We start from the raw sequence: 55,165 nt of genomic DNA on the forward strand, positions 1-55,165 counted from the left end.
ATTGCCCGGCTCCGCCACGAAGGCGTCGCGGATCTGCCGGCCGGTCTCGGTGCGCACCGGGATGTTCTGCAGGTTGGGATCGTTGGACGAGAGGCGCCCGGTCTGCGCGCCGGTCAGGCCGTAGCTGGTGTGGACGCGGCCGGTTTCGGCGTTGATCTCCTGCTGCAGCGAGTCGGTGTAGGTCGACTTGAGCTTGGAGAGCTGGCGCCAGTCGAGCACCTTGCGCGCCAGTTCGGCGCCCGCGCCGGCCTCGCGGTCGGCGGCGATGCGCTCAAGCTCGTTGACGTCGGTCGAATAGACGCCGGACTTGCCCTTGCGGCCGCCCTTGATGCCCATCTGCTCGAACAGCACGTCGCCCAATTGCTTGGGGCTGCCGATCGTGAACGGCGTGCCGGCGATCCCATGGATCTCGCCTTCCAGCGCCGCGATCTGCGTCGCGAACTCGGCGGACAGGCGGGACAGCGTCTTGCGATCCACCTTGATGCCGGCGCGCTCCATGCCCGACAGCACCGGCACCAGCGGCCGGTCGACCATCTCGTAGACGCGCGTCGCCTGCTCGGGCGACAGGCGCGGCTTCAGCCGGCGCCACAGCCGCAGGGTGACGTCGGCGTCCTCGGCGGCATAGCGCGTCGCTTCGCGCAGGCCGATCTCGTGGAAGCCCTTCTGCGCCTTGCCGGTGCCGACGACATCCTTGAACGCGATGCAGCTGTGAGCGAGGTGCGTCGCCGCAAGCTCGTCCATGCCATGGCCGTGGCGGCCGGCATCGAGGTTGAAGCTCATCACGATGGTATCGTCGATCGGCGCCACCACCACGCCGTGGCGAGCCAGGATCGAGAGGTCATATTTGATGTTGTGGCCGATCTTGAGCACCGCCGGATCCGCGAGCATCGGCTTCAGCACCGCCAGCGCCTGATCGATCGGAATCTGCACCGGCGTATCGGCCAGCAGGTCGCCGCCGCGATGGCCCAGCGGCACATAGCAGGCACGATTGGGCGCCAGCGCCATGCTGATGCCGACCAGCCCTGCCATCGGCCCCAGCCCGTCGGTCTCGGTATCGAGCGCGACGAAACCCTGTTCGCGTGCCGCCGCCGCCCAGCGCTCCAGTGCGGCGAGGTCGGTCACCGCCTCATAGCCGTCATGGTCGCAGGGCGGATCCTCGGGCAGCGCAACGCCCGCCGCCGGAGCCGGCTGCGGCGCATCGGCGACCGCACCCAGCCGCGCGAGCAGCGAGCGGAAGCCATGATGTTCGAGGAAGGCACGCAGCGGCGCTTCGGGGATGCCCTGCAGCGCGAGGCCATCGAGCGGCTCGGGAAGCGGCACGTCACAGGCGAGCGTCACCAGCTTGCGCGAGAGCCGCGCCATCTCGGCATGCTCGATCAGGTTCTCGCGCAGCTTGCCCTTCTTCATGTCGGGCGCGGCGGCAAGTACGGCTTCGAGATCGCCATGCTCGGTGATCAGCTTGGCAGCGGTCTTGGGGCCGACCCCCGGCACGCCGGGAACATTGTCGACGCTGTCGCCCATCAGCGCCAGCACCTCGCCGAGCTGCACCGGCGGCACGCCGAACTTCTCGACGACATGCTCGGCACCGAGCCGACGGTTGTTCATCGTGTCGTAGAGGTCGAGCCCCGGCTCGATGAGCTGCATCAGATCCTTGTCGGAACTGACGATCGTCACCTGCCAGCCCTGCGCCAGCGCCGCCTTGGCATAGCTGGCGATGAGATCGTCGGCCTCCCAGCCTTCCTCCTCGATGCAGGGGAGGGAGAAGGCGCGCGTCGCATCGCGGATCATCGGGAACTGGGGGATCAGATCCTCGGGTGGCGGCGGCCGCTGCGCCTTGTACTTGTCATAGAGATCGTTGCGGAAGGTGTGGCTCGATTTGTCGAGCACCACCGCCATGTGCGTCGGCCCGTCGGCCTTGTGGACCTCGTCCGCGAGCTTCCACAGCATCGCCGTATAGCCATAGACGGCGCCCACCGGCTCGTTGTGCTTGTTGGTCAGCGGCGGCAGGCGATGATAGGCCCGGAAGATATAGCCCGAGCCGTCGACGAGATAGAGATGGTTGGAAGCCATGGCGGCGGGATAGCGATTTGCTGGCCGCGCCAAAAGCGTTTTGCCGTTCGTCGTGCGTTATCCGTCAAATCCGCGCTTTGATCCGCCTTTCATCCCGCCCCCGGCGCGCTCCGCCGCACGAAAAGGGCGCGGCAAGGGACTTAATTTGACTTTAAGACTCTCGGCCAGCACTGTCGTCGCCACGAGCCGCGCCAGCGGCCGGGGGTTGCGATCAATTTCGGGGGCCTGTGGCCTTGTTCAAGCAAAGCGAACCGGGATTCGGTGGAACCAGCGGCACCGCCGTGCTGTCGATGGACGCCGCCATCGCGCCGGCGAGGCCGGCAAACACGATGCGCCAGCCGCTCAAGGGCTGGCGGACCCGCCTGCACGACATCGATCTGGTGCCCGATCTGGGCGCGCGCATCGGCTCGCTCGAATGGATGCGCGGCGTCGTTACCTGTGGCGGGCTGTGTGCCGCGGCGATCACCTTGTCGCCCGGATTCGAACGCCCGCTGCCCGGGGCCGTGCCGGCACCGCTCGCGCCCGCCGCATGGGATGAGGTCCGCGCCCAATCCTTCGCCCCGCTCGCGTTCGGCGGCGACAGCGGCCGGCACATGGCCGCGACCGATGCGGTGCGCCCGCTGGCCGACACGCCGGAACGGCCGATGATCGAACTGAGCGCCACGTTGGGGCAGGGCGATGGCTTCGCCCGCGTGCTGGAGCGCGCCGGCGTCGGCCGGACCGACGCGAAGCTCGTGGCGGACATGGCGTCGCGCGCCGTCACGCTCGGCGCGATCCGGCCCGGAACGCGCATGGACATGGTGCTCGGCCGCCGCCCCGCGCGCGCACAGCCGCGCCCGCTCGACAAACTCGCCTTCCGCGCCGCGTTCGACCTGCGGCTGGAATTCGAGCGCGCTGGCGGCCGGCTGGCGATGCGCCGCGTGCCGATCGCGGTGGACGATACGCCATTGCGCATCCAGGGCCGTGCCGGCTCCAGCCTCTATGCCGCCGCACGCGCCGCCGGCGCCCCCGCCTCTGCGGTCGAGGCGTATGTCCGCGAGATCAAGCGCCGCGTGCCCCTGGGCAGCATTGGCGGCGATTCGCGGTTCGACATCATCGTTGCGCACCGCCGCGCCGCGACCGGCGAGACCGAGGTGGGAGAGTTGCTGTTCGCCGGGCTCGACCAGGGCAAGCGCAAGACCCGGCTCGTCAAATGGACGAGCGGCGGGCGCAGCGAGTTCTTCGAGGCCTCGGGCGTCGGCGAGCAGCGCGGGGTGATGGCGCGGCCGGTCAATGGCCGCCAGACGTCGGGATTCGGCATGCGTCGCCACCCGCTGCTCGGCTATTCGCGCTTCCACCGCGGCATGGATTTCGGCGCTGCCTACGGAACGCCGATCTACGCCGCGACCGACGGCACCGTCACCTTCGCCGGCCGCCATGGCGGTCACGGCAATTATGTGATGCTGAAACATGGCGGCGGCATCGCGACCGCCTATGCGCATATGAGCCGCATCGGCGTGCGCTATGGCCAGAAGGTCAATCGCGGCCAGGTGATCGGCTATGTCGGCTCGACCGGCCTCTCGACCGGCCCGCACCTCCATTATGAGGTCTACAGGAACGGCACGCCGATCAATCCGAAGACGATGAGCTTCACCACCCAGGCCCAGCTCGTCGGCCAGGATCTGCGCAACTTCAAGGCGCGGCTCAACACCTTGCTGGCGGTGCGGCCGGGCGCGGCGCGCATCCCTGCCGTTGCCAGGGCGGAAGACGGCGAAAACGCCGCCGACTGATCAGGACGTCGCCCAGCCGGCCAGCACGCCGTCGCCGCCAGCGCCCGCCGTCGCCCGCGCATCGACGCCGCGGTCGCGAAGCGCCGAGACGACCGGCGCGGTGCGATCGGCCGGGCCGGTGATGCTGACCGGCAATCCGCCGCGCCGCGCCGCCCAAACGACGAGATCGATCGCCGCCGGGTTGGGCTTGTCATCGGTGAAGTCGATGATCGGCAGGCGCATCAGCGGCGGCGGCACCAGTTCGATCGTCCAGCCGTCAAAGCTCAGTGCGACGCGCGATTCGAGCGCACGATAGGTGGAGAGCGTCGCGTCGGGCAGCGGTGCGGCGCGCACGAGGGCGCGGCGATTCTGACGGTCGACGGTCACCATCGCGGGATCGACGCCGGCGATCAGCGCCAGCTTGGCGGTAAGGTCGGCAGCGCCCTTCTCCTGCGCCTGCTGCCGTTCGCGGGCAGCCTGGAGCTGCGCCTGTTCGGCCGTCACGTCGCCATGGCCGGTGATGACCTGATCGAGCGACAGCTCCACCGGGCGGTCGAGGCGGCGGCGCAGGGCCTCGATCGCGGCGGTTTCGGCGCCGGCGCGGTAGGTGGGTGTGAACACCACCGCGCGCACCCGCATTGCCTCGCCGGCATGCTCGATCTCCAGATCGTCGATCCGGGCCGCGCTGACGAATTGTGCAGCGATCGTGTCGCGCGTCTGCCGCGCCGCGACCGCTTCCTGACCGATCTGGCGCAGGGTCAGCCCCAGCGGCACCGCCAGCGCCGCCAAGGTGGCGATCACGAGTGTCGCCTGCAGACGCGTCTGCTTGGGGCTGAGCGAGGATCCGAAGCCATAGATCCGCGCCATCACCGACGCGGTGAGCGCGATCGCCATGAGGTTGGTGAAGAACAGCAGCAGCGCGCCGCCGAACACCGTCCAGTTGCGCGTAGCCAGGCCGAAGCCGACCGTCGCCAGCGGCGGCATCAGCGCGGTGGCGATCGCGACGCCGACGATCGTGCCGTGGCGCTCGCGGATCACCGCATAGCCGCCGGCGACGGCGGAGAGGATCGCGACGATCAGGTCGAACAGGTTGGGGCGGGTGCGCGCGGCGATCTCGGCGGTGACGGTCTGGATCGGGGAGAAGGTGACGATCAGCGCGGCGAACAGCACCGCGATCACCGCGCCCAGCGCCAGTGCCTGCAGCGAATCGCGCATTTCCTTGAAGTCGAACAGCGCCAGGCTGAAGCCGAAGCCGATGATCGGCCCCATCAGCGGGGAGAGCAGCATCGCGCCGATCACCACCGCCGGGGAAGACAGCAGCAGCCCCAGCATTGCGATGCCGGCCGCGAGCAACGTCATCAGCAGGTAACGGGGCGTCCAGCCGCCATCCTCCACGACCTGCGCGACGACCTCGACATGATCGACGCTGCCGACCACGCGCGCGCGCCACCAGCGCCACACGGCGTTGGCGCGGAAGGGTTTCGGCTGATTTTCGGGCATCGCTTTCCCCGCTTTTGCTTGCGCCGGGGGGTCTAGCCGATAGACCGGGCGCATCGCCAGCAGGGAGGTAAAATGGTCACGGTACTGCCACCGCGTCGCGTCAAGTCTGCGCTTCGCGCCTTTCTTCATAGCGGTGCGTCGGGTGGGCTGCTGCTGATGGCGGCGGCGGCGCTGGCGATGATCATCGCCAACAGTCCGTTCGCCGAGGATTATTTCCACCTGCTCCACCTGCCCACCGGCCCGGTGCTCAGCGACGAACTGGGGCCGATGACGGTGCATCTTTGGATCAACGATGCGCTGATGGCGATTTTCTTCCTGCTGGTGGGGCTGGAGATCAAGCGGGAGTTCGTCGACGGGGAATTGGCGAGCCCCGAGAAGCGCCGCCTGCCGGTGCTGGCAGCGGCGGCGGGCATGGCGCTGCCGGCGATCGTCTATCTGTTCGTCACCGGTGGCCATCCCGAGCTGCTGCGCGGCTGGGCGGTACCGGCGGCGACCGACATCGCCTTCGCGATCGGCGTGCTTGCCCTGCTCGGCAGCCGCGCGCCGGCTTCGCTCAAGCTGTTCCTCACGACGGTGGCGATCGTCGACGATATGGGCGCGGTCGCGATCATCGCGATCGCCTATACGAACAACATCGATGGCGCGGCCCTGTTCGCCGCCATCGCCGTGCTGGGGGGCATGTGGGGCATGGGAAAGCTCGGCGTCGTCCGCCTCTGGCCCTATCTCATCGGTTTCGCGCTGCTCTGGTTCGTCGTGCTGGTCTCCGGCGTGCACGCCACGATCGCCGGGGTGCTGGCGGCGATGACGATTCCGTTCCGCCGCACGGCGGGTGCGCCCGACGCCGCCGACTCGACGCTCCACCGCCTCGAACATGCGCTGCACGCGCCCGTTTCCTATCTGATCGTGCCGTTGTTCGGCTTCGCCAATGCCGGCGTCAGCCTCGCCGGGGTCGGCCTCGCACAGATCTTGGCGCCGCTGCCGCTGGGTGTGGCCGCCGGATTGTTTCTCGGCAAGCAGGTCGGCATCTTCGCCACCGTCTGGCTGGCTGCGAAAACCGGCTTCGCGCCGCGGCCGGCGCGCACCACCTGGCCGCAGGTCTATGGCGTCGCGCTGTTGTGCGGCATCGGCTTCACGATGAGCCTGTTTATCGGCGGCCTTGCCTTCAGGGATCCGGCGCAGATCGACGCGGTGAAGATTGGCGTGCTGATGGGGTCTATCGTCGCCGCCCTTGCCGGCTTCACGGTGCTCCGCTTCGCGCCGCGCTTCATATGCCCCGAATGATCAGCGTCTTCGATCCCCGTCAGTCGGCGCACCGGCCGTTGCGCGAGTTCCACAACGGCGGTTGGAGCGACCATGCCGAGGTGCCGTCGCGCGCGACGACGATCCTCGGCGCGGTGGGTGACGCGGTGCCGGCGGCGGACCATGGCCTCGATCCGATCCATGCCGTGCACGATCCCGGTTATGTCACGTTTCTACGGACCGCCCACGCGCGCTGGGCGGCGGCGGGGCGGGAGGGCGATGCCATCGGCTATGTCTGGCCGGTGGTCCGGCGCCGGGCGCTCACGCTGAGCCGGATCGACGCCGAACTGGGCCGCTACTCGGCCGATGCCGTCACCCCGATCGGCGCGGGTACCTGGGATTCGGCCTATTGGGCGGCACAGACAGCGCTCACCGCGCTCGATCCGCTGCTTGGCGGGACGGCGCGGACCAGCTTCGCGCTGTGCCGGCCGCCCGGCCATCATGCCGGCGCCGACTATCTCGGCGGCTATTGCTACCTGAACAACGCGGCCATCGCCGCGCAGGCCGCGCGCGATCAAGGCGCCGGGCGCGTTGCGATCCTCGATCTCGACTATCATCACGGTAACGGCACGCAGGATATCTTCTGGACGCGTGGCGATGTGCCCTTCGTTTCGATCCACGCCGATCCCGCGCAGGATTTCCCCTTCTTCTGGGGCCATGCCGATGAGGCGGGCGAAGACGCCGGCGCGGGGGCGACGCGCAACATCGTGCTGCCGCACGGCACGGACATCGCCGGATATCGCCCGGCGCTGGCGCAGGCGATCGCGGCGGTGCGCGGTTTCGCGCCCGATCTTCTGGTGCTCAGCTTCGGTGCGGATACCTTCGCCGGCGATCCGATCTGCCATTTCGCGCTGGAAACCGGCGACTATGCCGAGCTCGGCGCCATCGTCGCGGCGCTCGGCCTGCCGACATTGGTGGTGATGGAGGGCGGCTATGCAGTCGATGCGCTGGGTGCGAATGTCGCCTCCTTCCTGAACGGCTTTTGAGGGGCAGGGACGGCGCGCGATGGATCCGGGGCGGCTGGACTGGGACGATATCCGCCTGTTCCTCGCCATCGCCCGCGCGGGCACGCTGACCGGTGCGGGCAAGGTGCTGAAGCTCAGCCAGCCGACCGCCGGGCGCCGCCTGCGCGCGCTGGAGGCGGCGTGCGGCGTCGCCCTGTTCCAGCGCACCGCCGCCGGGTTGCAGCTGACCGACGAGGGTGAGGCGATGCTGCTCGGCGCGCAGCGCATGGAGGATGAGGCGCTTAGCCTGCAGCGCCAGTTCGCCGGCAGCGGCGAGGCGGTGGCCGGTGCCCTGCGCCTGTCCTCCTCCGAATGGTTCGCGCACCTCGTGCTGACCCCTCCGGTCACCGCCTTCGCCATGCGTCACCCCATGGTGACGGTGGAACTGATCGCCGACTTCCGCCTGCTCAGCCTCGATCGGCGGGAGGCGGAGCTGGTGTTCCGCTTCAAGCCGTTCGACGCGCCGCATATCGTCCAGCGCCGTTTCACCCACATCCGCTACGGCCTGTTCGCGGCGCCGGCCTATGTCGAGGCGCATGGCTTTCCGGCGCCCGGGTCGGATGGCGAAGGCCATCGGCTGGTGATGATGGACAGCCAGTTCGATACGCTGGCCGATGTCGGCTGGCTGCGCCGACGCTTCCCGCGCGCCCGGATCGCGATCCGGAGCAACAGCCGGGAGGTTCAGGCGGTCGCCGCCACCCGCGGCGCCGGACTCGCGGTGCTGCCGGTGCTGCTGGGGCAGACATATGGCCTGGTCGCCGAACCCGGCGTCGACGTGCCGCCCGGCCGCGACATCTGGCTGGGCTATCATGCCGATCTCAAGCGGCTGCCGCGGCTGCGCGCGCTGGTCGACCATCTCGTCGGATCGGTGGCCGATCCGCTGTGACGCGGGCGGAGCGCAGGCGCCCCGCCCGCGCGCGTGTCAGGCGACGGATTCGGCCGCGGCTTCCACCGCGGCGATGTCGATGCGCTTCATCTCCATCATCGCCTGCATCACCCGTTGCGCCTTCGCGGGATCGGGATCGGCCAGCAGTTGCACCAATCGCCGCGGCGTGATCTGCCAGGACAGGCCATAGCGGTCCTTCACCCAGCCGCATTGCTCGGCCTCGGGCACCGCCGAAAGCGCCTCGGTCAGCCGATCCGATTCCGCCTGATCCTCGGTATAGACCTGCAGCGAGATCGCCTCGTTGAACTTGAACAGCGGGCCGCCGTTGAGGCCCAGATAGGCGCGGCCGGCAAGCGTGAACTCGACGGTGAGCACATCGCCCTGCTTGCCCGACGGGAAGTCCGCCGGCGTGCGGTGAACGGCGTCCACCCGGCTGTCGGGAATGAGCGAGGTGTAGAAGGTCGCCGCCTCCTCGGCGACGCCGTCGAACCACAGGCAGATGGCGATCTTGTCGGTCATGATCGGTCTCCCTTCAGCTCTTGCGCAGCCCGGAGAGGCCGAACACGGCACCCTGCGGATCCACCGCGGCCAGCGCATAGCCGCCGCCCGGAATCTGCATCGGATCGTAGAGCGGGGTGCCGCCGCCGGCCTTGATGCGCGCGAACGCGACGTCGATATCGGGGACGACGAAGTAATAGAGCCAGGCGGGCCGGCCATCGGGTGACTGCGTCTTCATCACCGCACCGATCATGCCGTCGCCATGGTCGATGAAGCGATATTCGCCCATCTCGCCCATCGGCATGGCATCGCCCTTCGTCCAGTTGAACTGGCGCGTGTAGAAGGCGAGCGCCGCCTCGGGATCGCTGGTCGACAGTTCGTTCCAGCCGCAATGCCCGTCCGCCATCGACATGGCGCCGCTGTCTTCGTCGCTGGCGCCGCGCATCACGTAGAAGATCGCCCCCTGTGGATCGGCGACCATCGACATGCGGCCGACGCCCTCGAGATCCATCGGCGGCATATGCACCGTGCCGCCCGCCGCCTCGATCGCTTCGACCGCCGCATCGACATCGTCGACGCCGATATAGCCCAGCCAGGCCGGCGGCATCTGCGCGCCTTCGGGCAGCTTCATCAGCCCGCCCACGCCGCCGCCGTCGGGCGCGGTGAGGATGCGATAGTCCATCGGGGCGCCATCGGGCCCTGGCGGGGGCAGCGGTGCGTCGTCGCCATCCTTGCAGCCGAACGGGCCGATCTTCCAGCCGACGACGTCGCTGTAGAAGGCTTGTGCCGCATCGGGATCGCTGGTCAGCAGTTCGTACCAGATCGGGGTACCGTGAGGATTGGTCATCGTCCGTCTCCTTCGGGGGCGGGGGGCGCATGGCCCCCCGATGATGCTCAGACGTCGAGGATCGGCGCGAAGCCGCCATAGATCATGCGCCGGCCATCGAACGGCATCTCGCCATCCGGCTTCATGCGCGGATCCTCCATGACCTTCTTCATGCCGTCGTCGCGGACGGCCTTGGAGGGCCATTCGACCCAGCTGTAGACGACCGATTCGCCGTCCTCGGCCTTCACCGCGCATTTGTAGTCGGTGATCTTGCCGTCGGGCACATCGTCGCCCCATGCCTCGACCACGCGGGTCGCGCCATATTCGCGGAACAGCCCGGCCGCCTTCGCCGCCATCGCGCGATAGGCTTCCTTCTTGCCCTCGGGCACCGGCACCAGATAGCCGTCGGCATAGCCCATCGCGCCGCCCGACGATTCCTCGACGATCGCCTCGAAGCCGCCATAGATCATCCGCCTGCCGTCGAACGGCATCGACTTGCTCATTTCCTCCATACGGGGATCGGCCATGATCTTCTCGTTCGCGGCGTCCCGCGCCGCCTTCGAGGGAAACTCGAACCAGGAAAAGACGACGACCTCGCCGTCCTCGGCCTTCACCGCGCCCTTGAAATCGGTAACCTCGCCGTCCGGCACCTCGTCACCCCAATTCTCGACCATCCGGGTGACCCCGAACGCCTTGAACAGCGGCGCGGCATCGCTGGCATGCTTGATATAGGCCTGCTTGTTCGCCGCCGGCACCGCGGCGACGAATCCTTCCACATAGGTCATCTTGTCTCTCCTTCGGGTTTCTTGTCAGCGCATGATCGGGAACAAGGCCCTCAGCCGCGGATCGCGCAGCCACAGGCCGCCCCACAGGATGAGGCCGACATACACCCCGAACAGCACATGGCTGAACAGCGGACTGCCGACGCGGACGTGGGTGGCGATGGCGCCGCCCAGATAGGCGGTCAGCAGCACCGCGCCGAGCACCGCCGTACGCGGCCACGCATAGAGCAGCACGCTGCCCAGCGAGAGCACCGCCAGCAGCCGGATCGTGCCGAGATCGGTCGGCCAGCCCAGCGCCGCCATGGTTTCGGGCACCTGCGGTGGCGGCACGATCTTCATGCCGCCATCCATCAGGAAGAACAGGATGGCGAGGGTGCTCAGCACCCGCCCCGTCCAGACCCCGGCATCGGCCTTCGCGGGGGCGGAGGCCTCGATCGTCGCGCTTGTCATCGCTCGTCTCCCGTTCTGAAGGCGCGGTTCAGGCGGGCTCGGTCTCGCCCGGCGCGAAGGCGGACATCGCCGCATCGACGTCCATCCACGCCAGTTCGATGATGTGGCCGTCCAGATCCTCGAAGCTGCGTCCATACATGAAGTCGCCCATGTCCTGTGGCGGCGTCGGATCCGCGGCGCCGCCGGCGGCGATCGCTCTGGCGAGCGTGGCGTCGACCTCGGCGCGGCTGTCTTCGCTGAGCGCGATCAGCACTTCGCTGGCTTTATGGGCGTCGACGATCGTCTTGCTGGTGAAGTCGGCGTAGCGCTTGTGCGTCATCAGCATGAAATGGATCGTCTCCGAGAACGCGACCATCGAGCAATCGTCCGTGCAGAAGCGTGGATCGCGCGTCGCCCCGATGGCTTCGTAAAACGCGGTTGCGCGGGCGACGTCGCTTACGGGCAGGTTCACGAAGATCAGCTTGGCCATCGGACTTTTCCTCTCAATCGCGTTCGGGTCGGGTCGAATCGGTTGGCTTGATCCTTGTGACGGCGTGAGTTATTAAAAGCAACTATGAAGTTAGAAAAAGTGACTAATAACGATCGCAAGGCGGACAAGCGCTGGTATGACGACGCCTGCGGCACCGCGCTGGCGATGGAACTGGTCGGCGAACGCTGGTCCCTGCTGATCGTGCGGGAGCTGATGTTCGGACCGCGCCGTTTCGGCGAACTGCGCGGCGGACTGCCGGGGATCAGCGCCAATGTGCTGACGCAGCGGCTGGAGGGTATGGAGGAGGTGGGCATTCTCGTCCGCCGCAAGCTGCCCCCGCCCGCCAATGTGCAGGTCTATGAGCTGACCCCCTGGGGCTATCAGAGCGAGACCGCGATCCAGGAGCTCGGCCGCTGGGCGGTCCGCTCCCGGCGTCACGATCCCACATTGCCGCTGTCGGCGGCCGCGATCATGATGTCGTTCCGCACGATGATCGACCGCAGCCGTTCGGGCGAGCGCCCGATGCAAGTCGGGTTCGATATCGCGCCCGACGCCTTCGTCGCCGCCATCGACGCGCACGGCATCGCCGTCCGCCGCGCGCAGCCCGACTCGGTCGACCTGCGGCTGGCGGCGCAGCCACCGGTGCTCGCCGCGATCGTCTATGGTGGCCTGCCGGTGGCGGCGGCGGAGCGAGACGGCGCGCTGGCGGTGACGGGCGACCGCGGGCTGCTCGCGCATTTCGTCACGCTGTTTCCGCTGCCGCCCAAGACGGGCTGAGCCCTGCGCGGCACAAAAAGCGGCGGCAGCCCCTTTCATTTTCCACGTCGCACGCAGAATAGGGCGTCGACACCCGCGTTCCGCGCGTTAGGGGTGCAGGGAAAGACGAAAGAGCCGATCATGACCGACATCCCCAACGTCCAGCCCGACAGCCGCGCAGCGACCGTGCTCGACGCGCCCGACCGGCAGGTGAGCGTGCGCGAGCTGTTCGGGATCGACATCGACATGCAGGTGCCGGCGTTCAGCGAGGCGGACGAGCGCGTCCCCGATCTGGATCCCACCTATGTGTTCGATCCGGATACCACGCTGGCCGTGCTGGCGGGCTTCGCGCACAACCGCCGCGTCATGATCCAGGGCTATCACGGCACCGGCAAGTCGACGCACATCGAACAGGTGGCGGCGCGCCTCAACTGGCCGTGCATCCGCATCAACCTCGATGCGCACATCAGCCGCATCGACCTGATCGGCCGCGATGCGATCGTGCTGCGCGACGGCCAGCAGGTGACGGAATTCCGCGAAGGCCTGCTGCCATGGGCGCTGCAGACCCCCACCGCGCTCGTCTTCGACGAGTATGATGCCGGCCGTCCGGACGTAATGTTCGTGATCCAGCGCGTGCTCGAGACCGAGGGCAAGCTGACCCTGCTCGACCAGAACCGGGTCATCCGCCCGAGCCCCTGGTTCCGCCTGTTCGCCACCGCCAACACTGTGGGCCTGGGCGACACCAGCGGCCTCTATCACGGCACCCAGCAGATCAACCAGGGCCAGATGGACCGCTGGAACATCGTCGTCACCCTCAACTATCTGCCCGCCGAGGTCGAGGCGCGGATCGTGCTCGCCAAGTCCGGCGAATATGATCATGTGGGCGGCAAGAAGGAGGTCGACAACATGGTGAAGGTGGCGGATCTCACCCGCCAGGGCTTCATCAATGGCGACATCTCGACCGTCATGTCTCCGCGCACGGTGATCACCTGGGCGCAGAACACGCTGATCTTCAAGGATATCGGCTTCGCCTTCCGCCTGTCGTTCCTGAACAAGTGCGACGAGGCGGAACGCCCGCTGGTGGCCGAATATTATCAGCGCGTGTTCGGGCGCGATCTGCCCGAAAGCGTCGCCGGCAAGGCCTGATCCCGTTGCATGCCCGGCGGAGGTGCGATCGAACCGCTCCGCCGCCGGGCATGCCGCAATCGCCTGTTCCCACGCCGCCCGACCATGCATAAGGCTCGGTGATCATGGCCGACCGTTCTCCCCTCGACGATTTCAAGGCCGTGCTCGGCGGCGCCGCGCGTGCGATCGCGCGTGAGCCCGAGGTCGAGCTGACCTTCACCGCGGATGCGCCGCTGCAGTCCGGACGGCACATGAAGGTGCCGATGCCCAACCGCTCGCTGCCGGCCGAGCAGGTCGCCGAGGCACGCGGTTTTGCCGATGGTTTCGCGCTTAGGCTGAGGCACCATGATGCCGCGCTCCATGCCCGCGGGGCGCCGTCCGAAGCGGTGGCGCGCTCGGTGTTCGATGCAATCGAGACCGCGCGGGTCGAGGCGCTCGGCGCGCGTTCGATGGCGGGCGTCCGCGCCAATCTGGGCCAGGCGCTCGATCTCAAGATCCGCACCGATCCCATCACCCGCGCCCGCGCCCGAGACGAGGTGCCGCTGTCGACCGCGCTGCAACTGATCGTGCGGGAGCGGCTGACGGGAGAGGCGCCGCCCGCCGCGGCCGAGCCCGGCCTCGCGATGGTCAGGCAATGGATCGAGGACAAGGGCGGAGCCGATCTCGACGCGCTCGGCCTCGTCGCCGACGATCAGGGCGCCTTCGCCCGGCTGGCCACCCGCCTGCTCGAGGATCTCGAACTGGTCGAGGGTGAGCTGACGCCCGACGACGACGAGGGCGGGGAGGACCAGGACGGCGGCGAGGACGACGAAAGCGACGACCAGACCGACGATGCCGACGAGAATGAAGGCGGCGCCGAAGGCGATGTCGAGATGCGCGCCGAGCCGCAGGATGGCGAGCAGCAGGACGGCGAATCGGACAGCCAGCAGGACGACGCCGAGGGCGACAGCGACGCCGAACTGGCGGATGCCGGCGAAGACGGGATGATGCCGGTGCGGCCCAACCGGCCGCTTTCCGATCTGCCGCCGCAGTTCGATTATCACCCGTGGACGACACAGTTCGACGAGATCGTCGAGGCCACCGACCTGTGCGACGAGGATGAGCTGACGCGGTTGCGCGCCTATCTCGACCAGCAGCTCATTCACCTGCAGGGCGCGGTGACCAAGCTCGCCAACCGGCTGCAGCGCCGGCTGATGGCCCAGCAGAGCCGCAGCTGGGATTTCGACCAGGAGGAAGGGCTGCTCGATGCTGCGCGGCTCGCGCGGGTCGTCGTCAGCCCGGGGCAGTCACTGTCCTACAAGGTCGAGCGCGACACCGAGTTCCGGGACACGGTGGTGACCTTGCTGATCGACAATTCGGGGTCGATGCGCGGGCGGCCGATCTCGATCGCCGCGATCAGCGCGGACATCATGGCGCGCACGCTCGAACGTTGCGGCGTGAAGACCGAGATCCTCGGTTTCACCACCCGCGCATGGAAGGGCGGGCAGAGCCGCGAGGCATGGCTGGCCGCCGGCCGGCCGCCGACCCCAGGCCGCCTCAACGATCTGCGCCACATCGTCTACAAGAAGGCCGACGAGCCTTGGCGGCGCGCCAAGAAGTCGCTCGGCCTGATGATGCGCGAAGGGCTGCTCAAGGAGAATATCGACGGCGAAGCGCTGCTCTGGGCGCACAACCGGCTGATCGCCCGGCATGAGGAGCGTCGCATCCTGATGGTGATCAGCGATGGCGCGCCGGTCGACGATTCGACGTTGAGCGTCAACAGCGGCGCCTATCTCGAGCGCCACCTGCGCCAGGTGATCAACTGGATCGAAACCCGATCGCCGGTGGAGCTGGTCGCGATCGGCATCGGCCATGATGTGACGCGCTATTATCAGCGCGCGGTGACGATCATGGATGCCGAGCAGCTCGGCGGCACGATGGTGGAGCAGCTCGCGGGGCTGTTCGACACCGAAACCTGAACGCGAAAGGGCCAGGCTCCTTGCGGAGCCCGGCCCTCGTACAACCCGGATACGCGGGTTACTGCCCAGATACGCGGGCAAAACCTTAGATTAGCAGCGACGACCGTCCGAGCGGTCGATCGCGCGACCCGCGAGCGCACCGACCGCGCCGCCGATGATGGTGCCTTCGGTCTTGTCGCCGCGACGGGCGACTTCGTTGCCGAGCAGGCCGCCGGCGATCGCGCCGATGATCGTGCCGCCCGTGCCATTGTCACAACGGCGATAACGATCGCCCCGATAGCCGCGATAACGGTCGCCACGGTAGTAATCGCCGCGATGGCCGCGGTAACGATCGCCCCGATAGCTGCGGCCATAATAACCGTCGCGGGCCTGGTGATAGTAACCGTCGCGCGCCATGGCAGGGGCGGCGGGGATGAGCGTGGCGGCACCCATGGCGATCGCCGCGCCCAGCATCGAAAGCGTCTTGAACATGGGAACCTCCTGTCCGTTCATCTCGATCGGCCGGTTGATTCGGCCTCCTGATGCTTGCGTTATGCCCGCCGCGTCTTGAGATGATGCTGAACGCGCATGTTAGCCGTTGTTCAGCTTGCGCCGGCGCGTACAGGCGCCGCTCCCGTGTCGCCGGATCGCGGCGAACATGACGACCGCCGCCGCGCAAAAACCACGCGCGCGCAACGGGCTGAGCCGCGCAGAACGATTCCGCAATCGCGGCCGTTGGGCTAGAAGCCCGGCCGTGCTCCGCCGCCTCCTTCCCGCTTCGCTGCTGCTGCCGCTCGCCCTCGCCCGCTCTGCGCCGGGGCCGATGCCGGTCATGCCCGACCAGCCGATTCACATCCGGGCAACGCCGGTGGCGCTCGATTCGGCTGATCCGGCGCGGCGCGACGTGGGCCGTCTTCGCTATCTCGGGGGCTGGTCGCTCACCAGCGACGAGCGCTGGCTCGGCGGACTGTCGGGCGCGGCAATGGCGAAGGGCGAGATCGTCGCGGTCAGCGATGCCGGCGCGCTGCTCCGAATCGGGATCGAAGGCGGCAAGCCCGATGGCCGCGGGCACATCCTGCCGCTGCCGCCGGGTTGCGGAGACGGCGCGCTCAAGCGCGACCGCGACGCCGAAGCGCTGACCGGTGAGCCGGGAACGAATCGGATCTGGATCAGCCTCGAACGGCGCAACGCGATCTGCCGGCTGAACGGGCTTCGCCATGCCGAGGCGGAAGTGTTTCCGCCCCAGATTGCCGACTGGCCCGAATCGGCGGGCGGAGAGGCGCTGCTGCGCACCGCCGACGGCCGCTTCCTCCTCTGGTCCGAATCACCGCTCGGGCGCGATCGCAGCTACAGATTGCTTCGCTTCGACCGCGATCCCGCGGCATCCGGCGTGAACGTGGAGGAAATGGGCTGGCGCGCGCCACCGGGTTATCGTCCCGTGGAGGCTGCAGCGCTACCCGACGGGCGGATGATCGTGCTGCATCGCCGCTTCACCTTTTTGGGCGGGTTCAGCGCGGTCCTGACGATCGTCGATCCGGCTCGGCTGGTCGCGGGGCGAATCGTCGAGCCGGAGGAGGTCGCGCGCTTCGAAGGATCGCTGATTCGCGACAATTATGAGGCGCTGGCGGTGAGCCGCGAAGGCGGGCGCACGATCGTCTGGATCATGTCCGACGACAATTTCCATTTCCTGGAACGCACGCTGCTGCTGAAGTTCGCGCTGACCGGCTGAAGCGGCCGTGCCGGCGCGGGAGCGCAGGATTCGGGCGCACGAAAAGGACGGCGTCCCCCAACGGGCTGCCGTCCCTTCGAATCCCGAATCGGGCAAGGGCACCGCCGAAGCGGCGCCCGCGGCTCAGGCGGCCGCCCGCTTCTTGGAAACTTCGCGCTTCAGGCGACGCGCCTTCAGGCTGAGCTGGTCGTCGCCGGTCTTGAGCAGCCAGTTGTCCAGGCCGCCGACATGCTCGACAGAGCGCAGGCCGTGCGTCGACACGCGAAGCTTCACGCCCTTTTCGAGCGCTTCGGAGATCAAGGTGACGTTCTGCAGGTTCGGCAGGAACGTGCGCTTGGTCTTGTTGTTGGCGTGGGAAACATTGTGCCCCACCTGCCGGCCCTTGCCGGTCAGCTCGCAAATACGCGACATGATCTTCGTCCTGAATTCGGGTTGCCCGGAAAGTGGGGGCCGATAACCGCATCCTGCAGATTCGTCAACCGAAACGGTCGTTGCGGAGATGAAACCGAAGCAGCCGCTGCGCGTTCATCCGCCCGAGATCCCTTACCGGAGACGCATGATGCGTTCAATTCTTACGCTCGTTGTGGTCGCGCTCATTGCGCTGATCGTCGCCGTCCAGCTCGACTGGATCCGTATCGACCAGACCAAGCAGGCACAATTGCCCGCGTTCAAGGCGGAGACCGCCGACATCGACATCGGCACCGTCAACAAGACGATCGAAGTGCCCAACGTCGAGGTGACCAAGCCCGAAGACAAGGTGCCCGAATAAGATGGCGCTGCTGATCCGGATCGTCGCCGCGGTGCTGCTGCCGCCGCTGGGCGTGTTCCTCACGCGCGGCATCGGCAGGGACTTCTGGATCGACGTGATCCTTACCCTGCTCGCCTACGTCCCGGGCGTGGTCTACGCGCTCTGGGTAATCATCACCGACAACCGGCGGCTGCCCGCCACCGCCTGAGCGCGCTTCCGCGGCACGGCATCGCCGGTTATCAGCCGGCGATGGCCTTTCCATTGCCCGCCCCCATGCGCCGCGCGCTCGACCTTGCCGCCGCCGCCGCGGCCGCCGGCGAGGTGCCGGTGGGCGCGGTGGTGACGTTCGAGGGGCGAATCGTGGGCGAGGGCGCCAACGCCACCCGCTCTCGCAATGATCCGACCGCGCATGCCGAAATCGTCGCGATCCGCGCCGCAGCCCTGGCGCTGGGCGTCGACCGGCTGGGCGGATGCGACCTGTGGGTTACGCTCGAACCCTGCGCGATGTGCGCCGGCGCCATCGCCCACGCCCGCATTGCGCGCCTCTATTTTGGTGCGGGCGACCCCAAGGGCGGCGGCGTCGCGCATGGTCCGCGCATCTTCTCGCAGCCGACCACGCACCACCGCCCCGAGGTGCATGACGGGTTGGGTGAAGGCGAAGCGTCGCGCCTGCTGGTCGATTTCTTCGCCGCGCGCCGCGGCTGAGCGGGGTCAATCGGTGGTCGGGTAGGTCGCGCGCATATGCGCCACCGATCGCCGCGCGAAATCCGCCAGCCGATCGCCATCGAGGTCGGACAGGCGGTTGACGTAGAGGCAGCCCTTGCCCGCCTTGAGCTTGCCGAGTTGCGCGACCAGCGCATCCGCGCCCTCGAAATCGCGGGGGAAATAAAGCACGAGATTGGCCTTGCGCGGGCTGAAGCCGATCATCGCCATGTCGCCTTCATGCCCGCTGTCGTAGCGATAATGATAGCTGCCGAAACCGATGATCGTCGGCCCCCACATCTTCGCCGCGCATCCGCTGACATCTTCGAGCAGCGTGCGCAGCGATTCGGCATCGGCACGGCGGCGCGCATCGGGCACCGCGGCAATGAACGAATCGACGCTTGCCGCACTCGCATGGGTCTTGATCTGAGCCATCACGCGTCTCCGGTTGTAGCGGGGGCCTGCCGATCCTAAGAGGCGCCCGACTCGGAACGATGAGCGGAACAGGCATGAGCGACAAGATCAACAAGGTGGTGCTGGCATTCTCGGGGGGGCTCGACACCAGCGTCATCCTGAAATGGCTGCAGCAGACCTATGGTTGCGAGGTCATCACCTTCACCGCCGATCTCGGCCAGGGCGAGGAGCTGGAGCCGGCGCGCGCCAAGGCCGAGCTGATGGGCGTGAAGCCCGAGCACATCTTCATCGACGATCTGCGCGAGGAATTCGTCGGCGACTATGTGTTCCCGATGATGCGCGCCAACGCGCTCTACGAGGGGCTCTATCTGCTCGGCACCTCGATCGCGCGGCCGCTGATCGCCAAGCGCCAGATCGAGATCGCCAGGAAGCTGGGCGCCGACGCGGTGAGCCACGGCGCCACCGGCAAGGGCAATGACCAGGTCCGCTTCGAGCTCGGCTATTATGCGCTGCAGCCGGATATCAAGGTGATCGCGCCGTGGCGCGAATGGGATCTCACCAGCCGCACCGCGCTGATCGCCTTCGCCGAGCAGCACCAGATCCCGGTCCCCAAGGACAAGCGCGGCGAGAGCCCCTTCTCCACCGACGCCAACATGCTCCACACCTCCTCCGAGGGTAAGGTGCTGGAAGATCCGTGGGAGGAGGTGCCGGACTATGTCTATTCGCGCACCGTCAATCCGGAAGATGCGCCCGACGCGCCCGAATTCATCACGATCGATTTCGAGCGTGGCGACGGCGTGGCGATCAACGGCGTCGGCATGAGCCCCGCGACCTTGCTCGAGACGCTCAACGACTATGGCCGCAAGCATGGCATCGGCCGGCTCGATCTCGTCGAGAACCGCTTCGTCGGCATGAAGAGCCGCGGCATGTATGAAACGCCGGGCGGCACCATCTATCATCTCGCCCACCGCGGCATCGAGCAGATCACGCTCGATCGCGGCGCCGCGCACCTCAAGGATGAGCTGGCGCCGCGCTATGCCGAGCTGATCTACAACGGCTTCTGGTTCAGCCCCGAACGCGAGATGCTGCAGGCGGCGATCGACTACAGCCAGACCAAGGTGACGGGCACCGTCCGCCTCAAGCTCTACAAGGGCGGCGTCTATGTGGTCGGCCGCAAGTCGCCGAACACGCTCTATTCCGAAAAGGTCGTGACCTTCGAGGACGATGCCGGCGCCTACGACCAGCGCGACGCCGCGGGCTTCATCAAGCTCAACGCGCTGCGCCTGCGCCTGCTGGGTCGCCGCGACGCCTGATCCTCTCTCTCCTCCCCGGCGCAGCGCCGGGGAGGAGAGGCGCTTCAATGCCGGAAGTGGCGCATTCCGGTGAACACCATCGCCAGCCCGGCCGCATCGGCGGCGGCGATGACGCCCTCGTCGCGGATCGAGCCGCCCGGCTGGATCACCGCGGTGGCGCCGGCCTCGACCGCCGCCAGCAAGCCGTCGGCAAAGGGGAAGAAGGCGTCGGAGGCGACCGCGGAGCCGATCGTGCGCGGTTCGGCCCAGCCCGCCTTCTCGGCGGCGTCCTTCGCCTTCCACGCCGCGATCCGCGCGGACTCCAGCCGGTTCATCTGGCCAGCGCCGATGCCCGCGGTCGAGCCGCCCTTGGCGTAGACGATCGCGTTGGATTTCACATGCTTGGCCACCGTCCAGGCGAACAGGCTGTCGGTCAGTTCCTGCTCGGTCGGCGCGCGCTTGGTGACGACCTTCAGCATCTCGCGCGTCACCCGGCCATTGTCGCGTGACTGGACGAGATAGCCGCCGGCGATGCTCTTGAGCATCAGCCCGGGGCGCGCCGGATCGGGCAGTTCGCCGGTCAGCAGCAGGCGCAGATTCTTCTTCTTGGCGAAGATCGCACGCGCCTCTTCGTCGGCGCCGGGCGCCGCAACCACTTCGGTGAAGATCCCGCTGATCGCCTCGGCGGTCGGCCCGTCGAGCGGACGGTTGACCGCGATGATGCCGCCGAACGCCGACACGCTGTCGCAGGCGAGCGCCGCCGCATAGGCTTCGACCAGCGTTTCGCCGGTCGCGACGCCGCAAGGATTGGCGTGCTTCACGATCACCACGGTCGGCGGGCCGTCGCGGAACTCGCTGACCAGCTCCAGCGCCGCGTCGGCGTCGTTGTAATTGTTGTAGCTCAACGCCTTGCCCTGCAGCTGCTCGGCCTGCGCGATGCCGCGGACGTGCGGGCCGGCGGGCACGTAGAGCGCCGCCTGCTGGTGCGGATTCTCGCCATAGCGCAGTTCGTCGCCGCGAACGGCGGTCAGCGCCAGCATGTCCGGGAAGGCCTGGCCCTGGTCGGCGAAGGCGAACCATTGCGAGATCATCGCGTCATAGGCGGCGGTCGCGGCATAGGCCTTGGCGGCGAGGCGGCGGCGGAACGCCAGGCTGGTGGCGCCGCCGGTCTCGGCGAGCGCCGCGATCAGCTCGGCATAGTCGGCGGGATCGGTGACGATCGCGACATGGGCATGGTTCTTCGCCGCCGAACGGACCATCGACGGGCCGCCGATGTCGATATTCTCGATGATCTCGTCACGCTCGGCGCCCTTCGCCACGGTCTGCGCGAAAGGGTAGAGGTTGACGACGACGAGATCGATCGCGCCGATCCCATGCTCCGCCATCGCGGCGAGGTGCGCGGGGTCGTCGCGCACCGCCAGCAGGCCGCCATGGACCTTGGGGTGCAGCGTCTTGACCCGGCCGTCCATCATCTCGGGGAAACCGGTGAGCTCGGAGATGTCCTTCACCGCGAGGCCGGCGTCGCGCAGCGCCTTCGCGGTGCCGCCGGTGGAGACCAGCTCGACGCCATGGCCGGCCAGCGCCTGCCCCAGCGCGACCAATCCGCTCTTGTCGGACACCGAAAGCAGTGCCCGCGCGATCTTCGCATCCGTCATTTCTCTTCAAAAACCCTGTCTATTGACCCGCTCGTTTGAACACCCAGCCGATGGCGGTACCGCCGGCAAGGGCTTCTCCGGAAATCACCAGCTGGCGCGAGCCCCGCGGCCGCGCCTTGCCGTCCACCCACAGGCTTTCCTCGGTGGACAGCATGCCACCGGTGCAGCGGAACTGCCACACGGGGCCGCCGGGCACGCGCAGGAGCGCGCCCTGGCCGTCGGCGAGCGCCGAAATCTCGATGCCCGGCGCCAGATGGAACCGCAGCGCAAAGGCCACGCCATCGCGATGACGCCGCCCGGTGGGTTCCAGCGCGTCGGCACCGGTCAACTCGCGTCCGTCCGCGCTCAGGTTCAGCGTGCGGCGATGGATCAGGCCGAAGCGCCGCGCATAGCCGTCATGGCTTGCCTCCACGCGGCTGCCGCCGTCATTCTCCTGCCGGTCGAGCTCGACCGCGCTCACACCCTTGCCAAGGCTGCCGTCGGGGTGGATCGCGGTCGAATTATGGTCGTTGAGGATCAGCGTCGAATGCGCCGCGGTGGTCCGCAAGCCTTCGGCCAGATCCTGGGGCAGCCAGCCGCCGCCCATGCCGGCGCCACCGCAATTGACGACGATGCGGTGCGGCCCGTCCGACAGTTCGAACGCCAATGTGGAGGCGCAGCCGCCCGTCGCGAGCCGCGATACCGGTGGCGGCGCGGCATCCATGATGACCACGCTGCTGCCCGCCGCCAGCCGCTGATAGCCCCAGTCGCGCGCCTGCCGCAGCGGCCGGGCGCGTACGCCGGTGGCGGCGACCGCCGCCTCGACGCGCTCGGCCCCCAGCGGCCCGCCGCCCTGCCAGCTCGCCATCGCGCCGTCGCCGTGCAGCATGCCGAGCAATGCGGGCACCGCATGGTCGAGCGCCGCCTGCGCCGGCTGGAACAGCCGCTCGCGGCGGCAGGCATAGACCTGGCGCAGCATCGCCAGCAGCTCGATCGTTTCGAGCAGGGCCGCCGGCGACCGGCTGATCAGTCCACCGTCGCCGAAGAAGCCGCTGTCGAGCGCGCGGGCGAACCCCGTCTCGCCGAACGCCCGCCGCGGCTGCCCGCCCGGGATCAGCAGTCCGGCGGCGACCACGCCCGCCCATGCCGCGATCCGCGCGGCGCCCGGCGGGGCACGGTCCGCGCCGCGATCGAGGTGGCGCGCGGCCCGCGCCAGCCCGTTGAGCACTGCCGACCGATAGATCAGGTCGCCCGACGACAGGATCAGCGGGGCATGCGCGGACCACAGCAGGATCCGCCGCGCGCACAGATCATAATGCCATGCCGGGTCGGACACGGTATCGCCGTGCACCGCCAGCCATTTGCGCATGATCGATTCGGCCACCGGCACGGCGGCGGCACGCGTGCCCGCGGTGGCGAGGTCGCGCAGCCAGCCGAAACCGTGAAGATACGCCATCAGCGGCGTCGAGACCTTGAGCTTCGCGAAGTCGAGCTCGGCGATCGGCAGCGTCTCGCCCCGCCACGCGATCTCGCCCTTGAGCAGCGCGATGCCGGCGCGCGCATCGCCGGGCATCGGATCTTCGGGCACCGCGACCAGCTTCAGCGGAAAGCGGCCGCGCAGCCGCAGCGCATGCAGCGGCGTGCGCCAGGTGAAGCGATGGATCTGGTTGGCGAACCGCTCGGTGAGCGACAAACCCTTGTCGCCCCCCACCCGGATCAGCCGCTTGCCTTCGTCGATGCCGTCGGCGTCCGGCTCGATCGGCTCCCGGTCGGTCACCCGCCGCGCAGTGCCCGGATGTTGTCCGCATAGGCATCGGGGCCGCCGCGGAAGGTCGCGGTGCCGGCGACCAGCACATCGGCACCGGCGGCGATCGCCCGCGGCGCGGTGGCGCGATCGATGCCGCCATCCACCTGCAGCCGGATCGGCTTGCCGACCTTGTCGATCATCTTGCGGATCGCCTCGATCTTGCGGAGCTGGCTTTCGATGAAGCTCTGGCCGCCGAAGCCGGGGTTGACGCTCATCACCAGCACGAGATCGACGTCTTCGATCAGATAGTCGAGCATCTTCGCGGGCGTCGCGGGATTGAGGACGACACCGGCCGTCTTCCCCAGCGCCTTGATTGCCTGCACGCTGCGGTGGACGTGCGGACCCGCCTCCGGATGGACGGTGAGGATGTCGGCGCCGGCCTCGGCGAACGCCTCCAGAAAGGCATCCACCGGCGAGATCATCAGATGGACGTCGAGCGGCTTCGCGGTGTGCGGGCGCAGCGCCCTCACCACACCCGGGCCGATCGTGATGTTGGGCACGAAATGGCCGTCCATCACATCGACATGGATCCAGTCGGCGCCGGCCGCGTCGATTGCGCGAACCTCCTCACCCAGCCGTGCGAAGTCGGCAGACAGGATCGATGGCGCGATGAGGATCGGGGAACGGGTCATTGCCCGCGTCCCTAGCCCCGCGATTCGGGCGGTTCAAGCAGCACGCCGCATCCGTGCGATGAAGAAACCGTCGAGTCCGCCCTGCTGCGCGAGCATGCCCGGCAACGTGCGGACCGAGCCGTCGGGGCTGGGCGGGACGCCGGCGGGCAGTTCGTCCGCCGCGACCGGGTCGATCGCATAGTCGGGGTGCGCGGCAAGGAAGCGCTCGAGCTGCGCTTCGCCCTCGGCTGGCTCCAGCGAACAGGTCGCGTAGACCAGCAGCCCGCCCGGCTTCACCCAGTCGGCGATGCGATCGAGCATCGCGGTCTGGACCGCCGCCGCCGCCTTGATTGCCGAGGGCCGCGCGCGATGGAGCACGTCGGGGTGGCGCCGGAAGATGCCGGTCGCGCTGCAGGGCGCGTCGAGCAGCACCGCATCGGCGGGCGCTGCCGGCGCGAACGCCATCACGTCGGCCTCGACCAGATCGGCGGCAAGGCCGGTGCGCTCCAGATTCTCCCGCAGCCGTCCGAGGCGCGGCGCCGAGGCTTCGACCGCGGTCACCGCCCAGCCGGCAGCGGCAAGCTGCATCGTCTTGCCGCCGGGGGCGGCACACAGGTCGAGCACCGTCCGCCCCGCGCCGCTGCCCAGCAGCCGGGCGGGAATCGCCGCGGCCAGATCCTGCACCCACCAGGCGCCTTCGGCATAGCCCGGCAGTTCGCGCACCGGCGTTCCGGCGGGCAGGCGCAGATGGTTGGGGGCAAGCACCTGCGCCTCGGCGATCTCGGGGGTGTCGCCGCGGCCGATGACGAGGTCGATCGGCGCGGGACGGGCGATCGCCGCTTCCGCCGCTGCGATCATCTCGCCCCCCCACGCCGGCCCCCAGCGCATCGCGACCTGCGGCGGCAGCGTCGGCGGCTCGGGCAGGGTCGCGCCGCGGCGCATCACCGTGCCGAACACGCCATGCACCAGCCGGCGCGGGCCGCCATCGACCAGCGGCAGGGTCGTCGCGATCGCGGCATGCGGCGGGGTGCCCAGGATCAGCGCCTGCGCGAAGGCGATGCGCAGCACGAAGCGCGCCTTGGCATCGTCGGGCAGGCGCTGCCGCGTCGCCGAATCGATCAGCTCGTCGAGGTCGGGAAGCCGGCGCAGCACGGTCGCGGCAAGCGCATGCGCCAGCGCACGATCGGATTCGTTCTGGATGCCGCGCGTCGCACCGTCGAGCGCGGCTTCCAGCGGCAGCCCCTGGCGCAGGATCGCGTCCAGCAGCCGCAGCGCCGCGCGGCGGGCGGGAACCCCCGCCCCTTCTTCTCTTGTGGTCATTGCCGAGCCATCGGCGCAAAGCACGGCGGCATAAAGCCCCCTGCAACAAAATTGTCGCCGAACCCGTTTCGTCCGGGGTCACCGCCGGTGCGGATCAAGGGCAGAGCGGCGGCGCGGCGGGGGTGCCGAACCGGTGCCGGCGATCTCCTCCAGCGCAGCGATCCGGTCCGCGGTCGCGGGGTGGGTCGAGAACATGCCCGAGAGCGCTGGCACGATATAGAGCTGCGCGGTCGCGGGATGGCGCGCCACCACCGGATTGGGCACCTGCCGCGCCCCCGCCGCCAGCTTGGCCAGCGCCGAGGCGAGCGCGCGGGGCTTGCCCGAAATCTCGGCACCGCCCCGATCCGCGCCATATTCGCGCGCGCGGCTGATCGCCAGCTGGACGATCATCGCCGCGAACGGCGCGACCAGCACCGCGAGCAGGGTGGCCAGCGCATTGGTGCGATGGTCGCCGCGGAAGAACAATCCGAAGTTGGCGATCATCGAGATGGCACCGGCGATCGTCGCGACCATCGTCATCACCAGCGTGTCGCGGTTGCGGACATGCGCCAGCTCATGCGCCATCACGCCCTCGATCTCGTCGCGGTCGAGCATGCCGAGCAGCCCGGTGGTCGCGGCGACCGCGGCATGGTCCGGATCGCGGCCGGTGGCGAAGGCATTGGGATGCGGGCTGTCGATCACATAGACGCGCGGATTGGGCAGCCCGGCCCGGCGCGCGAGGCGGTGGACGAGGCCGACGAGCTCAGGGCAGGACCGGATGTCGACTTCCTTGGCGTTGTGCATCGAAAGCACGATGCGGTCGGCGTTCCAGTAGGTGAGCAGGTTCATCCCCGCCGCCACCACCAGCGCCAGCACCGCGCCGCGCGGGCCGCCAATGGCCAGGCCGACACCCATGAACAGGGCGGTCAGCGCGGCGAGCAACATGCCGGTCTTCATACCGTTCACTTGGCAAATACCTCCTGACCGACAATGTGGGGATCCTTCGATCCGCTTCAATCAGTCAGGAGCCCGCATATGGCCGGCCAGCGTCCCGCCCACCTCAAGCCGCCCGCGCACCTCTCCAAGAGTCCGCCGGTGCCGAAGCCCGATCCGATCGACGCGCCGCCGCGGATCGATCCGGGCGATGCGAACAATCCGACGCGCTATGGCGACTGGGTGTCGAAGGGGATCGCGATCGATTTCTGACGCCGCGACGGGCGCTGCCTAGCGCCAGCCCAGGAAATCCAGCTTGCCGAGCGGTACGCCCCGATGGCGGAGCACGGCATATGCCGTGGTCACGTGGAAGTAGAAATTGGGCAGCGCGAAGGTCAGCACATAGGATGCGCCGGTGAACTCGCGCTCGCTGGCGCCCGCCTTGAGCGTGACGCTCTTGTCCTCGCTCGCGTCGATCACCGCCGCGTCGGCCTGTTCCAGATAGGCGATCGTCGCCTCGATCCGCCCGCGCAGCTCGACGAAGCTCTGTTCGGTGTCGGGCATTGCCAGCGGCGCACCCGCGCCCAGCCGGGTGACGAGGAAGCGCGCCGTGTCGCTGGCGCGCTGCACCTGCCCCGAAAACGGCATCATGTCGTCATGCAGCCGGGCCTGAACGAGGCCGTCCTCGGCCAGCCCCTCCTTCGCCAGATGGGCTTCGGCGATGACGATGAACCCCGCCAGGTGGCGGAGGCCCGCGATGAGCGGCGGAATGCTGGTCTGATGGAGCGTGGGCACGGCGGGTCTCCTTTTGGGGAATGTCGGGTCAATTCCGGGGGCGATGCGGGGTCATTCTCCCTCGGGTCGCAACGGCCGGGCCAGCAGTTGCTCCACGATCGCATCGACCGACGCGCTGCCGTCGAGCAGCGCGCAGACCGCCTCGACCACCGGCATGTCCACATCCGCAGCGCGCGCCGCATCGCGCAGCACGGGCGCGGTGAAGGCGCCTTCGGCCACGGTGCGACGGTCGGCGAGGAGGTCGGTGGCGGACCTGCCTTCGCCGAGACCGCGGCCCAGCGAGAAGTTACGCGAGCTGGTCGAGGAGCAGGTGAGGACCAGATCGCCGAGCCCGGCGAGGCCAGCCAGCGTCTCCGCCTTCGCGCCGCGCGCCAGCCCGAACCGGGTCATTTCGGCGAAACCCCGGCTGATCAGCGCGGCGCGGGCGTTCTGCCCCAGTCCCGCGCCCTCGACGACGCCGCAGGCGATCGCGAGCACATTCTTGACCGCACCGCCCACCTCGGCACCGATCACGTCGCGTGACGCATAGGGCCGGAAGCCGGGGCTGGCGATGCGCTGCGCCAGTGCCGCGCCAAGCGCCTCGTCATCGCAGGCCAGGGTGATCGCCGTCGGCAGCCCCTGCGCCACTTCATGCGCGAAGGTGGGGCCGGAAAGAACCGCGATCGCCGCCGCCGGCTGCACCTCGAGCGCGACCTCGCTCATCAGCATTGCGCTGCCCGCCTCGATGCCCTTGGCGCAGAGCACCAGCGGCCGATCGCCCGCCGGCAGCATGTGCAATATAGTGCGCATGTGCTGCGCCGGGGTGACGACGAGCAGCGCATCGCATTGCCCGAGGTCCTCGATCGCGGTCGTTGCGCGGATGCCGGGGGCGAGCGGGATGCCCGCCAGATAGAGGCGATTCTCACGATCGGCGTTGATCGCCTCGACCACTTCGGGCTCGCGCGCCCAGAGCAGAACGGGTTCTCCCTCGCCCGCGACGGTCTGCGCCAGCGCCGTGCCCCAGGCGCCTCCCCCGATCACGCCCAGCCGCATCGTCATGCCTTCACTCCCGCGCCACGCGCCTTTTCCGCGGTCGGATCGAGCGGCCAGCGCGGGCGCGCCGGCGCGTCGAGTCCGTCGAACAGCCCGGCGGCGAAACGCTCGGCACCCGCCCAGGCGATCATCGCGCCATTGTCGGTGCACAGCCACAGCGGCGGCGCGACGAAGCGCAGGCCGTTGCGCGCGGCCAGCCCCTCGATCGCGGCGCGGATCGGGGTGTTGGCGGCGACGCCGCCCGCCATCACCAATGCGGTCGCCTGGGGCGCGCGGCCGATGGCGCGCGCGGTGCGATCGATCAGGCAGTCGATCACCGCCTGCTGGAAGGATGCGGCGATATCCTCGGGGCGGTGGATGCCCGCGTCGCGCGCGCGCAGCACCGCGCTCTTGAGACCCGCGAAGGAGAAATGCGGTTCGGCCGAGCCGACCAGCGGACGTGGCAGCGGCACCGCCCCGGGATCGCCGAGAAGCGCCGCGCGCTCCACCGCCGGGCCGCCGGGAAAACCGAGGCCGAGCAGCTTGGCGGTCTTGTCGAACGCTTCGCCCGCGGCATCGTCGATCGTCGTCGCGAGGCGGCGATAGGTGCCGACGCCTTCGACCAGCAGCAACTGGCAATGCCCGCCCGAGACGAGCAGCAGCAGATAGGGAAATTCGAGATCGGGATCGGCCAGGCGCGGGCTCAGCGCATGGCCTTCGAGATGGTTGAGCGCGATCAGCGGCTTGCCCGCGGCATGCGCCAGCGCCTTGGCGGTGACGAGCCCCACCATCACGCCGCCGATCAGCCCCGGGCCGGCGGTCGCGGCGATCGCATCGACCTGGCGCAGCGAAATGCCCGCTTCCGCCAGCGCGGCCTCGACCAGCGGCGTCATCCGCTCGACATGCGCGCGCGCCGCGATTTCGGGCACGACGCCGCCGAACGGGCGATGCGCCTCTTCCTGCCCCGCCAGCTTGTGCGCGAGGATGCGACGATCGGAGGTCACGAGCGCCGCGGCGGTCTCGTCGCAGCTCGATTCAAGGCCGAGGATCAGGCTCATCGCCCCCATCTAGCCACGCCGGGCGCAAGGGCAAGGCGCGGGGGTACCGAAAAGCGGCTCCCCCGTTGCCGTGCAATGGTCTAGCACAGCGTATTATGGCCCTGATTTCCCCCTCCCCGCTCCGTCTCGGCACCCGCGGATCGCCGCTCGCCCTGATCCAGGCCAATATGGTGCGCGCCGCGCTGATCGCCGCGCACGGCCTGGCCGATACTGCCATCGAGATCGTACCGATCCGCACCTCGGGAGACCGCATTCAGGATCGCGCGCTCGCCGAGGTCGGCGGCAAGGCGCTGTGGACCAAGGAGCTCGATCGGGCGCTGCTGGTGGGCGAGGTCGATTTCTGCGTGCATTCGATGAAGGATGTCGAGACGATCCGCCCGCCCGAGATCGTCATCGCCGCGATGCTGCCGCGCGCCGATGTGCGCGACAGGCTGATCGGCGCGCCCTCGGTCGAGGCGCTGCCCGAAGGGGCGGTGGTCGGCACCAGCTCGCCGCGCCGTGCGGCGCAACTCAAGCGGCTGCGGCCGGACGTTTCGACCACCTTGTTCCGCGGCAATGTCGCCACCCGCCTCGCCAAGCTCGAGGCGGGCGAGGCGCAGGCGACCCTGCTCGCCGCGGCCGGGCTCGATCGGCTGGGCCAGCCGGGTATCGGCGCGACGATCCCGATCGAGACGATGCTGCCGGCGCCGGCGCAAGGCGCGGTGGGCATCGAAGCGCGTGCCGACGATGCGGCGACGCGCGCGCTGCTCGCCGCGATCGACGATCGCGACACGCATGATTGCGTGCTGGCCGAACGCGCGTTGCTGGCTGCGCTCGCCGCCGATTGCCGGTCGCCGGTTGGCGCGCTCGCCCGACTGGACGGCGAGTCGATCCTGATCGACGCCGAGATCCTGACCGGCGACGGCAGCGAATCGCGCGCCGGACAGCTTCGCATCGCGCGCGGGGCGCCCGACGACGCTGCGGTTCTGGCGAAGGCGTTGCTCGCGGATGCGCCGCCGGCGCTCGCCGCGCTGTTCGGGGGATGACGGCAAGGCTGCTGATCCTGCGGCCGCAACCCGGCGCCGACGCCACCGCGGCGCGGGCTGCGGCCCTGGGGTTCGGCAGCGTCGTGGCGCCGCTGTTCACGGTCGCGCCGGTCCGTTGGGCGGCGCCCGACCCCGCCGCCTTCGATGCGGTGATGATGACCAGCGCGAACGCGGCACGACTCGGCGGCGCGGCGTTGGCGACCTATCTGGCGCTGCCCCTTTACGCCGTGGGCGCGGCGACCGCGGCGGCGGCGCGCGACGCCGGCTTCGTCGATATCCGGACGGGTGATCGCGATGCGGCGGCGCTGGTCGAACGCGCGGCGCGCGACGGTGTCAGCCGCTTGCTGCACCTCGCCGGTGCCGATCACATCGCGCTCGACGCACCGGGGATCAGCCGCATCATCGTCTATGCCGCGGTCGAACGCGCCGATCCGCTGGCCGGGGTGGTGATCGACGCGGCGACGATCGCGCTGCTCCATTCGCCGCGCGCGGCGGCCGTGCTGGCGGCATTGCTGCCGCCCGAGGCGCGTTCGCGCCTGCGGATCGCTGCGATCAGCGCTGCCACCGCGCGCGCCGCCGGTGACGGTTGGCGCGCGGTCGCCGTCGCCGGGTCGCCCGCCGATCCGGCCTTGCTGGCGGCTGCTGCCGGCTTGTGCGATGTAAACCCCGACAGCGAATGACTTGAGGAACCTTGATGACTGCGGAATCGACGGTGCAGCCGGTGATCGGCCGCCCCCCCGCCGCCCGCCCCTGGCGCAACACGCTGCTCACGGTCGCGATCGCCTTCCTTGCCGGATTGCTGGTGATGGGCTGGGCGATGAGCCATTATGGCGATTCATGGTTCGGACGTGGCGGCGACGCGCCGCAGCGGGATACGTCGCGCGGCGGCGGCGTGCCGGCCGAGGCGGTGGTGCCCGCGCCGGTCTATCCGGCCACGCCGCCATTGACGATCGACACGCGCGTGGCCGATCTCGAATCGCGGCTTTCCAATATCGATGGACATGCGCGCGAGGCTGCCGGCAATGCGACGCGCGCCGAGGGGCTGCTGATCGCCTTTGCCGCGCGGCGCGCGCTCGATCGCGGGATGCAGCTCGGCTATCTCGAAGCGCAGCTGCGCGAACGGTTCGGCCCCACGCAGCCGCGCGCGGTGGCGATGATCGTCGCCGCCTCACGCATGCCGGTGACCCTGGACGATCTGCGTGCCGGGCTCGACGATGCCGCCCCCGAATTGCTGGGCGGAGCAGCGGACGAAGGCTGGTGGGATGGGTTCCGCCGCGAACTCTCGAACCTGGTCGTCGTGCGTCGCAACGATGCGCCATCGCCCGCGCCCGGCGAGCGACTCGCGCGCGCGAAGCGCCGCCTGGAAGGTGGCCGGGTCGATGCGGCGCTTGCCGAGGTCGCGCGCATGCCGGGTCGGGAGAAGGCGCGTGCATGGATCGCCGCCGCGCGCCGCTATGACGAGGCGCGGCAGGCGCTCGATACGATCGAAACCGCTGCGATCACCGAGCCGCGTGCTGCCGCGCTGGCGCCGCCCCCGGTTGCCACGGTGCCACCGGCCGCCGCGGCTGCAGATGCGGCCGTGGCCGACACCGAACGCGCGCCGCCCGCGGGCTGATCGGCGGTCGAAACGAAAAAGCCCGCCGTGCGGCGGGCTTTTTGGCGTCACTTCCGGCAAGGAAGCGTGGAGCGGGCGAAGGGATTCGAACCCTCGACCCCGACCTTGGCAAGGTCGTGCTCTACCCCTGAGCTACGCCCGCCCGGCGCTTGCTTCCCGGTGCGCATCTACGCCCCGGGAGCGGGTGAGGCGGGGCCACTAGCACCGGCTTCGGCAGGTGACAACCCGATGAATCGCTCACGCGGCCACCGATGGCGATTCGGCACGTCCGGAAACGAAAAAGGCCCGCCGGTGGCGAGCCTTTTCGTGTTCCCTTTAAACGCTGGAGCGGGCGAAGGGATTCGAACCCTCGACCCCGACCTTGGCAAGGTCGTGCTCTACCCCTGAGCTACGCCCGCTCGGCGCTTGCTTCCCGGTGTGCCTCAGCACCCCGAGAGCGGGTGAGGCGCGGCCACTAGCATCGGCTCCTGGGGGTGGCAACCCATCAGTTCGATTTTTTCCGGAGAGCGCGCGAATAGGGCGGCCGCCGCGAAAGGGGTTGGCAGCGGGCATCGCCCGCCCCCATATGACTGTGGCAACTCAGTCTGGAGCATGAACTTGGCCACTCTCGGCATGACCGCCGCCGAACGCGAGGCGATCGAGACCTTCAAGCGCGACGTCGTCGAACCCTCGATGACCTCGCTGGTGATCCTCGATTTCTGGGCCGAATGGTGCGGGCCGTGCAAGGCGCTCACCCCGGTTCTGGAAAAGGTCGCTGCGACCTACGCCGACAAGGGCGTCCAGCTCGTCAAGATCAACGTGGATGAGCAGAAGTTCATCGCCGCGCAGTTCCAGATCCGCTCGATTCCCACCGTCTATGCGATCTTCCAGGGCCAGCCGGTCGCTGACCTGACCTCGGCGCGCACCGAATCGCAGCTTTCGCAGATGCTGGACCAGATCCTGCGCCAGCTTCCGATCCAGGGCGAGGCGCAGAGCCTGGCCGCCGACATCGCGCCGCTCATCGAAATGGGTGAGCAGGTGCTGGCCGAGGGCGATGCCGAACGTGCCTTTGCGATCTTCGGCCAGATTGCCGAGATGGCGCCGGAGGATTCGCAGGTGATCTCCGGGCAGGTCCGTGCGCTCGTCGCGCTGGGCAATACCGCCGAGGCGGAGGCGCTGATGGCGACCCTGACGCCCGAACAGGCGAAGGATAGCGCGATCCAGCGCGCGCAGGCTGCGCTGGTGCTCGCCAAGGAAGCGCAGCCGGTCGACGATCTCGCCGGGCTGGTCGCGCGGGTTGCCGCCGATCCCGACGATCATGAGGCGCGCTTCGAGCTTGCCGGCGGCCAGATGGCGGCGGGCGATCGTGAGGGCGCGGCCGATTCGCTGCTGGAGATCATCCGCCGCGACCGCGCATGGAACGACGGCGCCGCGCGCCAGCGGCTGCTCACGCTGTTCGAGGTGGTCGGTCTCGAGGATCCGTGGGTGAGCGCGCAGCGCCGCCGGCTGTCGGCCGTACTGTTCACCTGATGCCGTCCGCCGGCGCCGGCAGCGCGACCGCGCGACTTTCCATCTTTCCGCTCGCCGGCGCGATCCTGTTTCCGCGCATGCAGCTGCCGCTGCACATCTTCGAGCCGCGCTATCGGGCGCTGGTGAGCGATGCGATGGCGCGTGACCGGCGCATCGCGATGATCCAGCCGCGCGCCGCGGGCGATCCCTCGCCCTTGTTCGCGGTCGGCTGCGTCGGCCACATCGCCCATGTCGAGGCGCTCGACGAGGGGCGTTTCAACATCATCCTCTCCGGAGTGGCGCGGTTCCGCCTGATCCGCGAGCTCGACGTGACGACGCCGTTCCGGCAGGTCGAGGCGGTGCTCGAGGACGTCGGCGAACCCGCGGCGCTCGGCATCGCCGCGCGGGCTGCGCTGGAAAGCGAGGCGCGGCGTTTTGCCGATTCGCAGGGCTATGCGGTCGATTGGGAATCGGTCGCGAAGCTCGACGACGAATCGCTGGTCAACGGCATCGCCCAGATCGCGCCGTTCGATGTGGCGGCGAAACAGGCGTTGCTGGAGGCGCCGTTGCTCAACGACCGTGCCGAACTGGTGATGCAGCTCCTGCAGTTCTTCGGCCGCCGGGCGAGCGACGATGACGATGAGGTAACGCTTCAGTGACGGCGGACGGGAACGCGCTCGATCCGACGTTGGTGGCGATTCTCGTCTGTCCGGCGACACGCGCACCGTTGCGCTATGATGCCGAGGCCCGGGAATTGATCTCCGACGCGGCGGGGCTGGCCTATCCGGTACGCGACGGGATCCCGGTGTTGCTGATCGAGGACGCTCGGCCGCTTTCGGACTAAGGGGCGCGATCCGCCCCCTCTTCTCCATGCGGGCGCGTTCAATCCTCGGCGCGACCCAAAACCTGATCGCGATATGCCGACCAGTCGGCGAAGCTCTGCTTCGCTGCCCCGGGATCGTAGAAGGCGCCGGTCTGGCAATCGAGCGCCCTGCCGCCGACCTGCGCGATGATCGCATCGACCGTAGCGATCACCGCGCCGCCGCCTCGCACATGCAGCGCAATGCTCTGGCAGACATCTTCGGCGCCGGTACTCACCTCGATCGACCAGCCTTCCCCTTCGATGATGCCCCATGAAGGATCGGAAAAGTCCGCACCGGGCAAGGCTGCAAGGATGCGATCGATCAACGTCGCGCGGAGGCCGAGCGGCGCGGGCTCGAAATCATCAGGGATGTCTTCGATCGTTGCGACTGGAGGCAGATCCTGAACGGAGATATCCCAGCTCATACCCTGTCCCCGTCGCCCGGATCAGACCGTCATGCCCTGCAGCAGCCGCGGCAGCGCGCCGCTCTCGCCGCGTGCCTCCGCCATGAAGCGGCGCTTCAGCGGCGGGATGCGCTGCACCGCCGACAGGCCGAAGCGGCGGACCGCGCTGGCCGAGCGGCCGGGCATGCCGAACAGGCGGGTCAGCGTGTCGGTGGACGCTGCGACCATCAGCGTGTCGACGCTGCGCCAGCGCTCATAGCGTTCGAGCAGCTGCGCGTCGCCGAGATCGAGCCCCAGCCGCGCGCCATCGACCAGTACCTCGGCGAGTGCAGCGACATCGCGGAAGCCGAGGTTGAGCCCCTGCCCCGCGATCGGATGGATGCCGTGCGCGGCATCGCCGACCAGCGCCAGCCGTTCGCCGGTGATGGTCGTCGCGTGGTGGAAGCCCAGCGGATAGGAGGAACGCGGGGTGATCAGCTTGATCGCGCCCAGGAAGCCGCCCATCCGCTTTTCCAGTTCGGCGGTGTAGGCGCGTTCGGAAAGCGCCAGGAAGCCTTCGGCATCCTTGGTCGCGACCGTCCAGACGATCGCCGAGCGCGTGCCCGGCAGCATCGGCAGGATCGCGAACGGCCCCGCCGGATAGAAGATCTCATAGGCGGTGTTGCCGTGCGGCTTCTCATGATCGATGCCGGCGATCATCGCGACATGATCATATTGCCAGCGCGCGATCTTGATCCCGGCCGCGTCGCGGGTGGGCGAACGGCGCCCCTCGGCGCCGATCAGCAGCGCCGCCTTGAGAACCCGGCCGTCCGCCAATGTCACGCTGACCTCGGTCGCGTTGCGCTCCACCGCCTGCGGCACCGCCGGCATGAGCAATTCGATCAGCGGCTGTTCGAGCACCGCGGCGCGCAGCGCGACGCGCAACTCGCGATTCTCGAACATGTGCCCCAGCGGCTCGTCCTCGGGCGCGGGCTGGAAATCGAGCCCGCCGCCGCCCAGCCCCTCGCTCACCCGGATGCCGGCGATCGCGCAGCCCGGCCCCAGGCGCTCGGCGACGCCGATCGTCTGCAGCATCCGCCAGCTCGAACTCGACACCGCCGAGGCGCGGCCGTCGAACCGTGGGGCGAGCACGCTTGCCGGATCGGCGGGATCGACCACGGCGACGCGCAGGCCCCCGGATGCGAGGGCGAGCGCCAGCGTCTGGCCGACAAGGCCGCCGCCGAGGAGGATCACGTCATAGCGGGTCATGCATCCTCTCTAGCGCGGGATGACGCGGCGGCCAATCCAGCAGACCGATCCCCGATTTACGCACTTGCCCGCACCTGCGCTTGCCGCCAATCATCCCGCCATGTCCGATCTCGATACCTTCATCGCCGGCCTTCCCAAGGCCGAACTGCATATGCACATCGAGGGCAGCCTCGAGCCCGAGCTGATGTTCGCGCTGGCCGAGCGCAACGGCGTCGCGATCCCCTTCGCCTCGGTGGAGGAGGTGCGCGCGGCCTACAGCTTCTCGAACCTGCAGGACTTTCTCGACATCTATTATGCCGGCGCCGGCGTGCTGATCACCGCGCAGGATTTCCATGACCTCGCCGCCGCCTATTTCGCGCGCGCCGCCGCTGACAATGTGCGCCATGCCGAGATCTTCTTCGATCCGCAGACGCACACCGATCGCGGCATCGACCTGGCGACGGTGATGGAGGGGCTGCTCTCCGCGATCGACGAGGCGGCGGAACGCCATGGCGTCACCGCGCGGCTGATCCTCTGCTTCCTGCGCCATCTCGACGAGGATGCCGCCTTCGCGACTCTGGAGGCCGCCGAGCCATGGCTGGACCGCATCACCGGCGTCGGCCTCGATTCGTCCGAGGTCGGCCATCCGCCCGCGAAGTTCGCGCGTGTCTTCGCGGCCGCCCGGGCCAGGGGGCTGCGCATCGTCGCGCATGCCGGCGAGGAGGGACCGCCCGAATATGTCCATGAGGCGCTGGACCTGCTGGAGATCGAGCGGCTCGACCATGGCAATCGCGCGCTGGAGGATCCGGCGCTCGTCGTGCGGCTGGCGCGCAGCGCGATGACCTTCACGGTCTGCCCGCTTTCCAACCTCAAGCTGTGCGTGGTCGACGACATCGCCGACCATCCGCTGCCCAGGATGCTGCGGCAGGGGCTGCGCGTGACGATCAATTCGGACGATCCGGCCTATTTCGGCGGCTATGTGAACGACAATTTCCGCGTGCTTGCCGCGGCCGGCGGGATCGACCGCGACGATGCGGTGACGCTGGCGCGCAACAGCTTCCTCGGTTCTTTCCTTCCCGACGACGTCGTTGCCTTGCACCTCGCCGCGCTCGACGAGTATGTGGCCGCCCATGCCTGACTTCGCACCGATCACCCACGAAACCTTCGTCGCCGATGTGCTGGCGATCGCCGCCACACTGGCCGACGATGACTGGAAGCCGCACTGGCTGGTCGGCGTCGGCCGGGGCGGGCTCGTCCCCGGTGCCTATCTGAGCCAGGCGACGGGCATCCAGCTGCTCAGCGTCGACGTGTCGAGCAGGCATATCAGCTTCGCCGACGAACTGCTGGAGAAGCTGGCGGCGGAGACGCGCGCCGGGCAGCGCCTGCTGATCGTCGACGACATCAATGATTCGGGGAAGACGATCGGCTATCTGCGCCGCGCGATCGGCGAGGCGGGCGGCGTGCCGGATCACGTCCGCGTCGCGGTGCTCATCAACAACATCCGCTCGCAGGCGCATGTCGATTATTGCTCGCGCACGATCGACCGCGCGAGCGACAAGCGCTGGTTCGTGTTTCCATGGGAAGCGCTGGCGCCCGAAACCAGGCTGGTCGAAGACGCCGCCGACGTGCCGGAACGGCTGGCTTGACGCGGAGTCCCGCCTCGGCGATTGTTCGGCGCTGGAACATTTGACGCACAAAAACGGGGAAACGCGATGGCGAGCCGCGCGGCAACACCCGCAAAGGCGGGCGCATCCGGCGCGACGGGGCCGGGCTGGCGCGACGGCGTGAAGCGCCGTGCGGTGCGCAGCGGTGCGCTTGCCGGCGCCCTCCTGCTCATTCTGGCGACGATCCTGCTGGTGCTGGCGCTTGCCAGCTATCATCCGAGCGACCCGGCGCTGAACACCGCCGCGGGCGGCCCCGCGCAGAACCTGCTGGCGCTGCCCGGCGCCTATCTGTCCGATCTGCTGCTGGTGTTGTTCGGCCCCTGCGCCGGCCTTCTGGCGCCGCTGATGCTGGTGATCGCGGTGCGGCTGTGGCGCGGCGTGCCGACCGGCGGCTGGCGCGGCATGCTGGTGCGGGCCGCGATCGGCATCGTGTTGATCGGTGCCGGCGTTTCCCTGATCAAGCCCGGCTCGGTCGCGGGGCTGCCGGCAGGTGCTGGCGGCGTGATCGGCCTTGCGCTCGCGCAGGGGGTGGGCTGGGCGCTCCACTTTATCGGCGATGCGCGAATCATCTGGTGGTCGGCGCTGGCGATCGGCGCGCTCGTCGGCATCGGCGGTGTCGCGCTGTGGGCGCGCAGCCTCGGCCTGGACGACGTCGAGCGCGCCTGGCTGTTCCGTCGCCGCGGCGGCGAATCGCGCCGTACCCGCGCCGAGGCGGACGCGGGGGACGAGGTGATCGACGACGCGGTCGAGGAGCCGCGGCGTCCCGTACCGGCGGCGCGCCGGCCCGAGCGCGTTCGGGACGATGAGGAACTGGTGGCAGACCCGATGCCGCGCGCGCCGGCGCCGACCGAGGAGCGTCCCCGCCCGGTGATCGCCGACCGCCCCGCGCCGCCGTCGCAGGTGGCGCAGCGGCCGCCCCGGCAGACCTCGCTCGACCTGCGCGACAATTACACGCTGCCGCCGCTCGAACTGCTCAAGGCGGCGCCGCCCAGCACCGGCCAGCAGATCGACAAGGCGGGGCTCGAGCGCAACGCCCGGCTGCTCGAATCGGTGCTCGACGACTTCCATGTGAAGGGGTCGATCGTCGAGGTGCGTCCGGGGCCGGTCGTCACCATGTATGAACTGGAACCGGCGGCGGGCATCAAGGCGAGCCGCGTGATCCAGCTGGCCGACGATATTGCGCGCAACATGTCGGCGCTGTCGGCGCGCGTCGCGACGATTCCCGGCCGCAGCGTGATCGGCATCGAGCTGCCCAACCAGAAGCGCGAGATGGTCGTGCTGCACGAACTGATCGCCTCGCAATCGTTCGAGGATATGTCGGCGCAGCTGCCGATCGTGCTCGGCAAGAACATCGCCGGCGATCCGGTGATCGCCGATCTTGCGCCGATGCCGCATCTGCTCGTCGCCGGCACCACCGGCTCGGGCAAGTCGGTCGGCCTCAACTGCATGATCATGTCGCTGCTCTACCGGCTGACTCCGGACCAGTGCCGGATGATCATGATCGATCCGAAGATGCTCGAACTGAGCATCTATGACGGTATCCCCCATCTGCTCTCCCCCGTCGTCACCGAGCCCGCGAAAGCGGTGCGCGCGCTGAAATGGGCGGTGGAGCAGATGGAGGACCGCTATCGCATGATGGCGTCGATCGGCGTGCGCGGGCTCGCCAGCTTCAACGAGAAGGTGCGCGGCGCCAAGTCCAAGGGGCAGGATCTCGGCCGCCGCGTGCAGACCGGCTATGATGCCGAGACCGGCCAGCCGATCTACGAGGAAGAAAAGCTCGAATACGAACCGCTGCCGCAGATCGTCGTCATCGTCGACGAGCTGGCCGACCTGATGATGACCGCCGGCAAGGAGGTCGAATTCCTGATCCAGCGGCTGGCGCAGAAGGCGCGCGCGGCGGGCATCCACCTGATCATGGCGACGCAGCGCCCCTCGGTCGACGTCATCACCGGCGTCATCAAGGCCAATCTGCCGACGCGAATCAGCTTCTCGGTGACCAGCAAGATCGACTCGCGCACGATCCTGGGCGAACAGGGCGCCGAACAGCTGCTGGGCAAGGGCGACATGCTCTACATGCCCGGCGGCAAGCAGATCGCGCGCGTCCACGGCCCCTTCGTCAGCGACGAGGAAGTCCGGCTGGTGACCGACCATTGGCGCGCGCAGGGCGCGCCCGAATATATCACCGCCGTGACCGAGGAGCCCGAAGACGGCGGCTACAGCATCGACGGCGCGCCGGAGGGCGACGACAGCCCCGAAGAGCAGATGTATCGCAAGGCGGTGCAGCTCGTCGCGGAAAGCCAGAAGGCATCGACGAGCTGGCTGCAGCGCCAGTTGCGCGTCGGCTACAACAGCGCCGCGCGCCTCATCGAGCGGATGGAGCGCGAGGGGCTGGTGTCCCGCCCCGACCATGTCGGCCGGCGCGAGGTGCTGGTCGAGCAGGACGGTTCGCCGCGCTGAGCGGCGCCCGACGCGCAACCGAAGGGTTCAGGGCGCGTTCAACGCCATCCGGCCAACCCTGCGCCGCATGAATGGAAAGAACATGACCCGATCCTTCCGCTTCGCGCTTACCCTCGGTTCGGCGAGCGTCGTCCTCGCGCCGCTGGCGCTTTCGACCGGCGCGGTCGCGCAATCGGCACCCGCCGACTCGGGCGTTGCCCAGGTGCAGGCGCACATGAAGGCGGTGCAGACGATGACCGCGGCCTTCTCCCAAACCGACCGTGCCGGCCGCACCGTGACCGGCACGATGACGCTGAAGCGCCCCGGCAAGGTGCGCTTCGCCTATCAGAAGGGCGTCGACACGCTCGTCGTCGCAGATGGCAAGTCGCTCTACTTCATCGACTATTCGGTCCGGCAGCTATCGCGCTGGCCGATCGGCAACTCGCCGCTCGCGGTGCTGCTTAACCCCGACAAGGATCTGGCGCGCGTCGCCAAGGTCGTGCCGGGTATCGATCCGCGGCTGTTGCTCGTCGAGGCGCGCGATCCCAAGCGGCCGGAATTCGGCGCGATCACCCTGGCCTTCGCGCGCACCCCGTCCGCGCCCGCCGGGCTGATGCTGCAGGGCTGGGTGGCGATCGATTCGCAGAACAACCGCACCACGGTTCGCCTGACCGACCAGAAGTTCAACGCGCCCGTGGCGGACAGCGTCTTCAAGTTCAAGGATCCGCGTCCGCAGGGGCCGCGCATGCGGTGACGGCCTGAACCGTCCCCGAACATTACATTTTCGTCATTCATCCCTGTGTAAGCTTCGACTCGCTACATAGGTCATGCGGTCGCGGAGCCGGTGGGATTTTCCCCCTGTTGCCTACCTACGCTTCGCGACCTGCCTGCGTGACGAACGCCAGGTCGGCCCCCGCTCCATGCCCCCGGAGCGGGGGTCTTTCCTTTTGGGGCAGCGCGCAATCCGGCTGCGGAAAAGCGATTTCCCCCGAACGGCGCGTGGTTTAGAGCGCCGCAATGAACGACCGCCTCAAGATCGCGTCCTGGAACATCAATTCGGTCCGCGCCCGAATCGACATCGTCGAGCGGCTGCTGCGCGAGGAAGAACCCGACATCCTGTGCCTGCAGGAAACCAAGGTCGTGAACGATATCTTCCCCACCGCGATGTTCCACCAGCTCGGCTATACCCATCAGGTGCTGCACGGCCAGCCGATGCACCATGGCGTCGCCATCCTCAGCCGCGTGCCGATGCGCGAGGACGACCGGCTGGACTGGCAGGCCAATGGCGAGCCCCGCCACATCGGCGTCCAGCTCGAGAACGGATTCCGCCTCGAGAATGTCTATGTGCCCGCGGGTGGCGACATCCCGGATCGCACGCTCAATCCCAAATTCGGCCAGAAGCTGGATTTCGTCGAGCGGATGACGCGCTGGTCGGAGACGCTGAAGACCCCCACCCTGATCGTCGGGGATTTCAATATCGCACCGCTGGAAAGCGACGTGTGGAGCCACAAGCAGTTGCTCGACGTCGTCAGCCACACCCCGATCGAGGTCGAGGCGCTGGCGGGTATGCAGGCCGCGCATGGCTGGGTCGATCTCGGCCGGACCTTCATTCCCGCACCCGAGCGCTATTACAGCTGGTGGAGCTATCGCGCGAAGGACTGGGCGGCCAGCGACCGCGGCCGCCGGCTCGACCATATGTGGGCAAGCCCGCAGCTCGCGGCGCAGGCCACGACGCACCGCGTGCTCGAACCGTGCCGGAGCTGGACCCGGCCGTCCGACCATGTGCCGCTGATCGTCGAGTTCGAATTTTGAGCGACCCGCGCGCCGCGGCCCGTGCGATCGACGCGCTGCGGCGCGGCTGGCCGGTCACGATCGCGGATGGCGACGATGCGATCGGCCTGCTTGCGATCGAGGCGGCGGACGACCAGCGACTCGCGGCGTTCGATCCGGGCGGGCAGGCCGACGTGCTGATCTCCGCGGCGCGCGCGGCGACGCTCAAGCTCGCCAACCAGCGCGACGCCGCCGAACCCGGGCTGCCGGTGCGCATCGCCCGCACGCCCTGGCTCGACCTGGCGACCGCGACCGCGATCGCCGATCCGGTGCTCGACCTCGCGACCCCGCTCAAGGGCCCCTTCCGCGCGGTCGCCACCGAAGCGCCGGGCGCGTCGGCGGCGGCGCTCGAACTGGCGCGGATCGCCGGATTGATGCCGGCCTTCTTCGTGCGCGGCGGCGACAGCGAAGATTCTTCGCTGATCACGCCGGCGGACATCGCTGCGCATGAGGATGCCACGCGGCTGTGCATCGCGACGCGTGCGCGGCTGCCCGTCACCGCGTCCGAGCAGGCCGAGATCATCGCGTTCCGCAGCCCCGAACATGCCGGTGAGCATGTCGCGCTGGTCATCGGCTCCCCCAACGGCACCACCCCGCTCGTCCGCCTGCACAGCGAGTGCCTGACGGGCGACGTGCTCGGCAGCCTCAAATGCGATTGCGGGCCGCAGCTCGATGCCGCGCTGCACGCGATCGCGGCGGCGGGCTGGGGCATCCTGCTCTATCTGCGGCAGGAAGGGCGCGGCATCGGCCTCGTCAACAAGCTGCGTGCCTATGCGCTGCAGGATCAGGGGTTCGATACGGTCGATGCCAATCTTCGGCTGGGCTTCGCGGTCGACGCGCGCGATTTCGGTGTCGCGGCGCAGATGCTGAAGCTGCTAGGGCAGACGCGGGTGCGGCTGATGACCAACAATCCCGAAAAGGTCGCCGGGCTGGAAGCGGCGGGCATCACCGTTGCGCAACGGGTACCGCACGCGCTGCCCGCCAATCCGCACAATGCGCGCTATCTGGAAACCAAGCGCGACCGCACCGGCCACCAGCTTTAGGCTACCCGCACATGGTCCATCCCCGTCCTCAGCGGACGGGCTTGGGTCCGCCGCGCGCCGCCATCCGCGATCCCGGCAGCGGCCGCGATCCGGTGTCGGGCATGTCGAAGCGCGCCTTCTTGTTGGCGAAGTCCACCGACACGCGGTCGAACAGCGCCAGCGCGTCCATGCCCAGCAGCAGCGCCGGCCGATCGATCAGGTCGAGTATCTTGAAGCTGTGCAGGTCGGCGAAGGCCACCGGCATGTCGGTGAGAATCGCGCCGCCCACGCGGATCTTGCGGATCGCGGTGTAATTCGCGGTGAGCTGCCCGCCGGTCACGCTGGTGATCGTGATCGGCACCGCGGCGCGCGTGGTGCGGCGCCCGGTCAGCCGGCGTTCCAGCGCGAGATTGCCGACCGACACCTGCGTGCCGGTATCGAGGATCACCGCCACCTTCTGGCCATCGACCGCGGCATCGACGAGGATCAGCTGGCCGTAGCGGCGCTTGGCGCGGACGACGATCACGTCGTCGTCCCACTGCTCCACACGCTTGCGCGCGTCGCCGATGGTCATCGTCTGCTTGCGGAAGTCGATCGTCAGCCGCTTGTTCTCGAGGCTGTCGATGCCGAGGATGCCGTCGGCACCCAGGAAGCGGATCGGCAGCGAGGGCGCGCGCACCAGCGGCATCAGCCCCGATCCGTGATCGAGATCGGTGAGCGACACCGTCGGCACCCGGTCTTCGCCGGAGATGCTGTGCAGCCGCACCGTGCCGCTGTCCGCCAACCCGAGGTTGGCGGCGAGCTCCGCGGCGATCACGGTGCGCTCGGCGCCGGTATCGATCAGGAAGCGATAGGGGCCGCGCCCGCCGACGCTGACGGGAACGGTGATGCGATCATCGTCCTCCGTCGTGACGATATCGCGCGTGCTGTCCGTATCGATCGTGGCGACCTGCCGGGGGGCCTGCGCGGGCGGCGGCTGCGGCGGTGGCGCCTGCTGCGCTGCCGCCGGGGTGGCGAGCAGCGCGAGCGCCGCCAGCCGGATCATTCCGATGTCCATGTCCCCTGACCTCTCCCGGGGCGTGTTATCGGCGAAGGCTATGCCTGTTGCGATGCCCGGGCAAGCGCCGTTGGTCGAAGGATCGGGCGATCGAACGAAGACGGATCAATCCGCGCGCATCGCCGCCGCCGCAAGCGACTCGGCCTCGATCAGCAATTCGTCGTCGGCGGTGCCCTGCGCGACGCTCTCGCGCCCGATCATCACCAGCACCGGCACCGCCAGCGGCGTCACCCGGTCGAGGTCGACATGCAGCATCGTGCCCGCGGCACGGTCGAGCAGGTCGGCGAGGCGGCCGACATCGGTCATCCGCGCGCGCGCATCCGCCCAGGCGGCCTGCAGCAGCAGATGGCCGGGCTCATATTTGCGCAGCACGTCATAGATCAGGTCGGTGGAGAAGGTGACCTGCTTGCCGGTCTTGCGCTTGCCGGGGTGCTGGCGCTCGACCAGCCCGCCGATCACAGCCACCTCGCGGAAGGCGCGCTTGAGCAGCGCCGATCCCTGCACCCATTCGACGAATTCATGTTCGAGGATGTCGGCGGAAAACAGGCGCGCCGGATCGGTGATCGGCTTCAGCCCATAGCAGGCGAGCGCATAATCGTTGGAAACGAAGCCGATCGGGCTCAGCCCCAGCGTCTCCATCCGGCGGGTGATGAGCATCCCCAGCGACTGGTGCGCGTTCCACCCCTCGAAGCTGTAGGCGACCATGTAGTGCCGCCCCTCATGCGGGAAGGTCTCGACGAGGAGCTGGCCCGGTGTCGGCATCACCGATCGCCGGTCCTGCATCTCGAGCCATTCGCGGACGTCGTTCGGGAAGCGCGGCCACTGGCTGCGATCGTGAAGAAAACCGCGCACCCGCCGCGCGAGGTTGGTCGAAAGCGGCATGCGCGCGCCGACATAGGTGGGAATGCGTGCCGGCCGCGCGGTGGCACGCACCACGAGGTCGGCGGTGTCGATCCGTTCCACCTCGAGGCTGATGCCGGAGAAGAAGAAGGTGTCGCCCGGCGACAATGTCGAGGCGAAATATTCCTCCACCGTCCCCAGCTTGCGGCCGTTCTTGAACCGCACGTCGAGCGTCGGCGCATCGACGATGATGCCGGCGTTCAGCCGGTGCTGCTTGACGAAATTGGGATGGCTGACGCGCCACATCCCGTCGACGCCATGCGTCAGCCGCTTGAAGCGGTCATAGGCGCGCAGCGCATAGCCGCCCGATTCGATGAACCCGAGCACGCGCATGAAGGTCTCTTCGTCGAGCGCGCTGTAGGGGAGGGCGGAGCGCACCTCCTCCAGCATCGCCTTCGCGTCGAACGGCGCCGCGCAGGCGCAGGCCATCATGTGCTGCGCAAGCACGTCGAGCGCGCCGGGGCGGAAGATGTCGGGATCGAGCTCGTTGGCTTCGACCGCGTCGAGCGCGGCGCGCGCTTCCAGATATTCGAAGCGGTTGCCCGGCACGAGCACGGCTTCCGATGCCTGGTCGAGCCGGTGGTTGGCGCGGCCGATCCGCTGCAGCAGCCGCGACGAGCCCTTGGGCGCGCCCATCTGGACGACGAGATCGACGTCGCCCCAGTCGACACCGAGGTCGAGGCTGGCGGTCGCGACCAGCGCGCGCAGCCTGCCCGCCGCCATCGCCGCCTCCACCTTGCGGCGCGCCTCGCGATCGAGCGAGCCGTGGTGGATGCCGATCGGCAGCTTCTGGTCGTTTTCCTTCCACAATTCCTGGAAGATCAGCTCGGCGAGGCCGCGGGTGTTGCAGAAGACGATGCTGGTCTTGTGCGTCTCGATCTCGGCCATCACCTGCGGCGCGGCATATTTGCCCGAGTGGCCGGACCAGGGCACGCGATCCTCGGGCAGCAGGATGGCGATATCGGCAGGCGCGCCGGGCTCGCCGATCACCTTCGTCACGGTATCGATATCGCCGTCGGGTGCCAGCCAGGCGCGATAGCCGTCGGGATCGGCGACGGTGGCGGAGAGCGCGACTCGACGCATCGCCGGAGCGATCGCCTGCAGCCGGCTGAGCGACAGCGCGAGCAGATCGCCGCGCTTCTGCGTGGCGAAGGCGTGGACCTCATCGATCACCACCGTCCGCACGCCGGCGAGAAGCGTGAAGCTGTCGGGATAGGAGAGCAGCAGGCTGAGCGATTCGGGCGTCGTCAGCAGCATCTGCGGCGGCCGGGCGCGCTGCCGGGCCTTGCGGTCGGACGGGGTGTCGCCGGTCCGCGTCTCGACGCGAATGTCGAGCCCCATCTCGCCGATCGGGGTCAGCAGATTGCGCTGGACGTCCACCGCCAGCGCCTTGAGCGGCGAGATATAGAGCGTGTGGAGATCGCCGGTCGGCTGCTCGATCAGCTCGACCAGGCTGGGCAGGAAGCCCGCCAATGTCTTGCCCGCGCCGGTGGGGGCGACAAGCAGTGCATGCGCGCCGGCCCGCCCTGCTTCGAGCATGTCGATCTGATGTCGCCGCGGCGCCCAGCCCTTGGCGGCGAACCAGTCGGCGAGGACCGGGGGAAAGGGGGGATCAGCGGACATCGGCGATGTGACCGATGGCGCTGGGGTTACGGTCCATGCGCCTTACATCGGAAGGGCGGGGCCTCCTGTCCAGTCCAACACTGGAACCTTCCCGCGCCTGAACCATATCCACTGGATGGCCCGGCTCGGATCCTGGATCGAAGCGCACCCCGAAGGCATTTACGTGCCTGCGGCCGACGTCTGGATCGACCCGTCCCGCCCCAAGCCGCGCGCGCTGGTGACGCATGGTCACGCGGATCACGCCCGTAGCGGGCATGAAGCGGTGTGGGCGACGCCGGAGACGCTGGCGATCATGGCGGCGCGCTATGGACCGCAGGCGGGCAATCCCGTCCGCTACGGCGAGACGTTGACGATGGGCGGCGTGGACATCGGCTTCGTGCCGGCCGGGCATGTCCTCGGTTCCGCGCAGATCATCCTCGACCATGCCGGTGAACGCATCGTCGTCTCCGGCGATTACAAGCGCCGCGAGGACCCCACCTGCGCGCGCTTCCAGCCGGTCGCCTGCGATATCTTCATCACCGAGGCGACCTTCGGGCTGCCGGTGTTCCGCCATCCCGAAACGCATGACGAGATCGACAAGCTGCTCGCCGCGCTCGCCGCCAACCCCGATCGCTGCGTGCTGGTCGGCGCCTATGCGCTGGGCAAGGCGCAGCGGGTGATCGCCGAACTGCGCCGGCTGGGGCATGAGGCGCCGATCTTCATCCATGGCGCGCTCGAGCGGCTGTGCGCGCTCTATCAGGAACAGGGAGTGGATCTCGGCACGCTCCGCCTCGTCAGCGATGCAAGCAAGGACGAGATGCAGGGCGCAATCGTGCTGGCGCCGCCCTCCGCGCTCAACGACCGCTGGTCGCGGCGGCTGCCCGATCCGATCACGGCGATGGCCTCCGGCTGGATGCGCGTGCGCCAGCGCGCGGTGCAGCGCAACGTCGAGCTGCCGCTGATCATCTCCGACCATGCCGACTGGCATGAGCTGACCGAAACGCTGCTGGAGATCGCGCCGAAGGAGGTGTGGGTCACGCACGGGCGCGAGGACGCGCTGGTCCACTGGTGCATGACCCGCCAGATCAGGGCGTGCGCACTCGATCTCGTCGGCTATGATGACGAGGATGATTGATGGCGGGACCGTCCCGAAATTGCCGTCATGGGAAATTAGGACCTGATGGACGAGAACGGCGCATCGCTGAGGACGCTTATGGACGACGCCAAGCTGACGGATGAGCGCGGGAGGCTCGCGGCGCTGAACCGCGCCAACATTCTCGACACGCCGCCGGAAGAACCTTTCGAACGGATCACCAGCCTGCTCAAGTCGGTGCTCGGCGTGCCGATGACCGCGATCACCCTGCTCGACGCCGATCGCCAGTGGATGAAGTCGCGCTGCGGGCTGGACGCCGACCACACGGCGCGCGACATCAGCTTCTGCACCCACACGATCGAGGGTCGCGATCCGTTCGTGGTGCCCGATGCCAGCCGGGATCCCCGCTTCGCCGCGAACCCGCTGGTCACCGACGCGCCGCGCATCGCCGCCTATGCCGGCGTGCCGCTGGAGACGGTGGACGGCTATAATCTCGGTGCGCTCTGCGCGATCGACACCAAGCCGCGTGAATTCGCAGCCCACGAACTCGATCTTCTCAAGAGCTTTGCCCGACTGGTGATCGGCGAGATCCAGCTTCGCCAGATCGCCGATCGCGACCACCTGACCGGCGCATTCTGCCGGCGCGCGGCGCTGGAAGAGATGGAGCGCGCGGTGGCACGCCATGCGCGGCACGGCACCCCGGCGGCGCTGATCATGTTCGACATCGATCATTTCAAGTCGATCAACGATCGGTATGGCCACCCCGGTGGCGATAGCGCGCTGCGCGCCGTTTCCGCGCGGATCGCCGCCATGCTGCGGCCGGACGATGTGCTGGGCCGGCTCGGGGGCGAGGAGTTCGCGATCCTGCTGAACGGCACCGGCCTCGATGACGCGACCGTTGCCGCCGAACGTTTCCGGGCCGCGCTGGCGGCGATGATCGTGCCCAACGATCCGCCGCTGCGGCTGACCGCCAGCTTCGGCATCGCCGTACTGGGGCCGGACATTGCTGACGTCGATGCCTGGCTGGCGGCCGCGGACGGCGCTCTTTATGCCGCCAAGAACAGCGGTCGCAACCGATGCCGTACCGCCCATAGCGGGGGCAGGGACGACGCGGCAGCGGCCTGAACGGCGGGGCGCAGCATTGCTTTCCGGCAGGAAAGTTTTGCCTGCTGGAATTATCTAGTCATTTGATAGAGAAATGACGCGTCACCGAGGGAGGTGCCGACGCCATGGTCGTTTCTGGCCGCTGTCACACTACCGTCCATCGCGTGGTGTAGGCGCCTTGCCCGAGGGCGCAGAAAAACAGACGCAACCTTTTATCGGAACAGCCGTTTGTGCCGGCGAAAGAGCGCCGGGGAGGAGTGTCCATGTCCGCAGAAACCGAAGCCGCCCCCGGCGGCTCAAACCGTCGCGACGCCTATCCGGTTTCGCTGCAGCATGCAGCCGCGGCGCTGTGGGGCGATGGCTTCTGGGGGCGCGAGGCGCCGGCGCGGGATGAACGTGCCGACAACCGGAAGCCTGCGCGGCGTTAGGCTTCAGCGCCGCATCGCTGCCGGCGTTGACAGCGACGCGCCGGCCCGCGAAGGGCCGATGCCATGCGCTTCTTTTCAGACAACGCCGCCTCCGTCTGCCAGCCTGTGCTGGATGCCATGGCAGCGGCGAATCGCGCCGACACGGCCTATGATGGCGACTCGCTGTCGAGGGGGCTCGACGATGCGTTCGGCGGGTTGTTCGGAACGCCGGTCACCGTCCTGTGGGTTGCGACCGGCACTGCGGCGAACAGCCTCGCGCTGGCGGCCCTGTGCCCGCCCTATGGCGGCGTGGTCTGCCACCGCGATGCGCATATCCAGAACGATGAATGCGGCGCGCCCGAATTCTTCACGCATGGCGCCAAGCTCCACCTTGCCGAGGGCGACGGCGCCAAGCTGACACCCGGGAGCGTGACCGCGGTGCTCGATGCGATCGCCAATGACGTCCATCGCGTTCAGCCGCGTGCGCTCTCGATCACCAACGCCACCGAATATGGCCGCGTCTATACGCCGGACGAGGTGGCGGCGCTGGGCAGCCTGGCGCGGGCGCGCGGGCTTGGCTTCCACATGGACGGCGCGCGCTTCGCCAACGCCGTGGCGCATCTCGGCTGCGATCCGGCCGACCTTACCTGGCGCGCCGGCGTCGACGTGCTGAGCTTCGGCTTCACCAAGAATGGCGGCATGTCCGCCGAGGCGCTGGTGTTCTTCGATCGCACCCGCGCCGAGGGCGTGGCGGAGCGCCGCAAGCGCGCGGGCCACCTGCTCTCCAAGGGGCGTTATCTCGCGGCGCAGATCCATGCGCTGCTTGCCGACGATCTGTGGATCGCCAATGGCCATGCCGCCAACCGCGCCGCGACCACGCTCGCCGAAGCCGCCGCGGGCCGGTTGATCCACCCGGTCGAGGCCAATGAACTGTTCCTGCGGATGACGCCGGACGAAGCGGCGGCGCTCCGCGCACAGGGTTTCGAATTCTATGATTGGGCGGCCGGCGAGATCCGGCTGGTGACGAGCTGGGACCAGCCGGACGCCGAGGTGGCGGCGCTCGCCGCCGCGCTCCGGGCGCTCTGAGGGCGCTGGCGCGATGGAAGCGCCGCTGACGCCCGCGCAACAGGCGCGCAGCCTGGTGCCCTTCGTCACCGTCACCCTGATCTGGAGCTCGACCTGGCTGGTCATCACCGGCCAGCTCGGTCATGTGCCGCCGAGTTGGTCGGTGACCTACCGCTTCGTCGTCGCCGGCATCGCGATGGTCGCCTATGCGCTGGTCCGGCGCGAGTCGCTGTGGCTCACGCCGCGCCAGATCGGTCTCGCCGCGCTGGTCGGCGCGTTCCAGTTCGCCATCAATTTCAACATGCTCTACCGGGCTGAGCAATATATTGCATCAGGGCTGGTGGCGTTGCTGTTCGCGCTGCTGATCGTGCCCAACGCGGTGCTGGCGCGGGTCTTCCTCAAGCAGCAGGTGTCGCTGCGCTTCCTGATCGGGTCGGTGATCGCGATCGGCGGCGTCGCCATATTGTTCGCACACGAGGTGGAGGGCCGCGACGTCGACGCGGGGACGGTCTCGATGGGCGTGGGTCTTACGCTGGTCTCCGTGCTGTCGGCCTCGATCGCCAATGTCATGCAGGCCGCGCCGGCGGTGCGCGCGGCGCCGCTCGCGCCGATGCTGAGCTGGGCGATGATGATCGGCGCGGCGGGCTGTGCGGCCTACGCGTGGGCGACGACGGGCGCGCCGGTGTTCGACTGGCGGCCATCCTATGTGCTGGGCGTACTCTACCTCGGCGTCGCCGCCTCCACGCTCACCTTCCCGCTGTATTTCGGGGTGATCCGCGCGATCGGGCCGGCGCGTGCGGCCTATTCCAGCGTGCTGATCCCGATCGTGGCGATGGCGCTGTCGACCCTGTTCGAAGGCTATCGCTGGTCGTTTCAGTCGGGGCTCGGCTGCGTGCTGACGCTCGCCGGGCTGGTCGTCGCGCTGAGGGCGCGCAGCCCAGCCGCATAGTCGGCAAAGCGCGGCGCCCAGCCGAGCACGCGTTTCGCCTTGCCGTTGGCGACGCGCCGGTTCTCGGCATAGAAGCCGCGCGCCATAGGCGAGAGCCCGGCTTCGTCCAGCGTCTGCAGCGCCGGCCAGCGCAGGCCGAGCAGGTCGCATGCCGCCTCGATCACGGCATTCTGGCTGCAGGGATGGTCGTCGGCCAGGTTGTAGGCGCCGGGCGGTGCTTCGAACCCCGCGATCACGCCGCTGACGATGTCATCGACATGGACCCGGCTGAAGACCTGATCGGGCAGGTCGATGCGATGCGCCCGGCCCGCCGCGACCCGATCGAGCGCCGAACGGCCGGGCCCATAGATGCCGGGCAGGCGGAATACGCGCGCGCCGAGCGCGAGCCATTCGGCATCCGCCGCCGCCCGCGCCGATCGTCGTCCGCGCCCCACCGGCGCGCTTTCGTCCACCCACGCCCCGCCGCTGTCGCCATAGACGCCGGTGGAGGAAAGATAGCCGAGCCACGCGCCGCTGCGCACGAGCGCATGGCGGTAGGCGACGAGGACGGGATCCTCATCCCCCGCCGGCGGGATCGAGGACAGGATATGCGTCGCCCGGCCGATCGCGGAGGCGGCCGCATCGAATGGCAAGGTCCCCGCGCGGCCGTCACGGCTGGTGCCGGTGACGGTCCAACCCCGCGCCTCGGCGGCCGCCGCGATCCGCGTGGCGGTATAGCCGAGGCCGAGGATCAGCAGATGGGGCATATATTAGCCCCTCCCCTTCCGGGGAGGGGTTGGGGTGGGGGCGAGCGCAGCGAGCCTCCGCGTGAGCGGAAGTTCAGCGCCAACGGGGACGTTGAGCCCCCGTCGCCGCTTCCCCACCCCTTGCCCCTCCCCTGAAGGGGAGGGGTGAAGACCGGGAATAGCGCTCCTGACCCCCACCTCAGCGTGCGCCGAAGCCGTTGTAGAGCGTGCCGAAGAAGTCGCCCTTGTTCCAGCGCGGCCGTTCCGGCGCATTGGCCAGTTCGCGGGCGATGGCGAGGTTGAGCGATACGAAGCGCGCGCCGGCACCCCAGTCGAACGGCAGGTCGGGCTGGTCGCTCGGCTGGTGATAATTGTTCTTCAGGAAGGCCGCATTGGCTTCACCGCCCGGGCCCTTGCTGCCGGTGACGATGAACACCGAGGGCACGCCCTGCTGGACGAAGCGGTAATGGTCCGATCGGGTGAAGATCGCCTGGTCGGGCGCCGGATCGGGCGACACGCCGATACCGAGTGGCGCCGCCGCCTTGGCGACGGTCGCGCCGATCGACGAGTGATCGGCGCCGAACGCGACGACGTCCTCGAACGCATAGGTGATGATCGGCATGTCGAGATTGACGTCCGCCACCAGCCGGTCCTTCGCCACGGTGGGGTGCCGCGCGAAATAGTCGGCGCCGACCAGCCCCTTCTCCTCGGCGGTGACCGCGAGAAACAGCACCGAGCGGCGCGGTTTTTCGCCGCCCTGGACGAAGCCGCGCGCGACCTCGAGCATCGAGGCGATGCCGACGGCATTGTCCATCGCACCGTTGCAGATCGTGTCGCCCTTCACTTCGGGGCAGATGCCGACATGGTCGAGATGGCCGGACAGCACGACGACCTCGGACTTGAGCGCGGGATCGGAGCCCTCGATCATCCCGGCGACATTGCTGCTTTCCGCCGGCTTGATCGCGGTTTCGAGCTGGACGCTGGCGGTGCTGCCGAGCGCGGCGCCCTTGACGCGGCCCTGCGGCGTCTCTGCCGCGGCCATCACCGCCGCCGCACCGCCCTTGATCCCGGCGAGCAGCTTCTCGGCGCCGGCGAGGCTGACATAGGCGAGCCCCGGCGCGTTGGGCGCGGCGCTGAAGCCGCTGCCGTCGGGCTGGCGCCACACCATACGCTTGTCGTCCCACGTCTTGGCGGCGCGCGCGAACGGCAGCACCTTGGCGCGGGTCGGCGTCTCCAGCGTGATCACGCCGATCGCGCCATGCTTCTCGGCCTCGATCGCCTTGGTCGTGCCGTTGCCGTAATGCGCGCGTTCCTCGCCGGGGATCGCCTTGGGCGCGCCCGACAGCAGCACCACGATCTTCCCCTTCACGTCCAGCCCGGCATAATCGTCGCGTTTGAATGCGGGCGCGACCACGCCGAAGCCGACGAACACCAGCGGCGCGTTCAGGCTCAGCCGCGGCGCCTTGAGCGACTGGCCGGGCAGATAATCCTCGCCGAAGACGAGCGCGGTCTGCTGGCCGCCGCGGGTGACGGCGATCGCGCCATGGCCTGTCGACTGCGCCGAGACCAACGGCACCTTCTGGATATAGCTGCCATCGTCGCCGGCGGGCTTCAGCCCAAGCTCGGCGAAGCGGGTCGCGACATATTGCGCGGCGATGTCATATTCGGGGCTGCCGGCTTCGCGGCCGCGCATCGCGTCGCTCGCGAGGAAATCGACATGCGCCTTCAGGCTCGCCTGCGACGGCTGATAGGCATCCTGCGCAAAGGCGGGCGCGGCCAGCGCCAGAGCGAGGGGAAACAGGGTAAGCTTGGTCATGAAATCATCCGGAAAGATCGATATGCGCCCGGCCTAGGCAGCGCCGGCGCGGGGTGCAACGCCGCTTGTCGAAAATCGCGCGGTCGGATGTGCCTCGCGCAGGATTGCCGATGGCGGAGTTTTGTGGCGCGCCCGCGACAAGCACGATATCTCCGGGGACATGCTCGACGTCCAGACCACGCAGCCGCCCCCCGCACCCACCGTCATCCACCGCACGGATTATCGGGAGCCCGACTGGCTCGTGCCCGACGTGGCACTCGATTTCGCGCTCGACCCCGCGGCGACGCGGATCCGAGCGACGCTCTCGGTCACGCGCAACGGCGAACATGACCGGCCGTTGCGGCTGGACGGCGACGGGCTGGTGGCGATCGCGGTCAGGGTCGATGGCGTCGAACTGGCCGGAGACCAATGGCATATGGAGCGCGACGCGCTGGTCGTGCCGCTCGCCGGGCCCACGCATGTCGTCGAGACCGAGGTCGAGATCGCGCCGGAGCGCAACACCAAGCTCATGGGGCTCTATGCCTCGGGCGGGCTGCTTTGCACGCAATGCGAGGCGGAAGGCTTCCGCCGCATCACCTTCTTCCCCGACCGGCCCGACGTGCTCAGCCGCTATGTCGTGCGGATGGAGGCGGACAAGGCGCGTTTCCCGATCCTGCTCGCCAATGGCGATCGCACCGCCGAAGGCGATGGCGCGGACGGCCGCCACTGGGCGGAATGGCGCGATCCCTTCCCCAAGCCTTCCTATCTGTTCGCGCTGGTCGCTGGCGACCTTGCCGCCAACCGCGACCGCTTCACGACGATGTCCGGCCGCGACGTCGACCTCGCGATCTGGGTACGGGCGGAGGATCTGCCCAAGACCGAGCATGCGATGGCCGCGCTCAAGACCTCGATGGCGTGGGACGAGACCGTTTATGGCCGCGAGTATGACCTCGGCCAGTTCAACATCGTCGCGGTGGCCGATTTCAATTTCGGGGCGATGGAGAACAAGAGCCTCAACATCTTCAACTCGCGCTACATCCTGGCCGATCCCGATACCGCGACCGACGCGGATTATGACGCCGTCGCCGGCGTCGTGGCGCACGAATATTTCCACAACTGGTCGGGCAACCGCGTCACCTGCCGGGACTGGTTCCAGCTCAGCCTGAAGGAAGGCTTCACCGTCTTTCGCGACCAGCAATTCTCCGCCGACCAGGGCTCGGCCGCGGTCAAGCGGATCGAGGATGTGCGGATGCTGCGCGCGGCGCAATTCCCCGAGGACGGCGGGCCGCTGGCGCACCCGATCCGCCCCGATTCCTACCTCGAAATCAGCAACTTCTACACCGCGACGGTCTACAACAAGGGCGCCGAGGTGATCCGCATGCTCCACACCCTGTTGGGGCCGGAGCGCTTCCGTGCCGGCAGCGACCTCTATTTCGACCGGCACGACGGCGAGGCGGCGACCTGCGAGGATTTCGTCCGCGCGATGGAGGATGGTGGCGGCATCGATCTCAC

General features: G+C 68.8%; 55 protein-coding genes, 2 tRNA genes and 1 pseudogene (2 of these 58 running past the window's edge). 31 read left to right on the forward strand and 27 right to left on the reverse strand.

The window, feature by feature from the left end; genetic code table 11:
• Nucleotides 1–2,070, reverse strand: the 5' portion of a protein-coding gene (polA, locus tag NX02_RS24770; RefSeq protein ID WP_025294857.1) for a DNA polymerase I. It extends 693 nt beyond the left edge of the window; 2,070 of the gene's 2,763 nt are visible here — the first part of the coding sequence; its start codon is at nt 2,068–2,070; the stop codon falls past the left edge of the window.
• Nucleotides 2,071–2,303: 233 nt separating this feature from the next.
• Between polA and NX02_RS24775 the strand changes: the two genes are divergently transcribed.
• Nucleotides 2,304–3,839 carry a M23 family metallopeptidase gene (locus tag NX02_RS24775; protein ID WP_025294858.1) on the forward strand — a complete coding sequence of 512 codons (1,536 nt, stop codon included), beginning with the start codon at nt 2,304–2,306 and terminating at the stop codon, nt 3,837–3,839.
• Here NX02_RS24775 and NX02_RS24780 read toward each other — a convergent pair whose 3' ends face one another.
• Nucleotides 3,840–5,318: a DUF389 domain-containing protein gene (locus NX02_RS24780; protein WP_025294859.1), complete on the reverse strand. Its 1,479-nt coding sequence runs from the start codon at nt 5,316–5,318 to the stop codon at nt 3,840–3,842.
• Between the two features lie 72 nt (nt 5,319–5,390).
• On the opposite strand from NX02_RS24780, the gene nhaA reads away from it, so the two are divergent.
• Genes nhaA through NX02_RS24795 form a run of 3 tightly spaced genes read left to right on the forward strand, consistent with a single transcriptional unit; the run spans nt 5,391 to nt 8,507 of the window.
• The gene (nhaA, locus tag NX02_RS24785; protein ID WP_025294860.1) at nt 5,391–6,599 is read left to right on the forward strand and encodes a Na+/H+ antiporter NhaA; all 1,209 of its coding nucleotides are present in this window, start codon (nt 5,391–5,393) and stop codon (nt 6,597–6,599) included.
• On the forward strand, nt 6,596–7,603 hold the full coding sequence (locus tag NX02_RS24790) for a histone deacetylase family protein (RefSeq protein WP_025294861.1): 1,008 nt from the start codon (nt 6,596–6,598) through the stop codon (nt 7,601–7,603). Before nhaA ends, NX02_RS24790 begins: the two co-directional genes overlap by 4 nt.
• Before the next feature lie 19 nt (nt 7,604–7,622).
• A complete protein-coding gene (locus tag NX02_RS24795) occupies nt 7,623–8,507 on the forward strand; it encodes a LysR family transcriptional regulator (RefSeq protein ID WP_211258250.1) in 885 nt (294 codons plus the stop codon).
• A 36-nt stretch (nt 8,508–8,543) separates the two neighbouring features.
• Here the strand turns inward: NX02_RS24795 and NX02_RS24800 are convergent, their stop codons facing one another.
• From NX02_RS24800 to NX02_RS24820, 6 genes and pseudogenes are all read right to left on the reverse strand, one after another.
• A complete protein-coding gene (locus tag NX02_RS24800) occupies nt 8,544–9,026 on the reverse strand; it encodes a VOC family protein (protein WP_025294863.1) in 483 nt (160 codons plus the stop codon).
• A 13-nt stretch (nt 9,027–9,039) separates the two neighbouring features.
• Nucleotides 9,040–9,852, reverse strand: a complete 813-nt coding sequence (locus tag NX02_RS24805; RefSeq protein ID WP_025294864.1) for a VOC family protein — start codon at nt 9,850–9,852, stop codon at nt 9,040–9,042.
• Nucleotides 9,853–9,899: 47 nt separating this feature from the next.
• Nucleotides 9,900–10,250 (reverse strand): DUF1428 domain-containing protein, encoded by a 351-nt coding sequence (locus tag NX02_RS33745; protein ID WP_245648901.1) that lies wholly within the window; start codon nt 10,248–10,250, stop codon nt 9,900–9,902.
• A 69-nt stretch (nt 10,251–10,319) separates the two neighbouring features.
• Nucleotides 10,320–10,616: pseudogene (locus tag NX02_RS33750) on the reverse strand (DUF1428 domain-containing protein); the annotation flags it as partial.
• 24 nt (nt 10,617–10,640) lie between these two features.
• Nucleotides 10,641–11,063 carry a DoxX family protein gene (locus NX02_RS24815; RefSeq protein ID WP_025294866.1) on the reverse strand — a complete coding sequence of 141 codons (423 nt, stop codon included), beginning with the start codon at nt 11,061–11,063 and terminating at the stop codon, nt 10,641–10,643.
• A gap of 28 nt (nt 11,064–11,091) precedes the next feature.
• Entirely contained in the window at nt 11,092–11,532 is a 441-nt protein-coding gene (locus NX02_RS24820; RefSeq protein WP_025294867.1) for a VOC family protein, read from the reverse strand.
• A gap of 99 nt (nt 11,533–11,631) precedes the next feature.
• Between NX02_RS24820 and NX02_RS24825 the strand changes: the two genes are divergently transcribed.
• The 3 genes from NX02_RS24825 to cobT all read left to right on the forward strand — a co-directional run bounded on the left by NX02_RS24825 (nt 11,632) and on the right by cobT (nt 15,371).
• Nucleotides 11,632–12,309, forward strand: coding sequence for a winged helix-turn-helix transcriptional regulator (locus tag NX02_RS24825; RefSeq protein ID WP_245648695.1), 678 nt, complete (start codon nt 11,632–11,634; stop codon nt 12,307–12,309).
• Between the two features lie 120 nt (nt 12,310–12,429).
• Nucleotides 12,430–13,434, forward strand: a complete 1,005-nt coding sequence (cobS, locus tag NX02_RS24830; protein ID WP_025294869.1) for a cobaltochelatase subunit CobS — start codon at nt 12,430–12,432, stop codon at nt 13,432–13,434.
• Nucleotides 13,435–13,538: 104 nt separating this feature from the next.
• A complete protein-coding gene (gene cobT / locus NX02_RS24835) occupies nt 13,539–15,371 on the forward strand; it encodes a cobaltochelatase subunit CobT (protein WP_025294870.1) in 1,833 nt (610 codons plus the stop codon).
• A gap of 90 nt (nt 15,372–15,461) precedes the next feature.
• On the opposite strand, the gene NX02_RS24840 is transcribed toward cobT, so the two are convergent.
• Nucleotides 15,462–15,842, reverse strand: coding sequence for a glycine zipper 2TM domain-containing protein (locus tag NX02_RS24840; protein WP_025294871.1), 381 nt, complete (start codon nt 15,840–15,842; stop codon nt 15,462–15,464).
• A 262-nt stretch (nt 15,843–16,104) separates the two neighbouring features.
• On the opposite strand from NX02_RS24840, the gene NX02_RS24845 reads away from it, so the two are divergent.
• The gene (locus tag NX02_RS24845; protein ID WP_025294872.1) at nt 16,105–17,079 is read left to right on the forward strand and encodes an esterase-like activity of phytase family protein; all 975 of its coding nucleotides are present in this window, start codon (nt 16,105–16,107) and stop codon (nt 17,077–17,079) included.
• A 123-nt stretch (nt 17,080–17,202) separates the two neighbouring features.
• On the opposite strand, the gene rpmB is transcribed toward NX02_RS24845, so the two are convergent.
• Nucleotides 17,203–17,490 carry a 50S ribosomal protein L28 gene (gene rpmB, locus NX02_RS24850; RefSeq protein ID WP_025294873.1) on the reverse strand — a complete coding sequence of 96 codons (288 nt, stop codon included), beginning with the start codon at nt 17,488–17,490 and terminating at the stop codon, nt 17,203–17,205.
• A gap of 148 nt (nt 17,491–17,638) precedes the next feature.
• On the opposite strand from rpmB, the gene NX02_RS24855 reads away from it, so the two are divergent.
• From NX02_RS24855 to NX02_RS24865, 3 genes are read left to right on the forward strand one after another with little or no spacing between them, the layout of a single operon-like run.
• Entirely contained in the window at nt 17,639–17,848 is a 210-nt protein-coding gene (locus NX02_RS24855) for a hypothetical protein (RefSeq protein WP_025294874.1), read from the forward strand.
• A gap of 1 nt (nt 17,849) precedes the next feature.
• Nucleotides 17,850–18,035, forward strand: a complete 186-nt coding sequence (locus NX02_RS24860; RefSeq protein ID WP_025294875.1) for a YqaE/Pmp3 family membrane protein — start codon at nt 17,850–17,852, stop codon at nt 18,033–18,035.
• Between the two features lie 41 nt (nt 18,036–18,076).
• Nucleotides 18,077–18,532: a nucleoside deaminase gene (locus NX02_RS24865; protein ID WP_039996826.1), complete on the forward strand. Its 456-nt coding sequence runs from the start codon at nt 18,077–18,079 to the stop codon at nt 18,530–18,532.
• Between the two features lie 6 nt (nt 18,533–18,538).
• Here NX02_RS24865 and NX02_RS24870 read toward each other — a convergent pair whose 3' ends face one another.
• The gene (locus NX02_RS24870) at nt 18,539–18,964 is read right to left on the reverse strand and encodes a DUF1801 domain-containing protein (RefSeq protein ID WP_025294877.1); all 426 of its coding nucleotides are present in this window, start codon (nt 18,962–18,964) and stop codon (nt 18,539–18,541) included.
• A 74-nt stretch (nt 18,965–19,038) separates the two neighbouring features.
• Between NX02_RS24870 and NX02_RS24875 the strand changes: the two genes are divergently transcribed.
• Nucleotides 19,039–20,256 (forward strand): argininosuccinate synthase, encoded by a 1,218-nt coding sequence (locus tag NX02_RS24875; protein WP_025294878.1) that lies wholly within the window; start codon nt 19,039–19,041, stop codon nt 20,254–20,256.
• A gap of 44 nt (nt 20,257–20,300) precedes the next feature.
• Here NX02_RS24875 and purH read toward each other — a convergent pair whose 3' ends face one another.
• The 5 genes from purH to NX02_RS24900 all read right to left on the reverse strand — a co-directional run bounded on the left by purH (nt 20,301) and on the right by NX02_RS24900 (nt 26,552).
• Complete coding sequence (purH, locus tag NX02_RS24880) at nt 20,301–21,890, reverse strand: bifunctional phosphoribosylaminoimidazolecarboxamide formyltransferase/IMP cyclohydrolase (RefSeq protein ID WP_025294879.1); 1,590 nt, start codon at nt 21,888–21,890, stop codon at nt 20,301–20,303.
• A gap of 19 nt (nt 21,891–21,909) precedes the next feature.
• Entirely contained in the window at nt 21,910–23,646 is a 1,737-nt protein-coding gene (locus tag NX02_RS24885; protein ID WP_025294880.1) for a heparinase II/III family protein, read from the reverse strand.
• Nucleotides 23,643–24,308 carry a ribulose-phosphate 3-epimerase gene (gene rpe / locus NX02_RS24890; protein ID WP_025294881.1) on the reverse strand — a complete coding sequence of 222 codons (666 nt, stop codon included), beginning with the start codon at nt 24,306–24,308 and terminating at the stop codon, nt 23,643–23,645. Before rpe ends, NX02_RS24885 begins: the two co-directional genes overlap by 4 nt.
• A gap of 33 nt (nt 24,309–24,341) precedes the next feature.
• On the reverse strand, nt 24,342–25,607 hold the full coding sequence (locus tag NX02_RS24895; RefSeq protein ID WP_025294882.1) for an RsmB/NOP family class I SAM-dependent RNA methyltransferase: 1,266 nt from the start codon (nt 25,605–25,607) through the stop codon (nt 24,342–24,344).
• A gap of 78 nt (nt 25,608–25,685) precedes the next feature.
• Nucleotides 25,686–26,552 (reverse strand): M48 family metalloprotease, encoded by an 867-nt coding sequence (locus tag NX02_RS24900; RefSeq protein ID WP_025294883.1) that lies wholly within the window; start codon nt 26,550–26,552, stop codon nt 25,686–25,688.
• Between the two features lie 69 nt (nt 26,553–26,621).
• Here NX02_RS24900 and NX02_RS31815 point away from each other — a divergent pair, with 69 nt between their 5' ends.
• Nucleotides 26,622–26,792 (forward strand): DUF1674 domain-containing protein, encoded by a 171-nt coding sequence (locus NX02_RS31815; protein ID WP_084718073.1) that lies wholly within the window; start codon nt 26,622–26,624, stop codon nt 26,790–26,792.
• Between the two features lie 18 nt (nt 26,793–26,810).
• On the opposite strand, the gene NX02_RS24905 is transcribed toward NX02_RS31815, so the two are convergent.
• Genes NX02_RS24905 through tsaD form a run of 3 tightly spaced genes read right to left on the reverse strand, consistent with a single transcriptional unit; the run spans nt 26,811 to nt 29,383 of the window.
• Nucleotides 26,811–27,314, reverse strand: a complete 504-nt coding sequence (locus NX02_RS24905; RefSeq protein ID WP_025294884.1) for a DUF1993 domain-containing protein — start codon at nt 27,312–27,314, stop codon at nt 26,811–26,813.
• Between the two features lie 51 nt (nt 27,315–27,365).
• A complete protein-coding gene (locus tag NX02_RS24910) occupies nt 27,366–28,346 on the reverse strand; it encodes an NAD(P)H-dependent glycerol-3-phosphate dehydrogenase (protein WP_025294885.1) in 981 nt (326 codons plus the stop codon).
• Nucleotides 28,347–28,348: 2 nt separating this feature from the next.
• Nucleotides 28,349–29,383, reverse strand: coding sequence for a tRNA (adenosine(37)-N6)-threonylcarbamoyltransferase complex transferase subunit TsaD (tsaD, locus tag NX02_RS24915; RefSeq protein WP_025294886.1), 1,035 nt, complete (start codon nt 29,381–29,383; stop codon nt 28,349–28,351).
• A gap of 95 nt (nt 29,384–29,478) precedes the next feature.
• Between tsaD and hemC the strand changes: the two genes are divergently transcribed.
• The 3 genes from hemC to NX02_RS24930 are packed head-to-tail and all read left to right on the forward strand — an operon-like array spanning nt 29,479 to nt 32,023.
• Nucleotides 29,479–30,408 (forward strand): hydroxymethylbilane synthase, encoded by a 930-nt coding sequence (hemC, locus tag NX02_RS24920; protein WP_039996827.1) that lies wholly within the window; start codon nt 29,479–29,481, stop codon nt 30,406–30,408.
• Nucleotides 30,405–31,088, forward strand: coding sequence for a uroporphyrinogen-III synthase (locus NX02_RS24925; RefSeq protein WP_025294888.1), 684 nt, complete (start codon nt 30,405–30,407; stop codon nt 31,086–31,088). Before hemC ends, NX02_RS24925 begins: the two co-directional genes overlap by 4 nt.
• A 14-nt stretch (nt 31,089–31,102) precedes the next feature.
• A complete protein-coding gene (locus tag NX02_RS24930; protein ID WP_025294889.1) occupies nt 31,103–32,023 on the forward strand; it encodes a hypothetical protein in 921 nt (306 codons plus the stop codon).
• Nucleotides 32,024–32,090: 67 nt separating this feature from the next.
• Here NX02_RS24930 and NX02_RS24935 read toward each other — a convergent pair.
• Nucleotides 32,091–32,165, reverse strand: a tRNA-Gly gene (locus NX02_RS24935).
• 181 nt (nt 32,166–32,346) lie between these two features.
• Nucleotides 32,347–32,421 (reverse strand) — tRNA-Gly (locus NX02_RS24940).
• Nucleotides 32,422–32,635: 214 nt separating this feature from the next.
• On the opposite strand from NX02_RS24940, the gene NX02_RS24945 reads away from it, so the two are divergent.
• Genes NX02_RS24945 through NX02_RS24955 form a run of 3 tightly spaced genes read left to right on the forward strand, consistent with a single transcriptional unit; the run spans nt 32,636 to nt 34,355 of the window.
• Nucleotides 32,636–33,532 carry a tetratricopeptide repeat protein gene (locus NX02_RS24945; RefSeq protein ID WP_025294890.1) on the forward strand — a complete coding sequence of 299 codons (897 nt, stop codon included), beginning with the start codon at nt 32,636–32,638 and terminating at the stop codon, nt 33,530–33,532.
• On the forward strand, nt 33,532–34,170 hold the full coding sequence (locus NX02_RS24950; protein ID WP_025294891.1) for an LON peptidase substrate-binding domain-containing protein: 639 nt from the start codon (nt 33,532–33,534) through the stop codon (nt 34,168–34,170). The genes NX02_RS24945 and NX02_RS24950 overlap by 1 nt, the downstream gene beginning before the upstream one ends.
• Entirely contained in the window at nt 34,167–34,355 is a 189-nt protein-coding gene (locus NX02_RS24955) for a Trm112 family protein (protein WP_025294892.1), read from the forward strand. The genes NX02_RS24950 and NX02_RS24955 overlap by 4 nt, the downstream gene beginning before the upstream one ends.
• 38 nt (nt 34,356–34,393) lie before the next feature.
• Here the strand turns inward: NX02_RS24955 and NX02_RS24960 are convergent, their stop codons facing one another.
• Nucleotides 34,394–34,798 carry a hypothetical protein gene (locus NX02_RS24960; RefSeq protein ID WP_025294893.1) on the reverse strand — a complete coding sequence of 135 codons (405 nt, stop codon included), beginning with the start codon at nt 34,796–34,798 and terminating at the stop codon, nt 34,394–34,396.
• A 21-nt stretch (nt 34,799–34,819) separates the two neighbouring features.
• Nucleotides 34,820–36,025, reverse strand: coding sequence for a UbiH/UbiF/VisC/COQ6 family ubiquinone biosynthesis hydroxylase (locus NX02_RS24965; protein ID WP_025294894.1), 1,206 nt, complete (start codon nt 36,023–36,025; stop codon nt 34,820–34,822).
• 100 nt (nt 36,026–36,125) lie between these two features.
• Here NX02_RS24965 and NX02_RS24970 point away from each other — a divergent pair, with 100 nt between their 5' ends.
• The 6 genes from NX02_RS24970 to ribA all read left to right on the forward strand — a co-directional run bounded on the left by NX02_RS24970 (nt 36,126) and on the right by ribA (nt 42,977).
• A complete protein-coding gene (locus NX02_RS24970; RefSeq protein WP_025294895.1) occupies nt 36,126–37,142 on the forward strand; it encodes an adenosine deaminase in 1,017 nt (338 codons plus the stop codon).
• Nucleotides 37,135–37,650: a phosphoribosyltransferase gene (locus NX02_RS24975; RefSeq protein ID WP_025294896.1), complete on the forward strand. Its 516-nt coding sequence runs from the start codon at nt 37,135–37,137 to the stop codon at nt 37,648–37,650. Before NX02_RS24970 ends, NX02_RS24975 begins: the two co-directional genes overlap by 8 nt.
• A gap of 66 nt (nt 37,651–37,716) precedes the next feature.
• Nucleotides 37,717–40,125 (forward strand): DNA translocase FtsK, encoded by a 2,409-nt coding sequence (locus NX02_RS24980; RefSeq protein WP_025294897.1) that lies wholly within the window; start codon nt 37,717–37,719, stop codon nt 40,123–40,125.
• An 82-nt stretch (nt 40,126–40,207) separates the two neighbouring features.
• A complete protein-coding gene (locus NX02_RS24985) occupies nt 40,208–40,858 on the forward strand; it encodes a LolA family protein (RefSeq protein WP_039998075.1) in 651 nt (216 codons plus the stop codon).
• Nucleotides 40,859–41,121: 263 nt separating this feature from the next.
• Nucleotides 41,122–41,916 (forward strand): exodeoxyribonuclease III, encoded by a 795-nt coding sequence (locus NX02_RS33755; protein ID WP_025294899.1) that lies wholly within the window; start codon nt 41,122–41,124, stop codon nt 41,914–41,916.
• Complete coding sequence (ribA, locus tag NX02_RS33760) at nt 41,913–42,977, forward strand: GTP cyclohydrolase II (protein WP_025294900.1); 1,065 nt, start codon at nt 41,913–41,915, stop codon at nt 42,975–42,977. The genes NX02_RS33755 and ribA overlap by 4 nt, the downstream gene beginning before the upstream one ends.
• 28 nt (nt 42,978–43,005) lie before the next feature.
• On the opposite strand, the gene NX02_RS25000 is transcribed toward ribA, so the two are convergent.
• Both NX02_RS25000 and NX02_RS25005 read right to left on the reverse strand, forming a co-directional pair.
• On the reverse strand, nt 43,006–44,013 hold the full coding sequence (locus NX02_RS25000) for a retroviral-like aspartic protease family protein (RefSeq protein ID WP_025294901.1): 1,008 nt from the start codon (nt 44,011–44,013) through the stop codon (nt 43,006–43,008).
• Nucleotides 44,014–44,118: 105 nt separating this feature from the next.
• Entirely contained in the window at nt 44,119–46,536 is a 2,418-nt protein-coding gene (locus NX02_RS25005; RefSeq protein WP_025294902.1) for a ligase-associated DNA damage response DEXH box helicase, read from the reverse strand.
• A 115-nt stretch (nt 46,537–46,651) separates the two neighbouring features.
• Between NX02_RS25005 and NX02_RS25010 the strand changes: the two genes are divergently transcribed.
• The 5 genes from NX02_RS25010 (at nt 46,652) to NX02_RS25025 (ending at nt 51,133) form a co-directional block, all read left to right on the forward strand.
• Complete coding sequence (locus NX02_RS25010; RefSeq protein ID WP_025294903.1) at nt 46,652–47,650, forward strand: ligase-associated DNA damage response exonuclease; 999 nt, start codon at nt 46,652–46,654, stop codon at nt 47,648–47,650.
• A gap of 45 nt (nt 47,651–47,695) precedes the next feature.
• Nucleotides 47,696–48,733 (forward strand): sensor domain-containing diguanylate cyclase, encoded by a 1,038-nt coding sequence (locus NX02_RS25015; protein ID WP_425424020.1) that lies wholly within the window; start codon nt 47,696–47,698, stop codon nt 48,731–48,733.
• 242 nt (nt 48,734–48,975) lie between these two features.
• The gene (locus tag NX02_RS32835) at nt 48,976–49,140 is read left to right on the forward strand and encodes a hypothetical protein (protein ID WP_158014178.1); all 165 of its coding nucleotides are present in this window, start codon (nt 48,976–48,978) and stop codon (nt 49,138–49,140) included.
• Nucleotides 49,141–49,203: 63 nt separating this feature from the next.
• Entirely contained in the window at nt 49,204–50,205 is a 1,002-nt protein-coding gene (locus tag NX02_RS25020; RefSeq protein ID WP_025294905.1) for a threonine aldolase family protein, read from the forward strand.
• A 13-nt stretch (nt 50,206–50,218) separates the two neighbouring features.
• Nucleotides 50,219–51,133, forward strand: coding sequence for a DMT family transporter (locus tag NX02_RS25025; protein ID WP_025294906.1), 915 nt, complete (start codon nt 50,219–50,221; stop codon nt 51,131–51,133).
• Here the strand turns inward: NX02_RS25025 and NX02_RS25030 are convergent.
• Nucleotides 51,058–51,879, reverse strand: a complete 822-nt coding sequence (locus NX02_RS25030) for a Rossmann-fold NAD(P)-binding domain-containing protein (protein WP_039996829.1) — start codon at nt 51,877–51,879, stop codon at nt 51,058–51,060. The two genes, NX02_RS25025 and NX02_RS25030, sit on opposite strands and share 76 nt — an antisense overlap.
• Nucleotides 51,880–52,057: 178 nt before the next feature.
• On the reverse strand, nt 52,058–53,674 hold the full coding sequence (locus tag NX02_RS25035; protein ID WP_025294908.1) for a M28 family metallopeptidase: 1,617 nt from the start codon (nt 53,672–53,674) through the stop codon (nt 52,058–52,060).
• A 160-nt stretch (nt 53,675–53,834) separates the two neighbouring features.
• Here NX02_RS25035 and pepN point away from each other — a divergent pair, with 160 nt between their 5' ends.
• Nucleotides 53,835–55,165, forward strand: partial view of an aminopeptidase N gene (pepN, locus tag NX02_RS25040; protein WP_025294909.1) — the 5' portion only. It continues 1,279 nt past the right edge of the window; only the first 1,331 of its 2,610 coding nucleotides appear in the window; it begins with the start codon at nt 53,835–53,837; its stop codon lies off the right edge, out of view.

Source organism: Sphingomonas sanxanigenens DSM 19645 = NX02 (genome assembly GCF_000512205.2).
Taxonomy (GTDB): Bacteria; Pseudomonadota; Alphaproteobacteria; order Sphingomonadales; family Sphingomonadaceae; genus Sphingomonas_D; species Sphingomonas_D sanxanigenens.

Excerpts from the sequence above, each read along its gene's own strand:
- NX02_RS25000 (WP_025294901.1), bottom strand. The coding sequence starts at position 44,013 with ATGGACATCGGAATGATCCGGCTGGCGGCGCTCGCGCTGCTCGCCACC.
- NX02_RS24820 (WP_025294867.1), bottom strand. The coding sequence starts at position 11,532 with ATGGCCAAGCTGATCTTCGTGAACCTGCCCGTAAGCGACGTCGCCCGC.
- NX02_RS24910 (WP_025294885.1), bottom strand. The coding sequence starts at position 28,346 with ATGCGGCTGGGCGTGATCGGGGGAGGCGCCTGGGGCACGGCGCTGGCG.
- rpmB (WP_025294873.1), bottom strand. The coding sequence starts at position 17,490 with ATGTCGCGTATTTGCGAGCTGACCGGCAAGGGCCGGCAGGTGGGGCAC.
- NX02_RS25010 (WP_025294903.1), top strand. The coding sequence starts at position 46,652 with ATGGCCCGGCTCGGATCCTGGATCGAAGCGCACCCCGAAGGCATTTAC.
- NX02_RS24970 (WP_025294895.1), top strand. The coding sequence starts at position 36,126 with ATGTCCGATCTCGATACCTTCATCGCCGGCCTTCCCAAGGCCGAACTG.
- NX02_RS24945 (WP_025294890.1), top strand. The coding sequence starts at position 32,636 with ATGACCGCCGCCGAACGCGAGGCGATCGAGACCTTCAAGCGCGACGTC.
- NX02_RS24975 (WP_025294896.1), top strand. The coding sequence starts at position 37,135 with ATGCCTGACTTCGCACCGATCACCCACGAAACCTTCGTCGCCGATGTG.
- NX02_RS25005 (WP_025294902.1), bottom strand. The coding sequence starts at position 46,536 with ATGTCCGCTGATCCCCCCTTTCCCCCGGTCCTCGCCGACTGGTTCGCC.
- NX02_RS24855 (WP_025294874.1), top strand. The coding sequence starts at position 17,639 with ATGCGTTCAATTCTTACGCTCGTTGTGGTCGCGCTCATTGCGCTGATC.
- NX02_RS31815 (WP_084718073.1), top strand. The coding sequence starts at position 26,622 with ATGGCCGGCCAGCGTCCCGCCCACCTCAAGCCGCCCGCGCACCTCTCC.
- NX02_RS24800 (WP_025294863.1), bottom strand. The coding sequence starts at position 9,026 with ATGACCGACAAGATCGCCATCTGCCTGTGGTTCGACGGCGTCGCCGAG.
- NX02_RS32835 (WP_158014178.1), top strand. The coding sequence starts at position 48,976 with ATGTCCGCAGAAACCGAAGCCGCCCCCGGCGGCTCAAACCGTCGCGAC.
- NX02_RS24985 (WP_039998075.1), top strand. The coding sequence starts at position 40,208 with ATGACCCGATCCTTCCGCTTCGCGCTTACCCTCGGTTCGGCGAGCGTC.
- NX02_RS25030 (WP_039996829.1), bottom strand. The coding sequence starts at position 51,879 with ATGCCCCATCTGCTGATCCTCGGCCTCGGCTATACCGCCACGCGGATC.
- NX02_RS24865 (WP_039996826.1), top strand. The coding sequence starts at position 18,077 with ATGGCCTTTCCATTGCCCGCCCCCATGCGCCGCGCGCTCGACCTTGCC.
- NX02_RS24860 (WP_025294875.1), top strand. The coding sequence starts at position 17,850 with ATGGCGCTGCTGATCCGGATCGTCGCCGCGGTGCTGCTGCCGCCGCTG.
- cobS (WP_025294869.1), top strand. The coding sequence starts at position 12,430 with ATGACCGACATCCCCAACGTCCAGCCCGACAGCCGCGCAGCGACCGTG.
- NX02_RS24815 (WP_025294866.1), bottom strand. The coding sequence starts at position 11,063 with ATGACAAGCGCGACGATCGAGGCCTCCGCCCCCGCGAAGGCCGATGCC.
- NX02_RS25015 (WP_425424020.1), top strand. The coding sequence starts at position 47,696 with ATGGACGAGAACGGCGCATCGCTGAGGACGCTTATGGACGACGCCAAG.
- nhaA (WP_025294860.1), top strand. The coding sequence starts at position 5,391 with ATGGTCACGGTACTGCCACCGCGTCGCGTCAAGTCTGCGCTTCGCGCC.
- NX02_RS24960 (WP_025294893.1), bottom strand. The coding sequence starts at position 34,798 with ATGAGCTGGGATATCTCCGTTCAGGATCTGCCTCCAGTCGCAACGATC.
- NX02_RS24840 (WP_025294871.1), bottom strand. The coding sequence starts at position 15,842 with ATGTTCAAGACGCTTTCGATGCTGGGCGCGGCGATCGCCATGGGTGCC.
- NX02_RS24790 (WP_025294861.1), top strand. The coding sequence starts at position 6,596 with ATGATCAGCGTCTTCGATCCCCGTCAGTCGGCGCACCGGCCGTTGCGC.
- tsaD (WP_025294886.1), bottom strand. The coding sequence starts at position 29,383 with ATGAGCCTGATCCTCGGCCTTGAATCGAGCTGCGACGAGACCGCCGCG.
- NX02_RS25020 (WP_025294905.1), top strand. The coding sequence starts at position 49,204 with ATGCGCTTCTTTTCAGACAACGCCGCCTCCGTCTGCCAGCCTGTGCTG.
- NX02_RS33745 (WP_245648901.1), bottom strand. The coding sequence starts at position 10,250 with ATGGGCTATGCCGACGGCTATCTGGTGCCGGTGCCCGAGGGCAAGAAG.
- NX02_RS24950 (WP_025294891.1), top strand. The coding sequence starts at position 33,532 with ATGCCGTCCGCCGGCGCCGGCAGCGCGACCGCGCGACTTTCCATCTTT.
- hemC (WP_039996827.1), top strand. The coding sequence starts at position 29,479 with ATGGCCCTGATTTCCCCCTCCCCGCTCCGTCTCGGCACCCGCGGATCG.
- NX02_RS24925 (WP_025294888.1), top strand. The coding sequence starts at position 30,405 with ATGACGGCAAGGCTGCTGATCCTGCGGCCGCAACCCGGCGCCGACGCC.
- NX02_RS24875 (WP_025294878.1), top strand. The coding sequence starts at position 19,039 with ATGAGCGACAAGATCAACAAGGTGGTGCTGGCATTCTCGGGGGGGCTC.
- purH (WP_025294879.1), bottom strand. The coding sequence starts at position 21,890 with ATGACGGATGCGAAGATCGCGCGGGCACTGCTTTCGGTGTCCGACAAG.
- NX02_RS24895 (WP_025294882.1), bottom strand. The coding sequence starts at position 25,607 with ATGACCACAAGAGAAGAAGGGGCGGGGGTTCCCGCCCGCCGCGCGGCG.
- NX02_RS33755 (WP_025294899.1), top strand. The coding sequence starts at position 41,122 with ATGAACGACCGCCTCAAGATCGCGTCCTGGAACATCAATTCGGTCCGC.
- rpe (WP_025294881.1), bottom strand. The coding sequence starts at position 24,308 with ATGACCCGTTCCCCGATCCTCATCGCGCCATCGATCCTGTCTGCCGAC.
- NX02_RS24930 (WP_025294889.1), top strand. The coding sequence starts at position 31,103 with ATGACTGCGGAATCGACGGTGCAGCCGGTGATCGGCCGCCCCCCCGCC.
- NX02_RS24780 (WP_025294859.1), bottom strand. The coding sequence starts at position 5,318 with ATGCCCGAAAATCAGCCGAAACCCTTCCGCGCCAACGCCGTGTGGCGC.
- NX02_RS25035 (WP_025294908.1), bottom strand. The coding sequence starts at position 53,674 with ATGACCAAGCTTACCCTGTTTCCCCTCGCTCTGGCGCTGGCCGCGCCC.
- cobT (WP_025294870.1), top strand. The coding sequence starts at position 13,539 with ATGGCCGACCGTTCTCCCCTCGACGATTTCAAGGCCGTGCTCGGCGGC.
- NX02_RS24870 (WP_025294877.1), bottom strand. The coding sequence starts at position 18,964 with ATGGCTCAGATCAAGACCCATGCGAGTGCGGCAAGCGTCGATTCGTTC.
- NX02_RS25025 (WP_025294906.1), top strand. The coding sequence starts at position 50,219 with ATGGAAGCGCCGCTGACGCCCGCGCAACAGGCGCGCAGCCTGGTGCCC.
- NX02_RS24805 (WP_025294864.1), bottom strand. The coding sequence starts at position 9,852 with ATGACCAATCCTCACGGTACCCCGATCTGGTACGAACTGCTGACCAGC.
- NX02_RS24980 (WP_025294897.1), top strand. The coding sequence starts at position 37,717 with ATGGCGAGCCGCGCGGCAACACCCGCAAAGGCGGGCGCATCCGGCGCG.
- NX02_RS24965 (WP_025294894.1), bottom strand. The coding sequence starts at position 36,025 with ATGACCCGCTATGACGTGATCCTCCTCGGCGGCGGCCTTGTCGGCCAG.
- NX02_RS24795 (WP_211258250.1), top strand. The coding sequence starts at position 7,623 with ATGGATCCGGGGCGGCTGGACTGGGACGATATCCGCCTGTTCCTCGCC.